Here is a 57196-nt window from a genome sequence, read left to right on the forward strand (position 1 = left end):
CTACGGGGTATCCGCCGCCGTGATCGCCGGGGATCTGTGCCTGAGCCTGAGCGAACAGCTCTATGCGGCATCCGGACTGCCCACCCTGGGCGATGCGAGGGTCCTGGCCGCTCACGATGAGTTCCGCCAGGAGGTCATGCTGGGGCAGTACCTTGACCTACGCCTGGAGGCCACGCCGGTGGCCGCTGCCGATATCGAGGCCGCCGCACTGGAGGTGCTCACGCTCAAGTCCGCCAAGTACTCGGTCGAACAGCCCTTCGTCCTCGGCGCGGCGCTGGCGGGCGCCCCGGCGGAACTGCTCGAGGGGCTCAGCGGCTTCGGTCTTCCGCTGGGCCGGGCGTTCCAGATGCGCGACGACGTGCTGGGCATCTTCGGAGACCCTGCCGTGACGGGCAAGCCCGCCGGCGATGACCTGGTGGAGGGTAAGAAGACCGTCTTGGTGGGCCTGGCACTCGAGGCCCTGGACCGGCAGGAGTCCGACTGGTTCCTCGCACGGCTGGGCGGATCGGATCTCACACCGCAGGAGCTGTCCCGGATGACCGCGCTGTTGCGGGACTCCGGTGCGCTGGGGGCGCTCGAGGCTCGGATCGATGCGGAATACGATTCCGCGATGGCCGCACTCGACCTACTGGGACTCGACCCCGCGGACGACCGGCTGCTGCGCACATACGCACGGCAACTGGTCCGCCGCGAGGTCTGAGCCCCTCCCGTGCCCTGTGGGTCGGTCCGGTTAGAAGGCCAGCGCCTGGGCCCTGCGGCGGACCTCGGTCTTTCGGCCGGCGCGCAGCGCATCGATCGGTCGCCCGGGCAGGGACGGATCATCGGTGAACAACCACACGACCGCCTCCTCGTCGCTGAAGCCCGAATCACCCAGGGTGATGAGCGTTCCCCGCAACGAGCCCAACGGCGCCGAGCCGTCCATGAACAGCTCCGGCACGTAGTACTCCTTGGGCTTACCGCGCTTGAGCGCGACCAGCGTCCTGTCCTCCACCAGCCGGCGCACACGATTCACGGATTCCCCCATGAGTTCGCCCACCTGGGAGTATGTCAGCCATCCGTCTACTTTTTCCTCTGCACTACTCACCCCTTAAGGGTACTCGGCGGAGCCGCATTGCGACACGCCGAACCGGTGGGCCCGCTCCGTGGGCTGTGGGCTCAGGCAGTAGTCTGAAGGGGCTAAAGGCGTCACTTCCCCTTAGAACTGCAGGTCACATGAGCTTCATTCGCCGTAGGCCGACCAGGACGGCCGGATCCAGCCGCCCCGGTGGTGGCACCGATGCGCACGCGCCGCTCATGATGGCCCATGTCCAGACGACCGGGGAGGTCCCCACCGCGCAGTCGGCCACGGCCCACGGGCAGCCGGACGGGGGCCCGACCGACGAGCCGGCCGCCTCGACTGCGGTACCGGAGATCGATATTCCCCAGCAGCCCGACGATTGCCCCGGTTTCACGCGCGGCACTACCACTGCCGCCGTGCCGGTCAGCCACGGTGGCCGGACCTATCGGGTGCGCACCGACGACGATGTCCTGAGCATCGCCGCACGACACGGCGTTTCCGCCCCGGCGCTGATCGAACTCAACGACCTGCACGGGCCGGTCTATGTGCGGCCGGGACAGATCCTGTCACTGCCGGAGAAGAACGACGCCCCTGCCGACCCCGCGGGTTACCGGGTCCGGCCGGGCGATACCCTGGCCTCGATCGCAGCTGCCCATCGGATCAGCCGGGAGGTGCTGCGGCGGGCCAATGCGCTGGGCGAGGCAGACCTCCTGGTCACCGGGGAGGTGCTCAGCCTCACGGGCACCGGCGCCAGCTCATCGCGAATCGCCCCACGGGTGCCAGAGCACTTGCCCAGCGTTCCCGAGAGCGTCGGCGGACGGCCCTATCCGGCCAGGGTGCTCCGCGCGGCCCGGATCAACAAGTCCCTGCTGCTGGCCGAACCCCAGCCGGACAAACAGTGGGTCAGGGAGACTATCGCCCGCCTTGCACCCGATTTCGAAGTCCCCGCGGATCTGGCGATTGCGGTGGCCTCTCAGGAATCGGGGCTGCGCCACCACACCGTGGCGCCGGTCAACGCGCTTGGCATCATGCAGGTCACCCCGGCCGCCGGGGATTGGGCCGGCAGTCTGTGCGGGCGGCAGCTGAACATCCTCGACCCCCTCGACAACATCACCGCGGGTCTGGCGATCCTGCACCACGTGCTGGCGGGTGCGCCCGATGAGAAGCTCGCACTGGCCGCCTACTATCAGGGCGCGGCCAGTGTGGCCGAACACGGGATGGCCGATGACACCCGCGCCTTTGTCCGCGGTGTGCAGATCGCCAGGGACCGGCTGAAGCGGCAGAACACCTGGCTGCACGCGGTTCCGTCCGGGCCCGTGATGACCGCGCCCATTCTGAGCACGCCCGCGGACGGTGAGAGTCTGTGAAGCAACTGCGCGATCAGCTGCTCGGCGATATCCTCAACGACCGCTACCGAATCGATGCGGCGGTGGCCCGCGGCGGAATGGCCATGGTCTACCGTGGCACCGATCTACGCACGGGTTCGACTGTGGGCGTCAAGGTCATGCACGCGCATCTGGCAGCCGATCAGAGCTTCGTCGAGCGCTTCGAGCGGGAGGCCGCCAACGCCTCGCGCCTGCACAGCCCGAATCTGATCCGCGTCACCGACCAGGGCCGCGATGGCGCCGTCGTCTACCTCGTGATGGAGTACTTGGAGTCGGTCACCCTACGCCAAGAGCTCAAACGCACGGGGACCCTGACCCCACGTCAGGCGATCGTCGTGACCGACTCCATCCTCGCCGCACTCGAAGCCGTGCACGGCGCCGGGATGATCCACCGTGACCTCAAGCCGGACAATGTGCTCCTGGGCACCGACGGGCAGATCAAGCTCACGGACTTCGGCCTGGCCCGTGCGGTGACGACCGAGACGACGACCAAGACGCTGATCGGGACCGTCGGCTATGTGGCCCCGGAGCTCGTCACCCGCACCGGGGCCGATGAGCGCACCGATCTCTACACCGTCGGCATCATGCTCTACGAGATGCTCACGGGCACCCAGCCGTATACCGACGAGGTACCGATCCAGGTCGCCTATCGGCACGTCCACGACCGGGTGCCGGCACCCAGCGTGCTGGTCCCAGGTCTGCACTCCGGCCTCGACGAGATCGTCCTCTGGCTGACCGCGCCGGACAGGGCCGACCGCCCGGACTCCGCCACGACGGTCCGGGCGGCCCTGGGAGAGCTGCGCGCCCGACTGACCGACAGGCAGCTGGACCTGGGCGCAGGACCCGCAGCCGAAGCATCCGGTTCCGTTCACGGCCGAACCCATGCGACGGGGCCCTCCACCCGATCCGTGGCCGCGGAGCGCGCCCGTGCCGCGGCGCAGCGCACCTCGCGTTCCACGGGTCCCCAGACCAGTGCAGCCGCCAGGCGGATCGCCCCCGGCGGGCAGGTCCAGGGCAGCCAACCGCGCACCAGCGCACCGGCCGCCGGCGCTCATCCCGCCCGCGAGGTGGTGGAGACGTCAGCGCCCGGCACCGCCGCACAGCCGACACCCGTGCCACCGGCGCCGGTGCGAACGGAGTCGCCCGCACCGACCGAGCGGGCACAGCGCGCCCCGAGTGCGCCGGTCGGCGAAGCCGAAGTCGGTGCTGCAGCAGCCGGGACCCCCACCGCGCGGTCAGAACCGGCTGCGGCCGCCGAACAGTCAGGCACCGGTGCGGTGCCCAGCGGTCCGATCTACCGGAGGCGACGTAAGGGCCTGGTGGCCCTGGTGGCCGCCGCACTGGTCCTGGTGCTCGGAACCTGGGGCGCGATCGCCAGTGTGGCACACGGTCGCGGCGACGAGCAGGCGCCCACTGCAGAGGCCACCACCACCCCACCCATGACAACCGTGCCGCACATCGCCGCCGGCGCCGAACTGACGGTCGCCCAGCAGTCGTTGCGGCAGGTGGGACTGCGCACCAGCACGCAGAAGCGCTATAACGCCAAGGTCGCCAAGGGCAGGGTGGTCGACAGCGAGCCCGGCGGGGGTAAGTCCGTGGCGCCGGGGTCCGCTGTGCTCCTGGTCGTCTCCGATGGTCCCAAACCCGTCAAGGTCCCCGACGTCACCGGACTGGGACAGTCGGCCGCACAGAAGAAACTGAAGAAGGCCGGACTGGCACTGGGGAAGGTCTCGCGTACGTACTCCTCCTCCGTGGACAAGGACACGGTGATCTCACAGCGCACCGAAGCCGGGACCACGCTCAAACCGGGGACCAAGATCAGTGTGACGGTGTCCAAGGGCGAGGAGCCCGTCGCAGTGCCCGAGGTGGCCGGGATGTCCTTCAAGGCCGCAATGGGCAAGCTGACACGGCTGGGCTTCCGAGTGGGGCGCGACGATGTCTACAGCGATACCGTGAAAAAGGGCGATGTGGTCAATTCCTACCCCAGGCCGGGCAGCCGCAAGGACAAGGACGATCTGATCCTGCTCCGGGTGTCCAAGGGCAAGAAGGCGGAGAAGTCCAAGGATTCCGCCACGGACAAGAAGCCCGAGAAGAAGAAGCCGGACGCGAAGTCCGGGAAGAAGGACGAAAAGTAACGGGCAGGGGGTATGGGCGGATTGCCTCCGCTCATACCCCCTGCCTGTTCTGCGACGACTCCCGCCGCCCGGAATCCTCGCCCGGGGCCGGGCTCATCCCTGGCGGTGGGCGCGCAGGCTCTCGGCGACCTGGAAGGCCATCTCCAAGGACTGATCGTGGTTCAACCGCGGATCGACCAGGGTCTCGTACCTGCGGCGCAGGCCCTCTTCGTCGATCTGTGCCCCGCCGCCGAGCACCTCGGTGACATCGTCACCGGTCAGCTCGATGTGCAGACCCGCCGGGACGGTGCCGGCCTCGCGGTGCGAATCGAAGAATCCGGCGACCTCGTCCATCACGTCCTCGAATCGGCGGGTCTTGTAGCCCGTGTTCGAGGTGATCGTGTTCCCGTGCATCGGATCGGAGACCCAGGCGACCTGCGGCAGGTCACCTGCGACCTGCATCAACAGCTTCGGCAGGCGCTCCCTGATGGCACCGGCACCCATTCGGGTGATGAAGGTCAGGCGGCCCGGTTCGTGTTCGGGATCGAGCTTGTCGGCCAGGAACCGGACCTCGTCGGCGGTTGCGGTGGGACCCAGTTTCACCCCGATCGGGTTCTTCACTCGGGACAGGAAGTCCACGTGCGCCGAATCCGGCTGCCGGGTCCGCTCGCCGATCCACAGGAAATGTCCCGACACATCGTAGGGTTCCCCCGTGCGCGAGTCGATCCGGGTCAGTGCCCGTTCGTACTCCAGCAACAGGGCCTCATGGGAGGCGAAGAACTCGGTGGTGGCCAGGGTGGAGAAGTCCGCCCCGCAGGCCTCCATGAACTTCAGCGCACCGTCGATCTCGCCGGCGATCGCCTCATAGCGCTGGTAGTTGGTGTTCGAGGCCAGGAAGCCCCTGTTCCAGGAGTGGACCCTGCGCAGATCGGCGAAACCGCCAGTGGTGAAGGCCCGGATGAGATTGAGCGTGGCCGCCGAGGTCTGGTAGGCGCGCAGCAGCCGGTGCGGATCGTGCCGCCTGGCTTCGGCGGTGAACGCGTGGTTGTTGACGATATCGCCGCGGTAGCTGGGCAGGGTCACACCGTCGCGGGTCTCGGTGTCGGCCGAGCGGGGCTTGGCGAACTGGCCGGCCATCCGGCCCATCTTGACCACGGGCATCGAACCACCGTAGGTCAGCACCGCTGCCATCTGCAGGACCGTCTGGACGCGACGGCGGATCTTGTCGGCGGTCGCGTCTTCGAAGGCCTCCGCGCAGTCCCCGCCGGCCAGCAGGAAGGCGTTGCCGGCGGCCGCCTGGCCGATTTGCGCCTTGAGGCGGTCGGCCTCGCCCGCGAAGATCAGCGGGGGCAGGGCGCTCAACTGCGTGCGGACTCCGGCGAGTTCCTCTTCGTCGAGATAGGTGGGCTGCTGCAGGGGATTCATCGCGCGCCAGGCGTCGAGCCCTGCGATGGTCTCTTCTGTGGCGGTCGCATCGCCGTCCACTTGCGTGTATTGCCGCGAATCCAGGTTCACGCGCGTGCTCCTCTGTAGATGCGGCCGGCGGATCTCCGTCGACCGGGTTGGTGTACCGCCATTCAATGTAGCGGTCTGCATGACGAGGGGCGGGGGCGGTTCACAATGCGAACCCGCCCCCGCCCCTGGGTGTGGCACCGGGTGCCCGGTGCGGACGGCCTCAGCCGTCTCCATTCTCGAAATCCTCCGGAGACACGTGGTCGAGGAAGTCCCTGAACTGGGCGACTTCCTCCTCATCCGGCTGCGGGGCGTCGATGCCGGCGGAGTCCAGGAGGTCGCCCGTGGTATAGACAGGACACTGGGCCAGGAGGGCCAGGGGAACGGCGTCCGAGGGCCGCGCGTCGAGGACCTTGCCCATACTGGTGTGGATGGCGGCGTGGAACACGTGCTGTTCCTGAGCCGTGATCACCACTCGCTCGGGTGCATCGTCGTAGGCCCGGAAGATCTCGAGCATGAGATTGTGGCTCAACGGCCGGGGCGGTTCGAGCCCGCGCAGCACGATGCTGACGGCCTGGGCCTCCGCCGTGCCGATCCAAATCGGCAGGAAGCGCGGGGCATGGGCCGCCTTGAGGAGGAGGATCGGCTGATTGGCCGGCATCTCCACCCGCACACCCACTACTTCGAGCTGGATATCGGACATGATCCCCTGTTCTGCGAAACCTTGGTGCCGGACGCCCCGGGGACGCCCGCTGGTCAGTTCTGGCGCGGTCGCTGCTGGAAGACCATCCGGAACTTGCCGATCTGCACGTCCGCGCCGTTCTGCAGTTCGATCGAATCGATCAACTGCCGACCCACATAGGTGCCGTTGAGCGAGCCGACATCGCGCAGGATGAACCCGGAGGGGGTGCGAACGAATTCCGCATGGTTACGCGAGACCGTCACATCGTCGAGGAAGATGTCGGCGTTGGGGCTGCGACCCACCGTGATGGTATCCGTGTCCAATAGGATCTGGGCGCCGGCGTCGGGGCCGGAGACCACGACCAAAAGGGCGTCTGAGTCCTCAATGTGCTCCAGGTTCGACACGGGATGGATCTCACCCGTCTGCGGGTTCACCACACCGGGTACCGTCTGTCCCTGTGCGCCAGTCGCCTGGACCTGCTGAGCCGAAGTCGCCGGCGCCGGGTTGGGCCGACCATCGGGAGTGTTCTGCGACATCATGCCACCTCATTCGCAACGAAATCCGCATACGCCGCGGAGTCGAGTAGATCGCCCAAGGCCCCGTCTCCTTCGAGCGAGACGGTGAAGATCCATCCCTCACCATACGGGTCGGAGTTGATGACTTCCGGACTGTCGCCTAGGGATTCGTTGACCTCGACGACGGTCCCGGTGACCGGCGAGATCAGATCCGAGACGCTCTTGGTGCTTTCGACCTCACCGCACTGTTCACCGGCCGTGACGGAATCACCCACAGCGGGGGCCTCGACGAAGACCACGTCACCGAGGGAATCCTGTGCGAACGCGGTGATCCCCACGCGCACGGCTCCGTCACCATCGGTCCCCGCGGCCCATTCGTGATCGCGCGAATACCGGAGTGCGGCCGGATACTCCAAGGTGGCCATTGTGTCTCCTGACATAAGTAGTACGTGCAGCCCGTGAACGGGTTGATAACACAAGCATAACGGCACCGCGGACTCCACGTCGGAACCCGCGATGGTCGTCTGCGTGTCCCACGCCCGCCCGTCCGACTGCCACAAACCTACCACCTTGTGTGGGATGAGTGGGATGTGCCACAAAATCCCCCTACGACCGATTCCGTTTTGCATTCGGCCGCAGAGTCGGTATAGAGTTATCAACGTTGCTCAGCCAATGAGAAACGGCATGCAACGGGTTGTGGCGCAGCTTGGTAGCGCACCTGACTGGGGGTCAGGGGGTCGCAGGTTCAAATCCTGTCAACCCGACAAAATCACCCGACATCGGTTTCCGATGTCGGGTTTTTTGTGCCCTCTGATCCAGGAATTTCCTCATCCGCCCCGTGGTTAACAGCTGCGTACGCAGCATTTACGGAGAACAGGGGAAACCATGACACATACGCCTCGCTTCCAGGACAAGGTCGTCTTCATCACCGGGGGCGTCTCCGGAATCGGAGCCGCGGAATCCAGCCGCTTCCTGGCCGAAGGTGCCACCGTCGTCGCCGCCGATGTCTCACAGGCCAATATCGACGGCTTCACCGGCGGGCTGGATGCGGAACTGGCCGGACGCTTCCACACGATCATCCTCGATGTCTCCGACCCCGCAGCCGTGACAGCGGCAATCGACGGAATCGCCCAGGAGCACGGGCGCCTCGACGTACTCGTCGCCAATGCCGGCATCGGCCTGTTCGGCAGTGTGACGGAAACCGACGATGCGGGTTGGAACCGCATCATGTCGATCGACCTGGGCGGCGTCTTCCACACCGCCCGCGCGGCGCTGCCCCACCTCATCGCCTCCCACGGTTCGATCGTCTCCACCGCCTCGATCTCCGGGATGGGTGGGGATCCTGCGATGGCCGCCTATAACGCCGCCAAGGGCGCGGTCATCAATCTGACCCGCTCGATGGCCGTCGACTACGGCCACTCCGGAGTCCGCGTCAACGCCGTCGCCCCTGGGCCGGTGGCCACCCCCGCCCTGCAGCCGGTACTCGACTCCAAGCCCGAGGTCCGCGAGGCCTATGCCACCTCGATCCCCCTGGGCCGGGTGGCCCAGCCCAGCGAGATCGCAGCGGCAGCGGCCTTCCTCGCCTCTCCCGACGCCTCCTTCATCACCGGGGTGACTCTGCCGGTGGACGGCGGCCTGACCTCATGGACCGGGCAGCCCTCCTTCAGCTGAGCCGCCCGGCTCCACGTTTTCCGGGCCGGAGTCGACCCTCCACCGCCGCCGCGCGCATGCCCTCCGCGGGCTGTTCGCGCAGCATGGCGAGCCGGCTCTGAGCCCGGAACATATCTGCCGGCAGCGCCCGCTCCATGTCGACGAACTCAGTCCGCGGCACACTGGCCACCACCGTCAGCATCCGATCAGCATCGACGAGCACATCGAGCAGATCCACCAGGCGCTTGCGCGCATTTCTGCTCATTCCGGAGACCGCCGGCACCCCGGTGACGACCCAGGCGTCGAACCGTCGGGCCAACTCGAGATAGTCCCCACTGACACTGCCGACCTCCAGCAGATCCGCGAAGTCGAACCAGACCTCCCGTCCGCGCACGGCCCTGGCGCGCAAAGCGTGGTGCGCCTTGAGCACGGATGTCGCCTCCTCCCCGGTCGGGGCGCGCAGACCGGCGGCGGCCAGCTCTGCGACGCCGCCGTGCCCAGCGGGCGCAACGATCCAGGATCCGCGGGCGAAGCGCTCGGAGCCTGAGCCGGGACGCCGATAGTCCACTCCCCCGTCGAGCAGACGGACCTCGAAGTTCCCCCTGATCGTCCGGATGCCCGGCACTGCCACATGGTGGTAGAGCCGGTGCGGCAGGAGTCCCTCCGGTTCGTAGTTGGAGGTGATGAGCGTCGGAACCGAGCGGTCCACCAATTCCGCCAAGAGGTGATTGAGCAACGACGCCCCACCCGGATCGTGGATGTGCAGCTCGTCGAAGAAACACAACCGGATGCCGTCGAGCAGCGCGTCCACCGTCTGTTCGATGGCACTGCGGCTGCTGCCCCGCCCGGCCAGTCCACGCTGCATCCGCTCGAAGAAGGAATGGAAGTGGATGCGCACCTTGGCATCATCGGGCACCGGTGCGGCAGCGAACGCCCGCCCCGCCAGCCAGGTCTTGCCCCGCCCCGCAGGGCCGTGGATGTAGTACCCGGCGGGTGCTCCGACGGTGGTGTGCCCACTCAGATAGTCCGATAGTTCATCCTGCAGGGCGACCTGCCCCGCATCGGGTTCCGGATCCGTCAAAGCCGCAGCTGGAACGTCATTCATATTCACCGGATAGCCTCAACAAACTATCCATCGCACTGCGAGGCGCCACTCGCCACACCCTTCAGAACCCGACCGGACACCGGCCATACGATGGACGCATGTACGGATCCCGCCTGGCCCGCTGGCAGCGCTTCACCGAATGGCCCCTGATGGCGGCGGCCCTCGTCTTCCTCATCGCCTATGCCCTGCAGGTGATCGACAAGGCCCATCCGCAGATCACGGCTGGTGCGGAGCTCGCCATCCGAGTGACGTGGCTGTTGTTCGCACTCGACTACCTGGTGTGCCTGTGCCTGGCCGAACACCGCCTGCGGTGGTTCGCCCGGCACCTGCTCGACCTGCTCATCGTCGCCCTGCCGATGTTCCGACCCCTGCGACTGATGCGCTTCCTCACCGTGCTCTCCCTAATCCAACGCGGGGCAGGGAACATGCTGCGCGGCCGGGTCCTCGCCTACACCGTGGGGGCCTCCCTGCTGACGATCCTGATCGCCGCGCTCGCAGTGCTCGACGCGGAGAACGGCCACGGTACGATCGACACCTTCGGCCAGGCCCTGTGGTGGGCATTCGAGACCATGACGACCGTGGGCTACGGCGAGTTCATCCCCGTGACCACCGCCGGCCGCATCATCGCCGCGGGCCTGATGGTCGGGGGCATCGCCCTGATCGGAACCGTGACGGCGACCCTGTCATCGTGGATCGTCGAACGCGTGTCCGCGGAGACCAACCGGGCCACGACGGCCGCCGAACACGCCACCGGGGCCCAGGTCGAGGCCCTGCGCGCGGAGATCGCGGATCTGCGCACTCTGCTCGAATCCCAAGACGCCGGAAAACGTTCTTCGGACTCTCCTCCCCACGTCCCGGGACCCCAGTAGGCTCGATACCATGATCGCCCCGATCCTCAGCCTGCTCATCGGCCTCATCGCCCTGATCGGCGGTGCCGAACTCGTCGTGCGCTCTGGCTCGAAGATCGCATCCCGCCTGGGCATCCCGCCCATCGTCATCGGACTGACCGTCGTGTCCATCGGCACGTCGGCCCCCGAACTGGCCGTGGGGATCGATGCGATCCACGCGGGCACCGGATCCCTGGCGATCGGCAATATCGCTGGTACGAACGTCGTCAACATCCTGCTGCTCCTGGGGCTGTCCGCTGCTCTGCTCCCCCTGCCCCTGGACAGGCAGACCCTGCGGCTGGACCTGCCCACGATCGTCGTGGCCTCGCTGCTGTTCTGGGCACTGGCCGCCGACGGCACCCTGAGCACGTTCGACGGGGCGGTCCTCTTCGCCTCGGCCCTGGCCTACACAGCCCTGCTCATCGTCTATGTCCGCCGGCAGCGGGCCGCCGGCGCAGGGCCCGAAATCGCACATACGGAGGCCGAGGTCTCCGCCGGCCTCGATGCCCGCACCGGCCCGGTGCCCCTGGTCCCGGCGGCACCGGGCGACAAGGCTATCCCCACCGCTGCACGGACACGGACGACGAACGCCGGCCGCTGGTACCTGCCCGGCCAGCTGGTGTTGCTGGCCATCGGACTGTTCGTCATCGTCAAGGGCGCCGATTGGCTGGTGGGTGGAGCAGAGGAACTGGCACGTGCAGCGGGGGTCTCCGACGCCTTCATCGGCCTGACGATCGTGGCGATCGGCACCAGTGCCCCGGAATTGGCCACAACCCTGCTCTCGACGATCCGCGGCGAGCGCGATATCGCCATCGGCAACCTGATCGGTTCCTCGACGTTCAACCTGACCCTGGTCCTGGGTGTCTCTTTGCTCGTGACCCCGGGGACCGTGCACATCGACCCCACTCTGGTGAGCCTCGACATCCCGATCATGGTTGCCGTCGCCGTACTGTGCATTCCGGTCTTCCTCACCGGCCGACGGATCTCACGGACGGAGGGGTTCCTCTTCATCGCCGCCTATGCGGTCTATCTGGGGTTCCTCATCGCCACCCGGGCCTGAGCCCCGGCTCCGCAGCGACGACGCGGAGTCGGGAGCCTGCAGGATCAGGCCAGCAGGTCCTCCACGATCGCGGCGAATCCGTCCTCGGCGTTCGACGGCGCCACGAGGTCTGCCGCTGCCCGCACGGCCTCGCCCGCGTTGGCGACCGCGTAGCCTGTGCCGGCCCAGGCCAGCATGTCGACATCGTTGAGACCGTCACCGAAGGCCACGACGTCGCTGCGGTTGATTCCCAGGTGGGCGCACAGCCGGTCGAGGCCGCTGGCCTTGGTCACTCCGGCGGCCATGAGCTCGACGAAGGGCGCGCCCGACAGGGTCATCTCGAAACCGCTCAGTCCCAGCCCCCTGGCAGCTGCGAACAGCTCGGCGGTGGAGACCGTGGCGTGGCGGAAGACCAGTTTGAGGCTGGCGGCACCCACCACCTCGGCCCGGGTGGAACCGTGCATCGTGTGCGGATCGCGTTTGTGATCGTCGAAACTCGACAGTGCGGCATAACCGGGCTCGGCTACGAATCCTTCGCCGGCGTCCCTGATCGCGCCGAAGACCACGCCGGGGACCCGGCTGGACAGGGCGGTGGCGAACGGGGTGAGGATTTCGGGGGCGGCCTCGACCGTGTACAGGACACGGCCGGTGGCCAGGTCGAGGCCGTAGGCCCCATTGCCGCACAGGGCCCAGGAATCGAAGCCGGTTTCCGCGCCGATCGCCCGTAGTCCATTGGGGTTGCGGGCGGTCACGGGCACCACGGGGACACCGGCCGCCCGTGCGGCGTCCAGGGCCGCCCTGGTCCGCGGACTGACATGTCCGCTGGGATCGAGCAGGGTTCCGTCGAGGTCTGTGGCAATGAGGCGTGGAGATGGCACCGGACCATCCTATCGCCGGCCGGACCGTGCCAGGGCGGGCCTGTAACCTGTCACACATGAGCATGACGACTGCCGACCTATACGATCTGCGCGGCGAAGAACTCGATTCCCTGTCCCTGCAACTGGCATCGATCGGAGGACGTTCCAGTTTCGACGGTCCGGTGCGCACGGTGCGCTGCCACCGTGACAACGCGCTGGTCAAGCAGGTCCTCAACACCCCCGGCGATGGCGCCGTGCTGGTGGTCGACGGCGGCGGCGCATTGGAATCGGCCCTGGTCGGCGATCTCATCGCAGCCGCGGCAGCGGCCAACGGCTGGGCAGGGGTGATCGTCAACGGGGCAATCCGCGACCGCGCCCAGATCGGCGCGCTCGACTTGGGACTCAAGGCGCTCGGATCGAATCCCCGCAAGTCGGCCAAGGACGGCGCCGGCGAGGTCGACGTGCCCGTGACCATCGACGGGGTGCTGTTCACTCCGGGCAAGCACGTCTGGGCCGACTCCGACGGAGTACTGGTCGAACGCTGAGTGCCCGGGCCCGCCTGGCTAGGACACGAAGCGCTCCCCCAGCCGTTCCAGCGTGTCGTCTGCCAGTCCGAGCCCATCGACGAAGTAGCCGCGGATTCCGCCGAAGTCCTGGCGCACCTGGGCCAGTGAGGTCTCCAGGTACTCCGGTCTGACCTCGAGCATGGGCAGTAGCAGATCGCGCGGGATGCCCTGGGCCTCGGCGCGCTCCAGGTACCCCTCCTGCCTGGGCAGGTAGTCCACGTTCGTGGCCAGGTAGTCGGCGAGGACGTCATCGGGGTCCGCGCCCAGCAGGAGCAGGAGCGAGGCCGCCGCCCAGCCGGTCCGGTCCTTGCCCGCCGTGCAGTGGAACAGGGCCGCCCCGCCGGCTTCCGGTGCGGCGAGCGCGGTGAACAGCTCGCGGTAGGCGCGCCTGGCACTGGGCAGGATCACGAAGTCGCGGTACGACCGTTTGAGGTAGGCGCCCTCCGGTTGGGCGCGCAGAAAGCGGGCGACCTGCGCTGGGTCCTGGGAGGCCGATCCGGTGTGGGCTGCCGCGGAGTGTTCGCTGTCGGCCAGGACATCGCATACGCTCAGGCTGACCCCGGCCGGGTGCTTATCCGGGGCGTGGTCGCGCTCCGGGCCGGTCCGTAGATCGTAGACTCGTTCGATGCCCAGGGCGGTGAAGTCTGCGAAGGATTCCGGGCGCAGCCTGTTCAGCCCGGCCGAACGGTAGAGCAGACCCGATGCGATGCGTCCTCCGGCGACGGGGATGGAGCCCAGGTCGCGCAGATTGACGATGCCCTTGACCCTGCGCCGACGGTGGGCCAGGTCGGCGGGGTCCGCCGCATGCGGGCCCTCGTCGGAGGTCTGGGGCGTGGGAGTCCGGGTGGAACTGGGCTGTGGCGTCATCGTCATGTCTGTGAGCTTAGACCACGCCCGGCAGCTGCCGGACGTGGACTGGGTGTCCGCGCGGTTCGATGGCTTGATAACTTGGCGAAGTGATGAAACGCAATGACGCCGCTGTCCCTCCTGCCGCACGCCCGCCGCTGGGCCGGCAGGATCCTCTGTCCCCTCTGGTACCCGCCGGCCTGGTGGCCATCGCCGTGTTCGTTGCGGCGTTCAATCTCCGGCCCGCTGTGGCCTCCTTGGGAGCGGTGTTGGATCAGGCGGTGGGCGAGCTGGGCGGCACCCCCACTCTGGCCGGACTGCTCACCGCGCTGCCTGGCCTGTGCTTCGCGGTATTCGGAGTGCTGGCGGTTCCGATCGCACGGCGGACCGGTCTGACCGGCGCGTTGACCCTGGGCATGCTGATCGAGCTGGTGGGACTGGCACTGCGGCCCTGGGTATGCGGCATCTGGTCGTTCGTGTTCCTGACCGGACTGTGCGTCATCGGCATCGCCGTTGGCAATGTGCTGCTGCCGGCCTTCATCAAGCGTCACGGCGGGGTCCGCACCGTGGCGCTCATGACCGTGTATTCGACGCTGTTGGGCGTGGGCTCGACGATCGCCCCGCTGACTGCGCTGCCGTTCGGGGCCCGCGCCGACGGTTGGCGCTGGGGACTGGCCGTATGGGCGATCGCCGGAGCCGTCCAATTGCTCGTGTGGGTCTTCGTCTGGCCCAGGGCCGGCTACGACCTGCCACCGGCGACTGCAACGGACAGGGCCGCCCACACCCGCATCTGGAAGTCGCCGACGGCCGTGGCCATCATGCTGTTCTTCGGTCTGCAGTCGATGAATGCCTATATCCAGATGGGCTGGCTGCCCACAATGCTCGGTGACGGTGGCGCTTCGGCATCCCAGGCCTCGCTCGCGCTGGCGATCACGGGCTTCATGCAGATCCTGGGCGGTCTGGTGATGCCGACGATCACCGCGCGGGCGAAGAATCTGTGGCCATTCACGGTCCTGTTCGCCCTGCTGATGACGGCCGGCTATGCGGGCATCCTGGTGGCGCCGGCTGCCGGTTGGCTGGCCTGGGCGCTGCTGTTGGGCCTGGGTGGCCTGTGCTTCCCCACCGCGCTGAGCCTGATCACAGCGCGCACCCGCGACCCCATGGTCACCGCGCGGCTGTCCGGGTTCGCGCAGCCGGTGGGCTATCTGCTGGCGGCCGCGGGACCGTTCCTGGTCGGCACCGTCCACGGTGCGATCGGCGGCTGGACGCCGATTCTGGTGGTCCTCATCATCCTGGGACTGGTCCTGGCCCTCTTGGGCTTCCGGGCGGCCAAGTCCGCCGTCGTCGACGACGAATTGGCCGCCCACTCGGCCGACGGCCGGGCCTAGTCCCCGGTGGCTCCCTGTACATAGGCCGCCAGGGCGGCGCGCCGGGCGGAGCGGGGATCGGACTCCACCCGCGGCTGCGCATCGAGGATCAACGTGCGGCGTTCGCGCTCGTCGAAGCCGGGCCAGTCGCCACCTGGCTGCCCGGTCCGCGCGAAGGAGCCCCAGAGGTCCATCATCCGGGCGGAGAACCGCGCATCACGGCTGTCGCCGGCGGAGTCCCCCTCTGCCATGACCGTGGCCCGCGAGCGCCCGAAGACGTGGGGGATCTCGGCTCCGTGGGTCGCCCCGAAGGCACCGAACCGGGGGTCTTCCGAGACATAGTCGAAACGGTAGAGCCAGACCGGGTTGTGGCGCGCGTGCAGTTCCGCCGCGCACACCGTGGGGTACCAGAAGACCGCGTCACCGCCGAGTCGGGGCGCGTCGCGGGGGTAGTCGGGGTAGGCCGCGAGGACCTCGGGCCAGCCGGGTGCCGCGGCGAAGACGCGCTCGAGGGTCTCGGGCAGCACCGGAATCGTCTCCCCTCCCCCGGCCTGCGCTCCGATGGCGAACAGGGTGCCCTCGTTGTCGTTCGTGCCGATGAGCAGTGGCACCGCCGCCGCACTCCCATCGGCCAGTGCCGCCAGCGGTGCGCTCGGCAGCGACTCCCCGTCGACCACGGGTCCGCAGATCATCAGTCCCGGCGCCAGCTCGGGGGCCTGTTCGTTCAGGGCCTCGAAGGCCTGCAGGAGCTCGGCGGCCGAGGCCCGGGCCAGGCGCTGGGCGCGCTCGGCACTGCTCGTCTGATCCGTGGCGAGGTCGTCCAGCAGCACTTCTGCCCACCGGCCGGCCTGTTCGACCGAGAGCATGGAGGCCGGGGCCGGGGATTGGGCTATCGCCCGGTGGAACAGCCCGTGGGCGTCGGGCATGGCCATCAGGGCGAGCACGGACATGGCTCCGGCCGATTCGCCGAACACCGTGACCGCTGCGGGATCTCCGCCGAAGGCCGCGATGTTCTCGCGTACCCAGTCCAGGGCACGGATCTGATCGTAGAGGCCGACATTTGACTCGAAGACGTGCTCGGGGCCGGACAGGGCACTGAAGTCGATGAAGCCGAAGGGCCCCACCCGGTAGTTGGGGCTGACCACGACACAGCCGGTGCGTTCGGCCAGCACCCTGGCGTCGTAGTTGCGATTGACGCCGATGGCGAAGGCACCGCCGTAGATCCACACGAGCACGGGCAGGGGCCCGTGTGATTCCGTGTGCGGGGTGACGATCGTCAGGGTCAGACAGTCCTCGTCCATCTCCGGGTTCTCGCCCACTCCGCCGAAGGCCTCCGGCCTGGGAGTCTGGACGGGAGCGGGACCCCAGGAATCCGCAGTGAATACGGTCGTGCGCATTGCGGGCGGGACCGGCCTGCGGAACCGCAGCTCGCCCACCGGCGGGGCGGCGAAGGGGATCCCGTACCAGGCGTCCGTCGCCCCCTGTGCCAGCCCGCGCACGGGGCCCTCGGTCGTGTGTCGCAGGGGGCCGGCGGGGCTGTCCGGGGTCGGTGGGATGGGGTCGAAGTGCACGGCGGTGTCCGCCTTTGGATCGCTCATGCGTCCATAGTAGTGGGTCCCATCACACCTCTACACGGCGATCTCTCAGGCGCTGAACACCGTGTGCAGGGTGTTGTCGGCCAGGCGCGCCCGCCCGCCCAGGTCCGCGATCTCGAAGAGCACCGCGGTCCCCGCGTGCACGTATCCCAGCCTCTGCAGTAACTCACGGCTGGCGCGCAGAGTGCCGCCGGTGGCCAATACATCGTCGATGAGCAGAATGCGCGAACCGGCGGGCAGATCCGTCTGCATTTCGATGGTTGCGCTGCCGTATTCGAGCGTGTACTCCTGGTGCCCGGCCGGCCGGGGAAGTTTGCCGGCCTTGCGGATCGGGACCAGACCGCACCCGCACAGTCCGGCCGCCACGCCGGCCAGCAGGAACCCGCGGGCCTCCACGCCGGCAATCGCGTCGAAGGAATCGGCGAACGGGGCGATGAGTGCGGCTGCCGTGGCGTGCAGGGCGGGGCCGTCGGCCAACAGCGGCATCACGTCGCGGAACACGATGCCGGGCTCGGGGTGATCGGGGATCGAGCGGATCAGGGACTGGGCGCGGGCGAGGGCGGGGGCTGTGGCTTCGTACACGCTTCAAGGATATCCCGCCCCACCACCACAGCCCGCAGACAGCCCGCTGCCAGTGTTACCCAACCGTTACCTTTACCATGGAGATGATGAACGACAAGGCGAACAGTGCAGCGGGCGGCACCCCACCGGACCCACAGCCCGCTTCACCCGTGCGCAGGCGGATCGTGGAGCTCGACCTGCTGCGCGGGTTCTTCGTCATCGTCATCATCCTCGACCACCTGCAGATGTGGCCCTCGCCTTTGTACCTACTCAGCGGCAAGGGCCTGTTATGGGGTTCGGCCGCCGAGGGCTTCTTCCTGGTCTCTGGCTTCCTCATCGGCTATATCCGCGCCTACAAGGGCCGGACCAAACCCCTGCGCGAACTCACCGTGGTGCTTCTGCGCCGGGCCCTGAAGCTCTACCTGTGGGGCATCGGCATCTCCTTGGCGATCATCGGCTTCACCCTGTTGGTCGGCGGGGATGGCCGCCTGCCCAAGCTGCCGACCGAGGACCAGCTGGCGACTCCGTTCGCCCTGTTGCGCCATCTGGTCACCATGGACGCGTTCAACGACTGGATCTACTTCCTGCGCCTGTACGCGGTCATGCTGGCCGTCACCCCGATCTTCCTGTGGTTCGTCCGCCGGCGCCTGGCCTGGCTGGCCGCCCTGCTCAGCGTGGCCGTCTACGCGCTGAGTTTCCTCCAGGAGATCCCCGATGCGGAACTGCAGTGGCAGCTGTACTTCTTCGGAGCCGCACTCATGGGCTATCGGTTCGAGGACGTGCGCGCCTGGCTGCGCGGGCGCGCCGGGTTGAAGACCGGTTTCGGCTGGACCCTTGTCGTCCTGCTCGTCACGACGACCAGCCTGAGCGGGCTGACGGTGCACGCTCCCGGGTTCTGGGATCGCATCGGCCTGTGGGATTTCTACCAGTGGTTCCAGCCCGCCACCGCCGATTTCTTCTCGAACAACCCGACGATGCCGGGCCGCGTGGCTCTGGCCTTCCTGTGGTTCGCGGGCTTTTTGGCCCTGTTCCACATCCTGCGCACTCCGTTGGAGAAGTACCTGGGCTGGCTCCTACTGCCCTTCGGCACCATGTCGTTGACTGCCTACTGTCTCCAGGCACTGGTTCTGCCCCTGTTGGTGCTGGTCTTCGTGCCCCACGGGGTGGTCGTCAATACGATCCAGGGATTGCTGTCGATCGGTATCATCTGGTTCCTGCTGGGCAGGCGCAGCGTCCAGCGACTGCTACCGCAGTAGCCGATTCAGGCGCACAGGTCCTTGAGCAGGATCGCGATGCCCTCTCCCGTGCCGACCTCGCGGAACCCCAGGCGGGCGAACAGGCCGATGGCCGAGTTGGTCTGTGCGACACCGGCCGACACCCCGGTGGCACCGTTATAGCGCAGCAGCCCGAACAGCGCATGCAACAGCCGAGTACCCAGGCCGGAGCCCTGACTGTCCCGATCGACCGCTACCAGGAGTTCGGGAATCGTCTCGGAGACGAAGCCCGCACCGGCCTCGGCCGCAGGGAAAATACGCGCCCAGGCAGCGCCGAGCACCCCCGTACCGTCGTCCGCGACGGCCAGCACCCCGATATCTCCCGGCCGCCCCCAGCCGGCCAGATAACCGGACAGCTGTGGATCGCGCAGGGCCTGCGCGGCGGTGAGTTCGGGACGGTCCAGCGACCAGTTCGCGCTGGCGGCGAGGAACGGTGCCAGCGACTCGCCGCCGGCCGGGCTCGGGTCTACGGGGAGGATCTTCACCATGTCTGCAACTGTAGTCGCTTATGAGCAGGCATCTAACATCCTGAAGAAACACAGAAACATACTTCTTGCACATAAAATGCATTTTCTATACTCTGATGCATTGTAGGTGACTCCGCTCTCCTGCACCTTTCGATCCAGTGGGATCATCGCCGATCCCGTTCCCACCCCCAGACCATCCCATCCCTCATGAAGGCAAAGGCGGCTTCATATGCAGCAGGCCCATTCCATCCTCAACCGGATCCTGTCCGCGTTGACGGCCATCGCGGTGGTCGCGATGATGCTCCACGTCATCGCCCACGCCCTGTCCCGGTTCCTCTTCTCCGCTCCCCTCTACGGCACCAATGAGATCGTGTCCTTCTGGTGGTTGCCGGCGATCGCGCTGCTGGGCATCCCCGCGGCCCACCTGCAACGCGAACACATCACGGTCACTCTGCTGACCGAGCGGCTCGGCCCCACCTCCGCCCGGGCCTGCCAGATCTTCGCCGCATGTGCCGGAGGGCTGCTCAGCGCCGGCCTGATGGTGTTCGGCCTCCGGGAGGCGATCGAGAAGATGACGATCGGCGCCACCGCCGGGGTCACCGAGATCACGACCTGGCCGGTGTACTTCCTGGTCCCCCTGGTGTTCCTCGTCATGACGCTGTGCTACGTCCTCGACGTCTTCGTTCCCGTCCACCGCACTGCGAGCGCCACCGTCGACCCCGCCGAATCGGCGCTCTGATCCCAACACGTACGAATCCGAGGTCCCTATGAACCCCGACGCAACGACCACGGCGAGCCCAGCCGACCGGTCAACCACTACAGGCACCGCCGGAACCGGCACCGGCCCGACCACCCTCCTGCCCAGGGCGCACCGCCGTGGCAGACCACGCGGCACCGGCTTCGCCGTCTGCCTGGTCCTGCTCACCGTCACCCTCATCGGCTTCTTCCTCTCCCCCACTGGCCCCGTGGCCGGACTGTGGTGCCTGGCCATGATGCTGGTGCTCATGTTCATGTCCGTCCCCGTCGCCCTGAGCCTGGCCATTCCATCGGTCATCGGCGTCTACGGCCTCTCCGGCATCCCGGCGACCGTCAACATCCTGGCCACCGCACCCTTCCACACCGTCTCGAAATGGTCTTACTCGGTCCTGCCCATGTTCATCTTCATGGGCATGCTGCTGGCCCAGTCGGGGATGGCGGCGAAGATCTACCGCGCCACAGACCGCTGGTTCTCCTGGCTGCCGGGCGGCATCGGCATCGGCACCACGGCAGCCGGAGCCGGCCTGGCCTCGGTCTCGGGATCGACCATCGGCATGACCTACACCCTGGGCCGCACCGGCATCCCCGAAATGCTCAAGGCCGGATACGACAAGCGCATGGCGGTGGGCACGGTCATCGTCGCGGGTCTGCCCGGGGCGCTCATCCCCCCGTCGATCCTGCTCGTGGTCTTCGCCGGTATCGCATCGGTTCCCGTCGGCCCCCAGCTCATGGCCGGCGCGGTACCCGGCATCCTCATCGCCGTGACCTTCGCGCTGTTCATCCTGCTCATCGGTTTCGTCAAGCCCTCCCTGGTCGGCAGACGGCCCGGTGCCGCCGGGGGCTCCACCGCCACGTGGAAGGAGCGCTTCTCCTCGCTCGGGGAGATCTGGGGCTTCCCCGTCATCATGCTGGTCCTGTTCGGCGGTATGTTCTCCGGTGCCTTCACCCCGACCGAGGCCGGTGCCGCGGCCGCGTGCACCGCGATGATCCTGACCCTCATCCACACCCGTAAGGACAAACCGCTGGGCAAGGTGGCAGTAGCCGCCATGAACACGGTCTCGGCCACCGCCTCGATCTTCTTCATCATGATCGGCGCCGAGATGCTGACCAAGCTCCTGGCGATCACCGGACTGGCCCCTGCCATCACCTCGTACATCACGGGGCTGGGCCTCTCCCGCTTCGCCTTCCTGCTCATCCTGGTGCTGCTCTACCTGGTGATGGGCATGTTCTTCGACACCATGTCGATGATGCTGCTGACCGTTCCGATCCTGCTGCCCACCCTGTCCGCCATGGATGTCAATCCCCTGTGGTTCGGAGTGTTCGTCGTTCTACTGGGCGAACTCGGTATGATCACCCCGCCCGTGGGCATCCTGTCCTTCATCGTGCACAACATCACCAAGAACCCCGCGGTGAACCTGGGCCAGACCATCACGCTCAAGGACGTCTTCGTCTCCCTGACCTGGTTCCTGCCCGTTGCGGTCCTGTTCCTCGTCCTGATGATCGCGGTTCCCCAGATGACCGACTGGCTCCCCGCTCTGCTCGAACGCGCAGGAGGCGCCCAGTGATCAGCAAGTCCCCTTCCGAAAGGCAGAACCCCATGAAACCAGGCCGCAGCCGCCTCCGCACACTCGGCCTCCCCCTCATAGCCGGCGTCGTGAGCCTGGCCCTGAGCGCTTGTGCCGGATCCGTGGCAGGCGGCACCTCCGGAGGACTGGCCGGCGGTGGAGGCGGAGGCTATGCGCCTGGCGCCGACCAGGCGACCATCGACGCGGCACTGGCCGACCTGCCCGAGGTGGAACTGACCTTCCAGCCCTCGGCGGCGTCCGCGGCTTCCATCCAGGCCCCCTCGGGCAACGTCCTGGCCGCGGCCATCGAGGAGCGCTCGGGCGGGAAGATCAAGGTCGACACGGTGTGGGGACAGGCCATCGCCGGCTATTCCGAACTGTTCGACGCCCTGTCCGACGGGCGCGTGGACCTGGCACTGGCGCTGCCGGTCTACCAACCCGCGGAGTTCCCCGCCACCAATGCCGTGGGCGAGGCCCTCGGTGGGCTTCCGTCCTCGCCCTACACCGGGGAGATGATCACGAACGCCGTGGGCGTCGATGTCGCCTGGAACACTCCTCAGGTACTCCAGGAATACGAGGATCAGAGCGTCTACCCGATCGCCCCCTTCATCGCCTCGGGCGGCTACTACTCGGTTTGCACGAAGACCGGGGTCTCCGAATCCGACTATCCGGGCAGGCAGGTCCGCATCGCCTCGAAGGCGCAGAGTGGCTTGATGAGCCGAATCGGCGCCTCCCCCGTCTCCATGGAATACACCGAGGCCTTCGAGGCCATGCAGCGGGGCACCGTGGACTGTTCGCTGGCGCAGCTGGTCACCGCGGCCGAGGGCGGGCTGTTCGAGGTCGCCCCCAATATCGGCTATATGACCGACACGTCGATCTCCCGCAGCGCCAGCTCCCTGGTCGCCGGCAAGAAGTTCGCCGAGCTGCCCCTGGGCTACCGGCAGATCATCTTCGACGTCTACGCCGAGCACTTCCATGGACAGCTGCAGACCGGCATCGGCGGCAATGCGGCAGCCGTGACGGCCGCGAAGAAGGCAGGCGGCAAGATCGAACGCTTCGATGATGCACTGCAGAAGGACGTGGCGGCCTTCAACTCGGAGAACCGCAAGAAGATCGCCGAGTCCGGTATCGCCGGCGACGATCTGGCCGAACGGGTCGAGGCGGCCGCCAGGAAGTGGACGGCCAAGGCCAAGGAACTCGGCTACTCCGACAAGGGCACGACAGCGGACTTCGACGAGTGGTACGACCCGAAGAGCGACTACCGCCCGATGGGCGAGGCGGTCTACCAGGACGTCATCCTCCCCCGCCGACCCTCCTGATCACCGGCGCGCAGGGGCCCGCGGCAGTCTAGCCGCGGGCCTCTGCGCGTTCGATCCAGGCATCGCCGCGCATCCGCAGGCCCAGGCCGATCCCACGGAAGGCCAGGAAGCCCCAGCAGAAGCAGGCCCACAGGCCCCAGGTACCCCAGCCGGCGAGGTGCCCCAGCCAGCACAGCAGGGCGAATCCCAGGAATGCGCCCAGCTGTGCCAGGGCCAGATAGCGGGAATCCTCAGCGCCCATCAGCACCCCGTCGAGGGTGAACACATAGCCGCCCAGCGGCAGGCTTGCGGCCAGCACCAGGATCAGGACCGTCAATGCGGGCCGGACGTGCTCGTCCGAGGTGAACAGCGCCGGAAGCCAAGGCGACAGACAGGCCATGACGACGCCCGTGATGGTGCCGAAACCCACACCCCAGCCGATCAGGCGCCGGTGCACGGCGTGGACCTCGGCGCGCCGCCTGCGCCCCAGCTCCAGGCCGATGAGCGCCTGCCCGGCGATCGCCAGTGAGTCCAGCACCATGGCCAGGCTGTTGAACAGCGTCTGGGCGACCTGCACCGCCGCCAGCTGCACGGTCCCCTGAGCTGCGGCAAGGGCGACCAGCACCAGGATGGCGGCCCGCAGCGAGGCGTTGCGCAGCAGCAGCCAGCCCGACATCCGCGCGGCGTGGAAGACCCCATGGAAATCCGGCCGCAGCCTGGCACCGTAATGCCGGGCCGCCAGCACCGCGATCCACGCATAGGTCAGGCACATGAGTCCCTGTGCGCACACGGTGCCCAGCGCCGAGCCCGCCACACCGAGGTCGAGGCCGTAGATGAACAGGGCGTTGAGTGCGATGTTGACGGCGAAACCACCCGCCGCGATGGCCAACGGCACCTTCGTGTTCTGCAGCCCGCGCAGCAGCCCGGTGCCGGCGATCACGATGAGCATGAACGGCAGGCCCCACCAGGAGATCGTCAAGTACTCCCGGGCCAGGGCCGCGACCTCGGCGGTCGGGTTGAACCAGCCCAGTGCCGTGTCGAGCAGGGGCAGGCCGGCCGCCACCAGAATGACCGAGGTGGCGGCAGCCAACCACATCCCGTCGATCCCAGCGCCGATCGCCCCCGGTCGATCGCCCGAGCCCAGGAAGCGCGCGACCCGCGGCGTGGTGGCGTAGGCGAGGAAGACCATGAGACCCAGCACCGTCTGCAGCAGGGCCCCCGCCAGGGCCAGCGCGGCGAGGGCCTCCGGTCCCAGATGGCCGACCATCGCGGTGTCCGCCAACAGGAAGACCGGTTCGGCCGCCAGGGCGCCCAGGGCGGGCAGCGCCAGGGCGATGATCTGTTTATCGCGTGAGTGCACGATGTCCCATCCTAGGCGGACCGCTCAGGACCGGATCCGGCTACCCCGCTCATCGTGCAACAGGCCCAGCCACGCCCGCGTGTCCGCAGGGTCGATGACGTCGTCGATGTCGAAGGTCTCGGCCGCCGACATGGCCCGGCCCTGCTCATAGAGGCGGTCGAGCAGCCGGGTGAACAGCGCATCGCGTTCCTCGCCTTCCGGCACCGCGGCCAGCTCCTTGGAGAACCCCAGGCGCACCGCGCCCTCGAGCCCCATCGGGCCCAGTTCGCCGGAGGGCCAGGCTACGGTGAAACGGGTCTCGTGCAGCGAGCCGAAGCTCATCGCCATCGCCCCGAGCCCGTAGGCCTTGCGGATCACCACGGAGCCGGTGGGCACTGTCAGCGCGGCGCCGGCGCAGAACAGGTCGCCGAAGGCGCGCACGCCGGGCTCCCGCTCGGCTTCGGGTCCGACCATGAAGCCGGGGGTGTCGATGAAGGCCACCAGCGGCAGGCCATAGGACTCGACGAGGCGCAGGTGCTGGGTCAGATTCCGCGCGGTGTCCACGTCGATGGCCCCGCCCAGGTGCCGATTGTCATTGGCGACGAACCCGACGGGAGCGCCGTCGATCCGCGCGAAACCGCAGATCGCCCCGCCGCGGGCACCTGAGCGCAACTCGGTGAAACCGGTGTCGTCGAAGACATGGCGCAGCAGGGAGCGCATATCGAAGGCACGTAGCCGGTCGGCCGGCACCGCTGCCCGTAGGATTGCGGCCCTATCGGGCGCAGCCGGCTCGGTTCCACCGGTGGCGTCCTCCTGCCCACCCGCAGCGGCTCCCTCACCCGCTCCGCCTGCGGCGAACATGGCCAGGTAGTCACGGGTGGCAGCCACGGCCTCGGCGTCGCCGGGGACGACCAGGTCGACGGCTCCCGAATCACGGTGCACGCGGACGGGGCCGACGTCCTCGGGCCGGTAGTCGCCCAGGCCGCCACCGGAGATCATCGCCGGGCCGCCCATTCCCAGGTTGAGGTCCTCCGTTGCGATGATCACATCGCACACTCCCGCCAGCGCCGCGTTGCCGGCGAAACAGCGGCCCGAGGCGATCGCGATCAGCGGCACCCGCCCGCGCAGGCCCGCGAGCGCGGCGAACGTCCCGACGTTGAGCTGGGGGCCCGGAGGGATGTCGGTGTCGCCGGGCCGCCCGCCGCCGCCCTCGCAGAAGAAGACGATGGGCAGGCCGGTGTCCCCTGCCACGTGGAGGAGTCTGTCGGTTTTGGCGTGGTTGCGCGCTCCCTGGGTGCCGGCCAGCACCGTGTAGTCGTAGCTCATGACGACCGCGCGGACGTCCCCACGGTCCGTGCGCACTGTGCCGATCCCGCCGACCAGCCCGTCCCCGCGGGTCCGGTCGATCAGATCGGCGTGCGAGCGCCTGGCCCGCTGGGCGGCGATCGCAAGGCCGCCGTATTCGACGAACGTGCCGGGGACCACCAGTTCGGCCAGATTCTCCCTGGCCGTGCGCCGACCCCGGCGATGGATCTTCTCCACGTCGGCCGGGTGTGCCTCATCACTTGTTCCCGCGTGCCTGGCCACGGCCTCTGCCACTGCCGGGTGGTCGACCAGCTCGGTGCTCGCAGCCCCCGTCCGGTCGGTATTGCCCGCAACGATCGCGAACACGGGCTGGCCCTCGGTCACGGTGTCGCCGATTGCCACCAGGGCGCGCGCCGCGGTGTGGGGTGGGGCGGGAATCGCATGGTGCATCTTCATCGCCTCGATGAGGCCCAACTCGCCAGGCCTGGCCTCGAGCGAGACGACGGTACCCGAGAGTGGGGCGGGTACCGGGGTCTCGTCCACGGCCAGCTCGACCGCGGGCGCCTCTGTGGCCTTGGCCGGCGCCGCATCGGGCCCCGTTCCGGTCTCCGGGATCGAGGCGAGGAGTTCGGCGCTGCGCGCATCGAAGGTGCCGGTATCCGCGTGGCCGGGCAGGCCCGCGGCGATGACCGCGCGCTGCAGGCCGATGTTCGTCTCCACCCCCGTGATGCGGGTCTCCAGCAGTGCCCGGTCCAGTCGGGCCACGGCCGTCTCCAAGTCATCGGCCGTGACGATGAGCTTGGCCAGCAGGGTGTCGTAGCTCGCGCCGATCCGGGTACCCGAACGCACCCAGGTGTCGACTCGCACATGCCGGTCCAGGGGGAAGTCGGCTGATGCCAGAGTGCCCGTCGCCGGGTGGACCGTGCCGTCAGCGCTCATCCGCTCGGCGGTGATCCGCGCCTGCACCGATGTCCGTCCCGTCGGCTGCCCGTCCGGCAGAGCGGACATCTCCAGTCCCTGGGCCAGACGCAGCTGGGCGGCCACCAGGTCGATGCCCAGCACCTCCTCCGTCACCGTGTGCTCGACCTGGATGCGCGGGTTGACTTCGAGGAAGAACCAGTCGTCGTCGGTCACCAGGAATTCGACGGTGGCCAGCTGGGTGTAGTCGATCGCCTCCAGCAGGGTGCCTGCGGCCGCGTGGATCGCCGTCCGGATATCCGTGGGCACCGTAGCCGGGGCGATCTCGAGGAATTTCTGGCGGCGGCGCTGCAGGGAGCAGTCCCGATCGCCCAGGATCCTGATCCCCTCGGCTGTGCCCAGCGCCTGGACCTCGATGTGGCGGGTGCCGGTGAGCCAGCGTTCGGCCAGTAGCCGCTCGTCGCCGAAGCCCGCCGCGGCCTCGGCGGCGGCCCTGGCGAACAGGGCGTCGACATCATCGGCGGGGCCGATCGGCACGATCCCCCGGCCCCCGCCGCCGGCGACTGCCTTGAGTGCGATCGGGCCCCCGGCCTCACGTTGGAAGGCCCTGGCCTGTTCGGGCCCCGCCAGCACGCCGGTGGCCGGTATCGTGTTGATCCCCAGTCCTGCGGCCAGTGTCTTCGCCCTGTCCTTATCGCCGACGGCTTCGATCGCCGCCGGGCGGGGACCGACGAATACGGCGCCGGCGGCGGCGACCGCCCTGGCGAACTCTGCGGATTCGGACAGGAATCCGTAACCGGGGTGGACGTAATCGGCGCCCACGCGGCCGATCACGGCCGCCAGTCCGGCGATGTCCAGGTAGGCCCCTGCTCCCAGGCCCGGCAGTTCGACCGCCCGGTCGGCCAGGCTCACGTGCAGGCTGTCCGCGTCATCGGCGGGGTGGATGGCGACGGTTGTCATGCCCAGATCACGGGCGGTGCGCATAATGCGCACGGCGATCTCCCCGCGGTTGGCGACCAACAGGACGGGGGCTCGGTTCACGTGCGTCACTTCTCCAGGCTCTCCAACAGTTCGACCTTGCGGATCTTGCCCGTGGCCGTCATCGGCATCGCCTCGACGAAGACGAACTCCGGGACCTTGTAACGGGCCATCTGCTCCAGCGCCCATGTGCGCAGCTCCTCGGCGGTGGCGGCGGAGCCCGCCGTCAGGATGGTGAAGGCCACGGGCACCTGGCCCTTGCGCTCGTCCGCGCGCGGGGCAACGGCGACGGTCTCGATCGCAGGATGGGCCTTGAGCAGCGTTTCGACTTCGGCGGGGAAAACACTCATCCCGTTGACCTTGATCATCTCCTTGGTCCGCGCCAAATAGGTCAGCGCCCCGTGCTCGTCGAAGCGTCCGGTGTCGCCGGTGAGCAGCCAGCCGTCGACCAGGGAGTCGCGGGTGGCCTCGGGCCGGCGGTAGTAGCCGGTCATCACCGAGGGGGAGCTCACGATGATCTGGCCGGATTCGCCCACCGGAACCGGGTTCAGATCGGCGTCGACGACGACGATCCGCGTGCCGGGCACGGGGAATCCGCAGTACACGGGTTCCTTGGCCAGGTCCATGTCCCCGTCCTGCAGGCCCAGGGTCGACGTGTCGGCCGTGTGCGTCTCGGTCATTCCGTAGGAGGCCTCCCGCAGTGTCGTCCCGGAGACCTCCCGCCAGGCCGTGCGCAGGTCCCGGTCGAGCTTGCGCACGAAACTGATCGCCGTGCAGTCGCGCAGGCTCTCCAGCGTCTGGGCCGTACAGCCGGGCTCCTCCAGCAGTTCCCAGTAGCTGTCGCCCAGGCCGATCAGGGTGGAAACCCGCTGCGCGGCGATGAGTTCGAGGGCCACACCCGGATGCCAGCGGCTCATCAACACCAGGGTCGAGCCGTCGACCAGCGGGGACAGGATTGCGAAGTCCTCCCCCGCGATCCAGAAGATCGGCTGGAAGCCCAGGATCACCTCGGGTTCGGCGTCGGTGCCGGGCACATGTCCACGGCCGGCGTGCGATTTGAGGCCCGAGTAGACCATATGGGCCTGCGTGTGTTCACAGCCCTTGGGCAGACCCGTCGTCCCGCCGGTGTAGTTGAGCACCGCCAGGGCGGTCGGATCCACCTCGGCCGGGGCGGCCGGAGAATGGGAGACGATGTCCGCCCAGTCACTGGGCAGGTCCCCACTGGCGGCGGCAAACGGCGCGGCGGGCACAGCGGGTCCCGTCAGTGTGTCGGCCAACTGGGTGTAGGCCACCGTGAGATCGGCGTCGACGCCGGCTTCGGGGTCTGCCAGGACGCGTTCGATGAGAGGCTGGAATTCCGCCTGCGCGATCACGACCCGCGGGGTTGCGTCGCGCAGTTCGTGTGCCAGTTCGCGCGCCTGGAACATCGGGTTGATCGGCAGGTGCACCGCGCCCAGGCGCAGAATCGCCAGGAGCGCGATGATGAACTGCGGGCAGTTGCTCATGAACACGCCCACCCGGTCGCCGGCGGCCACGCCCTGGCCGCGCAACCAGCCCGCGGCAGCTGCGACCAGCTCCTCGAGTTCGGCATAGTCGATGTCGCGGCCGTAGAAGTGGATCGCGGTGGTGTGCGGCCGCTCTTCGGCCCACCTGATGAGGAATTCGTTCAGCGGCCGCTCGTAGTCGGCGCGTGGTATCTCCCCCGGGACCGAGGCCGGGCGCAGTGTCCGCAGCGCTTCCAGTTCCGCGGCCGCTTTCGACCATTCCCCATTGCCCACCATATGTTCCACTCTCCTTCGAGTATTCGTCTCAGTCTTCTGCGCCGGCGGCGGTCCGCGCCGCTTCGGCCGTCTCACGGGCTGTGGCGCGTAGTTCGCGCCGCAGTACCTTGCCCGATGCGGTCTTGGGCATCTCGTCGATGATCACGACCCGGTGCGGTGCTTTGAATGCAGCCAGGTGTTTGCGCGCGTGGGCGATGACATCGGCCTCGCTCAGTTCACTGCCCGGCTGCCTGGTCACATAGGCCACGACGTTCTCACCGCGGTACTCGTCGGGCACGCCCACCACGGCGGCCTCGAGCACCTGGGGCATCAGGTAGAGGGCGTCCTCCACCTCGCGCGGCCACACCTTGAAGCCCGAGGCGTTGATCATGTCCTTCTTCCGGTCGACGATGAACAGCCAGCCCTCGGCGTCGAGGTAGCCCACATCGCCGGTGTGCAGCAATCCGCCGGGGATGTCGCGCGCCGTGGCCTCCGGATTGCCCAGGTACTCGTGGGTGACCATGGGCCCCGACACACAGACCTCTCCCACTTCCCCGGCCGCCAGCTCGTGTCCCTCGTCGTCGAGGATCGAAACCGTCACCGAGGCCAGGGGCAGCCCGCAGGACAGGTTCCCCGACTCCTCGTCGACCGGGGCGCGGAAGCCATTGGGCACCAGGGCGCACTGCGCGCTGGTCTCTGTGAGCCCGTAGCCCTGGCTGATGTAGTAGCCGGTGCGCTCCTCGAACTTCGCAACGATCGCCTCGGGCAGGGGCGCGCCGCCGGACATGATCTGATCGAAGGACTCGAAGTCCGCGGCCTCGAATCCCGGCACGGCCAGCAGCGCCATGAATGCGGTGGCCGGGCCGGCCATGTAGTTCGGGCGGTCACGGCGGAAGATCTCCAGCGAGGTCACCGGATCGAACCGGTAGTTCATCGACAGTGCGGAGCGGCAGGCGATATTGGCCAGGAACTGGCAGACGAAGCCCGTGATGTGGAAGACCGGCGCCAGGGTGAACATCACATTGCCGGGACCGTAGTCCATCATGTCCCGGCTCATGATCGCGTTGACCGTCAGGTTCCCGTGGGTCAGGACGGCGCCCTTGGACTTGCCGGAGGTTCCCGAGGTGTAGCCGTAGATCGCAGGGGACTCCCGCGTCACCGGAGCCTGCTGAACGCTGCGGCCGGAGTACTCCTTGACGATGTCGGACAGATCGGGGCGCCCGGTTGGGATCTGCGCGGGGAAGGCGCCGAAGATGCGTTCGGCCTCCACCTGCACCAGGTCGCGATCGTTGCAGGTGATGACGATGTCGAGGTCCGCAGCATAGTCCTTGACCCGGTCGTTGTACGCCGCAGCCGAAACCACCAGCGCCTTGACCGAAGCATCCGCGAAGACATGGGCCAGTTCGTCGCGGTACATCGGATTCAGCGGCACCACCACCCCGCCGAGTTTCCATGTGGCCAGGGCCGCCACGTAGTAGTGCGGCACGTTCTGCAGATAGATGCCGAGCACGTCGCCGGGCCCGAAGCCACGTTCGGCCAGGTACGCCGCGAGGGCGCCGGCCTGCTCGTCGATCTGGGCCCAGGTGGCCTCCCACCCGTAATACTTCACGGCGGGAGCCTCCGGTGCCGTGGCCACTGCGGCGGCCAGGAGTTCGGGCACTGTGGTCGGTTCCAGGGGCTGGATGTACTTCGGCTCACTCGAGAGCGTCGTCACCCAGGGGCGATCGGTCGAAAGTGACATCGGTGTCCTCCACTTCATCGTGTTCCGGCGCCGACGGGCTGTGCCGCCGGTCACTTCTTCATAATATCCCGAACGTTCGTTCATTCAACGCGGGACCACTGCTCACCTGGACGTTTCGTCCTCCCGCCCGCTCGCCTGGTCGCGCAATTCACGGCGCAGGATCTTGCCTGATGCCGTCTTGGGCAGCGCCTCGGCGATGACGACCCGATGCGGGGCCTTGAACGCGGCCAGATGTTTGCGCGCATGGGCGATGACATCGGCCTCGGTGAGGCTGCGGCCCGGCTTCAGCGTGAGATAGGCGACGACGCTCTCACCCCTGTACTCATCGGGCACGCCCACCACGGCGGCCTCGAGCACCTCGGGCAGCAGATACAGCGCGTCCTCCACCTCGCGCGGCCACACCTTGAAGCCCGAGGCGTTGATCATGTCCTTCATCCGGTCGACGATGAACAGCCAGCCCGCGGCGTCGAGGTAGCCCACGTCCCCGGTGTGCAGCATTCCGGCGGGGATGTCGCGCGCCGTCGCCTCCGGGTTGTTCAGGTATGCGCCGGTGACCATGGGCCCTGACACGCAGACCTCGCCCACCTCGCCCTGGGGGACTTCGCGGCCGTCCTCATCCAGGATCCGCAAGTCGACGCTGGCGATCGGCAGCCCGCAGGACAGGTTCCCCGACTCCTCGTCGACCGGGGCACGGAAGCCCTTGGGTACCACCGCGCACTGCGCGCTGGTCTCTGTGAGCCCGTAGCCCTGGCCGATGTAGCGGCCAGTGCGCTCCTCGAACTTCGCGAGGATGGCCGCGGGCAGCGGGGCTCCGCCCGACATGATCTGGTCGAAGGACGAGAAGTCGTCCCCGTGGAAGTCGGGGTGGGCCAGCAACGCCATATAGGCGGTGGCGGGACCGGCCATGTAGTTCGGACGCGTCCGCCGGAAGATCTCCAGGGTCGTCGAGGCCTCGAAACGGTAGTTCATCGCCAGGGTGCCCCCGACGGCGATATTGGCCAGGAACTGGGTGACCAGACCGGTGATGTGGAACACCGGGGCCAGGGTGAAGAAGGTGAACGGTGGTCGATAGCCCTGGAATTCGCGGTTGATCACCGCATTGACACTCAGGTTCCCGTGGGTGAGCACCGCGCCCTTGGACTTGCCGGAGGTTCCCGAGGTGTAACCGTAGAGCGCCGGGGTGTCCACGGTGACCGGTGCCTGGTCGACGCGGGCTCCGCGGTGGCGTTCGATCACATCGAGCAGTTCGTCCCTGTCGGTTTCGATATGGGACGGGAACGATCCGAAGACGCGTTCCGATTCGAGCTCCACCAGGCCCCGATCATTGCAGGTGATGACGATGTCGAGGTCCGCAGCATAGTCCTTGACCCGGTCGTTGTACGCCGCAGCCGAAACCACCAGGGCCTTGACCGAAGCATCCGCGAAGACATGGGCCAGTTCGTCGCGGTACATCGGATTCAGCGGCACCACCACCCCGCCGAGCCGCCAGGCCGCCAGAGCGGCGAAATAATAGTGGGGCACGTTCTGCAGATAGATCCCCAGTGCATCGCCGGGCCCGAAGCCGCGTTCGGCCAGGTACGCCGCGGTAGCCTGAGCGTGTTCGTCGAGTTCGCGCCAACTGCAGGTCCACCCGAAGTACTCCACCGCGGTCGACTCCCCCGCCTCCGCCAGTGCGCGTTGAAGTAACGCGGGGATCGTCGTGGGCTCCAGCTCGCGCAAATAGCGCGGTTCGCGGGCCAGGGTGTTCAACCAGGGTCGGTTTTCGGGTGCCATCGATACTTCTTCCGTTCACTTTCTCCATAGACGAGCGTGCCCGGGGCGCTTGGCCCCGGGCACGCTCCAACCGATGAGTTCGGGCTCGGTCAGGCCACTTCGAACAGGCCGGCCGCGCCCTGTCCGCCGCCGATGCACATCGTGACGACGACGTACTTGGCACCGCGGCGCTTACCCTCGATGAGGGCGTGCCCGACCATCCGGGCGCCCGACATGCCGTAGGGGTGGCCGATCGAGATGGCGCCGCCGTTGACGTTGTACTTCTCCGGGTCGATGCCCAGGCGGTCACGACAGTACAGGGTCTGCACCGCGAATGCCTCGTTGAGCTCCCACAGATCGATGTCGTCGACGGTCAGCCCGTGGCGCTTGAGCAGCTTCGGCACAGCGAAGACCGGGCCGATGCCCATCTCGTCCGGCTCACAGCCGGCCACCGCGATGCCGCGGTAGATGCCCAGCGGTTCGAGGCCCCGGCGCGAGGCCTCGGCGTCGCTCATCAGCACCGCAGCCGAGGCGCCGTCGGACAGCTGCGAGGCGTTGCCCGCGGTGATCGACGGGTTCGCCGAGGCCACTCCGGGGGCCAGCACCGGCTGCAGTGAGGACAGGCCCTCGAGCGTGGTCGAAGGGCGATTGCCCTCGTCCTTGCCCAGCGTGACCGTCTCCTCGGAGACCTCCTTGGTCGCCTTGTCCATGACGAGCTTCGTCGCGGTCAGCGGCACGATCTCCGCGTCGAAGCGGCCGGCTTCCTGCGCGGCTGCGGTGCGCCGCTGGCTCTCCAGCGAATACGCGTCCTGCGCCTCGCGGGTGACGCCATAGCGTTCGGCGACGACCTCGGCCGTGTTGAGCATCGGCAGGTAGAGTCCCGGATGGTTCTCGCTCAGCCACGGGTCCTTCGCGCGGAAGGTGTTCTGGTGTTCGTTCTGCACCAGGGAGATGGATTCGGCGCCACCGCCGACGGCGATGTCCATCCCGTCGGCGATGATCTGCTTGGCGGCGATCGAGATCGCCATCAGACCCGAGGCGCACTGCCGGTCGACGGTCTGGCCGGCGACCGTCACGGGCAGCCCGGCGCGCAGCGCCGCCTGCCGGCCGAAGTTCATGGACTGCGCGCCCTGTTGGACGGCGGCGCCGAAGACGACGTCCTCGATCTCGCCGCCTTCCAGCCCCGCCCGCTTGACCGCATTGGCGATCGCGTGGCCGGCGAGTTCCTGGGACTGGGTGTTGTTGAAGGCCCCACGGTACGCTTTGCCAATCGGCGTGCGTGCGGTGGAGACGATCACTGCATCGGTCATTGTTCCTCTTTCGATTGCGTCGGCTGCCCGGCGGGGCCGATCAGTTCTTCGGGCCGCCGGCGACGTAGATGACCTGCCCGGAGACGAAGCCCGCGCCCTCGCTGGCCAGGAACGAGGCGGTGTGCGCGATGTCCTCGGGCTTGCCGGTACGGCGCACGTCGATCTGCGCGGCGGCGGCCTTGGTGAACTCCTCGAAGGACACCCCGACGGATTCCGCGGTGGCCTTGGTCATATCGGTCTCGATGAACCCGGGGGCGATCGCATTGGCGGTCACGCCGTAGCGGCCGAGTTCGATCGCATAGGTCTTCGTCAGGCCCTGGATGCCCGCCTTGGCCGCCGAGTAGTTGGCCTGGCCGCGGTTGCCCAGCGCCGAGGTCGAGGACATCGAGATGATCCGGCCGAAGTTCTCCTGGACCATGTACTTCTGCGCGGCCTTCGTCATGATGAAGTTGCCCTCGAGGTGAACGGCCAGAACCTTCTGGAAGTCCGCCAGCGGCATCTTGAACAGCATATGGTCGCGGATGATACCGGCGTTGTTGATCAGCACGGTCGGCGCACCGAGTTCCTCGGCGATCTTCTCCACCGCCGCATTGGCGGCGGCCTCGTCGGTGATGTCGGCGCCGATGCCGATCGCCTGGCCGCCTGCGGCGTTGATCTCCTCGACGACGCCGCGGGTGTCCTCCTCACGGATGTCGACGACGGCGACGGCCAGTCCGTCCTTGGCCAGGCGCTTCGAGATGGCCGCGCCGATTCCACGGGCCCCGCCGGTGACGATTGCGGTACGCTGGGTCATTCTTGTCTCCTTCACGACCTGTCGGTCGAATCACTTACGGTATTTCTTGAGTTCGTGCCGGGCGATGGTCATCTTGTGCACCTCGTCCGGTCCGTCCGCCAGGCGCAGAGTGCGCACATGCGCATACATCTCCGCCAGGGGGAAGTCGTTCGTAACGCCGCCGCCGCCGTGCACCTGGATGGCCCGGTCGATGACCTTGAGTGCCATTTCCGGTGCCGCGACCTTGATCTCCGAGATCAGCGTACGGGCCACCTTGTTGCCCACGGTATCCATCAGGTACGCCGCCTGCAGGGTCAGCAGCCGGGCCTGGTCGATGGCGATGCGCGATTCCGCGATCCAATCCTGAATGTTCGCCTTCTCCGAGAGCTTGGACCCGAAGGCCACCCGCTCCTCTGCGCGCTTGCACATGAGCTCGAGCGCGCGCTCGGCGGCGCCGATGGCGCGCATGCAGTGGTGGATGCGGCCGGGCCCCAGCCGGGCCTGGCTGATCGCGAAGCCCTCGCCCTCGCCCTTGAGGACGTCCTTGGCAGGCACCCGCACCTGATCGAAGATGATCTCCGCGTGACCCTCCCGGTCCTCGTAGCCGAACACCGGGAGATTGCGCACCACGGTGACCCCCGGGGCGTCGATCGGCACGACCATCATGGACTGCTGGCGATGCTTCTCCGCATTGGGATCGGTCTTGCCCATCACGATGAGCACCTGGCAATTGGGGTGCAGAGCGTTCGAGGTGAACCACTTGCGGCCCTCGAGGATGTACTCGTCGCCGTCCTTCTTCATGACCATCTCGATGTTCGTGGCATCGGCGCTGGCCACTGCCGGTTCGGTCATCGCGAAGCCCGAAGCCATGGTGCCGTCGAGCAGCGGGCGCAGGTACTTCTCCTTGTGCTCATCAGTCCCGAAAAGGGTGAGCACCTCCATATTGCCGGTGTCGGGGGCATTGCAGTTGAAGACCTCGGGCCCCAGACCACCCGAGCGGCCCATCAGTTCGGCCAGCGGCGCGTACTCCAGGTTGGTCAGACCCGGACCCCATTCCGCGTGGGGGTGGAACAGGTTCCACAGCCCCGCCTCCTTGGCCTTGGCCTTGAGGTCCTCGAGGATCTGCGGCTGCGTATGGGGGCTGGCGGCCTCGGCCATCTGCCGCCGGTAGACGGGTTCGGCGGGGTAGACGAATTCGTCCATGAAGGCCTTTACCCTGTCATAGTATTCCTGGCCACGAGCGGTCTGTTCGAAGAGGTTGTTCACTGTCACTCCCTTGTGTCGTGCATTCCTGGTGAAAATGTGCAGGCTCAGCGGGTGCCGGCCAGCAGTTTGCTCTGATAGCGGCGCATTCCGCGCAGCCAGCGGTCGTAGTCGGAGCCCTTCATCCGGTACATCTCGAGTACCTCCGGGTGGGGCAGGGCCAGGAAGGTTCCGGATTCGACGGCCGCCAGGACACAGGTGGCCACTTCGTCCGGCTCGAGCACGCGGCCGGCCGAGGTCACTGCGGACTGGGCCGCCGCGTCCAACGAGTCCTCGGTGTTGTCCGCGCCGTGGAGCATCGCGGTGTTCACGCCCATCGGGCACAGACAGGTCACACCGACTCCCCGATCACCGTAGGTGATCGAGAGCCATTCGGCGAAACCGACGGCCGCGTGCTTGGTCACCGAGTAGCCGGCCTGGCCGATCTGGGTGAGCAGCCCGGCAGCCGATGCGGTGGCCACGAAGTGCCCGCCCCTACCGTCCGCCCAGCCGGGCACCAGGGCCTTGGCCGCGCGGATATGGGCTCGCAGATTGACGTCGATGATCAGGTCCCAGTCGGATTCGTCTTCGCCGAGGTCCTGGGGTCCGATGATTCCGGCATTGGCGAAGTAAAGATCGACCTCGCCGAGTTCGGCGCGGGTGGCTTCGATCAGCTCCGCAATGCCCTGAGTGCTGGTGCAGTCTCCGGACCAGGCCCGCTGGCCGAGTTCGGCCGCGATCTCCTGCACACGGGGATCCAGGTCCGCCAGCATGACCCGGGCACCGCGCTGCGTCAGGGCGCGGGCGATTGCGGATCCTATCCCACCGGCGGCACCGGTGACGACGGCGGTCTTCGAGTGCACATCCATGTGCGTCCTCCCGGTTCGTTGGTCTCCGGCTCCTCGTTGAGCCGGTCTGTCCCTGCCATTCTGGCCCTAAGCGCACGTGAATTTCAAGCCTGAGCAAACGTTTGTTCATTAACTCTTCAAGTCCCGCCGGGCTCTCGCACTCCAGGCGATCGAAGGAGGCATGGAAATGTGATTGACAAGACATCGCTACTGTGCTGAGATTGCTGAGAGCCCAATGTGAAACCCGTTTCATATTGGTTGTGGACAACCGGGTCCACACCGCGGACACCGAACCGGCAACCCCGCCGGATCGCTTTTCAAAGGAGAAAAGATGCCCCGCTCAACCACTCGCCCGATCCGTGCGCTATTGGCCGCCGCCACCACGTGTGGCCTGGTCGCAGGTCTCAGCGCCTGTGGCGGTTCCGCAGACACGGAATCCGACGATAGCGTGGTAATCGGCCTGACGGCTTCCCTGTCCGGAGGCGCTGCGGCATTCGGTGAGAACATCAAAACGGGCCTGGAAATGGCAGTGGACAAAGTCAACGAGTCCGGGGTGGAAATCGACGGCAAGAAGGTCACCGTCACTCTCAAGGCCTTGGACGACAAGTACGTCCCCTCGACCGCTGCAACCAATGCACAGCGCCTGGCCGATCAGGACAAGGCCGCGGTGATCTTCACCCCCAACGCCGGTGCTATCAAGGCAATGCAGCAGGTCAACGACGGCCGCTCGAAGTTCCTCATTTCCGCCTATACTTCGGATCCCGCAATCATCCAAAGCGGCAATGGACTAACCGTGATGACACCGCCGAACTTCGCGTCCTATGCGCAGGCGTTCGCCAAGAAACTGCGCGCCGACGGAGCGGAGAAGCTGGCCCTGTTGGGTACCCAGAGCGAATACGGGCAGCAGTGGACTACGGACGCGAAGTCCGCATGGACCGAGGCCGGTGGGACCGTCGGTAAAGACAACAGCGTCGATTACGCCACAGTGTCCGACTTCGCGGGCCCGGTATCCAAAGCACTGGCCGAAAAGCCCGATGCGATCTTCCTGGGCGGACCCAGCCAACCCACTGCGCTGATTGCCGAAGAAGCCCGCAAGCAGGGCTTCAATGGCAGCTTCTTCCTGATGGACCAGGCCAAGCTCGACGAAATGGGCACTGTTGCCAAAATGGAGAACTTCCGGGATTCCGTAGGTGTCCGACCGGTGTCGGACTATCAGGAGACCGGGACCGAAGAATTCCTTAAGACCTATACCGCAAGGGCCGGCATGGACAAGGTCGCCACGAGTGAGTCGGCGCTGAACTATTCGGCACTGCCAATCTTCGTCAAGGCAATGGAGATCTCCGGAACCTCGAGCGATCCCGACAAGATCCGCGAGGCGATGCCGGAGGCCCTGAAACAGGCCGACAAGTCCTATGAGGTACAGACTCCGTGGACAAGCATCTCCGATGCCGGCCACCTCCTCTCGGACAAGCTCGACGCCGCCTACTACGACAAGGCGGGGAAATACCAGCCCTTCGAGGTTCCACAGGTCGACGACTCCAAGTAGCCAACCTTCCAACCCATTCCCATTCTCAAACGCAATGGAGCAATTATGAAGAAAACCCCGCGCGCCCTGCTGCGCACGACCCTGTCCCTGACCACCATGGCCGCACTGGGCCTGGGCCTGGCCGCCTGTGGCGGTAGCGGGTCCGGATCCGGTTCCGACACCGTCGTCCTGGGCTACACCGGTCCGCTCTCCGGCGGCGGCGCCTCCTACGGCGAAAACGTCAAAATCGGCCTGGAAATGTCCGTGGACAAGATCAACGAAGCCGGCGTGAAGATCGACGGCAAGGACGTCAAGATCGAGCTGAAGTCGCTCGACGACAAGTACGTTCCCTCCACCGCGGCGACCAACTCACAGCGCCTGGCGGATCAGGACAAGGCAGCTGTGGTCTTCTCCCCCAACGCCGGAGCCATCAAGGCCATGCAGCAGGTCAACAACGGCCGCTCCAAGTTCCTCATCGGCGGTTACACCTCCGATCCCGAAATCGTCCAGCACGACAATCCCCTGACCATCATGATCCCCCCGAACTTCAAGTCCTACGCCGAACCCTTCACCAAGAAGCTGATGGACGAGGGCGCGAAGAAGATCTCGCTGCTGGGCACCCAGAGCGAATACGGCCAGCAATGGACCGCCGAGGTCAAGACGGCCTGGAGCACAGCCGGTGGCACCGTCGGCAAGGACAACAGCGTGGACTACGCGACGGTCTCCGACTTCGCCGGCCCCGTCTCCAAGGCCCTGGCCGAAAAACCCGACACGATCTTCGTCGGCGGCCCCTCCCAGCCCACCGCACTGATCATGGAAGAGGCCCGCAAGCAGGGCTTCAAGGGCTCCTTCTTCGTGATGGACCAGGCCAAACTCAATGAGATGGCCACCATCACCGACGAGAAGAACCTCTACGACTCCGTGGGCGTGCGGCCCGTAGAGGAATACGACGAGCCCGGCACCAAGGACTTCCTGGCCGCCTTCAAGACCAAGACCGAAGGCAAGAAGGTCGCCACCAGCGAATCGGCCCTGCATTACTCGGCGGTGCCGGTCTTCGTCAAGGCGATGGAGCTGGCCGGAACGACCAGCGATCCGGACAAGATCCGCGAGAAGATGTCCGAGGCCGTCACCCAGGTCGACAAGTCCTTCTACGTCCAGACCCCTGCTACCAAGGTCACCGATGCCGGTCACCTGATGGCAGACACCCTCGACGCATCGTTCCTCGACAAGTCGGGGAAGTACCAGACCGTCGAGGTCCCGCAGGCCGACGATTCCAAGTAGCCCGACCACCCTTTCCTCCTTCTCAGATGCAATGGAGCAGTCATGAAGAAGACACCACGCGCCCTGCTGCGCACAACACTGTCACTGACCACCATGGCGGCGCTGGGCCTCGGCCTGGCCGCCTGTGGCGGTAGCGGTGCCGGTTCAAGCGGCGACACCGTCGTGATCGGCTACACCGGCCCGCTGTCCGGTGGCGGCGCAGCCTACGGCGAGAACGTCAAGATCGGCCTGGAAATGGGCGTGGACAAGGTCAACGACATGGGCCTGAAGATCGACGGCAAGGACGTCAAGCTCGAACTGAAGTCGCTCGACGACAAGTACGTCCCCTCCACAGCCGCGACCAACGCCCAGCGCCTGGCCGATCAGGACAAGGCGGCGATCGTCTTCTCCCCCAACGCCGGTGCCATCAAGGCCATGCAGCAGGTCAACAACGGCCGTTCCAAGTTCCTCATCGGCGCCTACACCTCGGATCCGGAGATCTTCACGACCGGCAACCCGCTGACGGTCTTCGGCACCCCCAACTTCAACTCCTATGCCGAGCCCTTCACCAAGAAGGCGATGTCCATGGGAGCCAAGAAGCTCTCACTGCTCGGCACCCAGAGCGAGTACGGTCAGCAGTGGACGACCGTGGTCAAGAAGGCCTGGGCCGATGCAGGGGGCAGCGTGGGCGCCGACAACAGCCTGGACTATGCGACGGTCTCCGACTTCGCGGGGCCCGTGTCCAAGGCCCTGGCCGAAAAACCCGACACGATCTTCGTCGGAGGGCCCTCCCAGCCCACCGCACTGATCATGGAGGAGGCCCGCAAGCAGGGCTTCAAGGGCAGCTTCTTCGTGATGGACCAGGCCAAACTCGATGAGATGGCCACCGTGACCAAGGAAGACAACCTGCACAATTCGATCGGCGTCGCCCCGGTGAAGACCATGACCGAATCCGGCACGGAGAAGTTCCTCGAGGACTTCGCCGCCAAGGCGGGCAAGGACAAGGTCGCCACCACCGAATCGGCCTTCACCTTCCAGTTCGTCGGGCTGTTCGCCAAGGCGATGGAGGACGCGGGAACGAGCACCGACGCCGAGAAGCTGCGCGAATCGCTCAAGAACGCGATCACCCAGACCGATGAGTCCTTCCACGTCTCCATCTTCCCGACGGAGATGACCGCAGAGGGGCGATTGAGCAGCAAGGAGATCGAGTCGGCCTACTTGGACGACAAGGGCGAGTACAAACTGTTCACCGTGCCGGTCCTACCGGATAAGTGAGGCACCCATGACACTCTTCATCCAGCAACTCTTCAACGGCCTGGCACTCGGCGGCGTGTACTGTCTGGCCGCGATCGGCCTGACCCTGGTCTTCGGTGTGCTGCGCATCCCGAACCTGGCCCACGGCTCGATCTACATGCTCGGCGCCTATGTCACCTACTTCTTCCTGACAACCGTGGGCGTACCGTATTTCGCGGCCATCGGCATCTCCGCCATCATCATGTTCTTCCTGGGCGTGCTGATGGAACGCCTGGTGTTCAATCCACTGCGCAACGCCCCACACACCCATTACATGATCGCCGCGGTCGGTGCGATGTTCTTCTTCCAAGCCGTCGCCCAGGCCATCTGGGGCGCCGACTTCCGGCGAATGGACTCGCCCCTGACCGGGAACGTCTCCATCGCCGGCGCGCAGATCTCCGTGCAGCGCCTGGTCATCATCCTGGTGGCCGTCGTCGTCCTGGTCATCCTGACCTGGTTCATCAAGCGCACCCTGCAGGGTCAGACGATCGAGGCGATCGAACAGGACCGCACCGGCTCGTCACTGGTGGGCATCAACCCGTCGATGGTCTCGATGCTGACCCTGGGCCTATCCGCCCTGCTGGCGACCATCGCCGCCGGACTGGTGGCGCCGATCAATCTGCTCTCGCCCACCATGGGCTCGGCTCTGGACCTCAAGGTCTTCGCCATCATCATCCTCGGCGGACTGGGCTCCCTGCCCGGCGCCATCGTCGGCAGCTTCGTGCTGGCCGTCGCCGAGACAATGACCTCCACCTACATCTCCGCCGGTGTCGGCGAGGCGATCGCCTTCATCGTCCTGGTGGCGGTTCTGGCGATCAAACCCACCGGCCTGTTCGCAAAGGCGGTGCAACGATGAACGCGCTGAAACTGGCATTGCACAACCCCCGGGTCTGGGGCACCTGGGCGATCCTCATCGCCCTGGCCCTGGTGCCCATCGTCTTCGGCAATGAAAACTACGTGATGCGGTTGTTCACCGGCGCCCTGTGCACCGCGATCGCCGTCTACGGCATGAACATCCTGCTGGGATTCACCGGCCTGCTGTCCCTGGCCCAGGGCGGGTTCTTCGGGGTCGGCGCCTACACCGTGGGCCTGCTGACCACCGATTACGACTGGCCGTTCTGGCCGGCGCTGATCGCCGGGGTGCTCGTCGCCGCGATCCTCGGCTACCTGTGCGGGCTCATCGCCCTGCGGACCAAGGACGAGTACTTCGCCATCTTCACGATGGCCATCGGCTTCATCATCTACCTCATCGTCAGCCGGTGGGAATCGGTGACGCATGCCCACACTGGCGTGAACAACGTCAAGCTGCCCGAGGGTGGCGGGGTCATCGACTTCACCGACCCCATCCCGCTGTTCTACCTGGTATTCGCGATTCTGGCGCTCATCGTCTACGTGACCTGGGCGATCCGCCGGTCCTCGGTGGGCCGTACCCTCATCTCCATCAGGACCTCCGAGGACCTGGCCGATGCGATCGGTGTTAACGTCGGTGTGAACAAGCAGCTGGCATTCGCCGCTTCCACGGCTCTGGCGGGTCTGGGCGGCGGTCTCTACGCCAGCGTCATCGGTTTCATCGGCCCGGATTCGGCCATGGTCGACAAGACCTTCGAGATGCTCATGTTCATCCTCGTCGGCGGACTGGGAACGGTGGCCGGCCCACTGATCGGCACCCTGATCGTGACGTTCATCTTCGAGCTGTTCCAGGACTTCCAGGCCTACCGGTTCATCCTGGTCGGCCCCATCATCATCGCCCTGGTGATCTTCGCCCCGCGTGGCATCGTGGGCTACCTGGGCGGATGGCTGGACAAGCGCAGGGCCCGTAAACGCCAGGCCGAGGCCGCCGCCCGGCGGACGGCCGCAGCCGCGACCGGCGACTCGACTCGAAACACAGAGACTCAGGAGGTGCAGTGATGCTGCTCGAAGTACGCGGTCTGGGTAAGCGCTTCGGCGGCCTGGACGCAGTCAAGGACGTGGATCTGGACGTCGAGGAGGGCCAGATCACGGCAGTCATCGGCCCCAACGGCGCCGGCAAGTCCACCTTCTTCAATCTGATCCACGGGTTCTACCGTCCCACCTCCGGGACCGTGACCTTCAAGGGGGAGGACATCACACACACCTCCCCACACCGCACTGTGGCCGATGGCATCGCCAGGACCTTCCAGACGACGCATCTGTTCGACGATACGACGATTCTGGAGAACGTCCTGGCCGGCCGGATCGTGCGTTCGAAGTCGAATGTCTTCGACGCCGTGCTCAACACTCCACGCCACCGCCGCGAGGCCGAGCTCAACGAGGACAAGGCGCTCGAGGCCCTGGACTTCTGCGGCATCCTCGATTACAAGGACGATGTGGCGGGCCAGGTCCCCCAGGAAGTGCAGAAACGCACTGCGATGGCGATGGCCCTGGCCACCGACCCCGAACTCATCCTGCTCGACGAGCCCGCCGGTGGTATCCCGGAGGAGGAGACTGCAGAATTCGGCGAACTGATCCGTTCCCTGGTCCCCCGCGGCATCTCCGTACTCTTGGTCGAACACAAAATGTCCATGATCATGAGCCTGGCCGACAAAATCCTCGTCATGGAGAACGGGCAGCAGTTGGCGATCGGTGAACCAGCCCAGATCCGCTCGAACCCGGATGTGATCCGCGCCTATCTGGGTTCCTCGGCGGACGTCGACGAGGCGACCGTTCCGGCCGCGCAGAATGAACAGGAGGGCTGAGATGCTCAGTGTCGACAACGTCAGTGCCGGCTATGACGCCGTCAATGTGCTCCACGATGTGTCCATCACGGCCAATCCGGGGGAACTGACCGTGATCCTGGGGGCCAATGGTGCGGGTAAGAGCACTCTGTTCCGCACGATTTCGGGGCTGCTGCGGGCCCGTTCCGGCTCGATCACCTACGAGGGCGCACAGCTGCACCGGCTCAAGGCCAATAAGGTCGTGCGCAGTGGCATCGCCCAGTGTCCCGAGGGCCGCCACCTCTTCCCGAAGATGTCGGTGGAGAAGAACCTACGCCTGGGCTCGTATCCGCACCGCGACAAGCAGAAGACCGAGCGCATCCTCGGCGAGGTCTACGAACTGTTCCCGATCCTCAAGGAGAAGGCCGCGCAGCCGGCCGGTTCGCTCTCCGGCGGGCAGCAGCAGATGGTGGCGATCGGCCGAGCGCTGGTCAGCGATCCATCGCTGCTGATCCTCGACGAGCCCTCGATGGGCCTGGCCCCCATCGTCGTCGACCAGGTCCTGGAGGCGGTCGCACAGATCAACGGCAACGGGATCGGCGTGCTGCTCAGCGAGCAGAACGCCCGTGCCGCCCTGTCGATCGCACACCGCGGCTACGTCCTCTCCGAGGGCAGGGTCGTGCTCTCCGGCGATGCGGCGGATCTGCTGGTCAACCCCGAAGTCCAAGCGGCCTACCTGGGCCTGTGATCCGATGGGGACGGCCGGGGGCCGCCCGCGGGTGTACCCCGCGGAGCCGGCCAGGACCAGACGCACACCGGAGGAACTGAGCGATCGCGGGCAGCGAACCCGCCGGACGCTCATCGACTCCGCCCGGGAGGTCTTCTACCAGCACGGGTACTTGGAGTCCAAGCTCTCCGACATCACCGAACACGCGGGCGTGGCCGCGGGAACGTTCTACATCTACTTCGACAACAGAGAGGAACTGCTCGCCCAGATCATCGCCGAGTCATACGCCGACTCCCTTGACCCACGCGGAGCCAGGGACGTCCACGAGGGTCGGCCGTTGGACCGGATCCGGCACGGGAACCGGGTGTACGTCGAGTCCTACCGGAGCCACGCCGACGTCCACCGGATCATCGACGAGGCCTCTCTGGTGGACGAGTCGATCCGTGCGATGCGAGCGGCCAGGGCGCTGGCGCTCTTCGCCCGCAATGCGCAGACGATCCGTGAGCTGATCCGGCTGGGCCTGGTGTCTGCGATGATCGAACCGGACTCCACGGCCAGGGCGCTGTCTCTGATGGTCTCGCGCACCTGCAACTACGTCTACGTACAGGGCCACGAACTCGACACCTACCGGGGACGGGCAGGGGCTCGAAACCTGGCCGAGGAGCTCAGCGACATCTGGCTGCGGGCCCTGGGGTTGAATCCCGGATAATGCCGCACGCGCCGGTGCCCCCGCCTTGAACGGCGGGGGCACCGGCGCGTGCGGACCCGGATCGAGCTCAGGCGAACGGTGAGATATCACCGGCGCCCACGCGGGTGACCTCGGGAGCGCCGGAGGTGAAATCGACGACCGTACTCGGATCGGTGCCGGCGACCCCGGCATCGACGATGATGTCCACCTCGTGGCCGATCCGCTCCTCGATCTGCCAGGCCTCGGCCGGGGGCTCCTCGTCGCCGGGCAGCAACAGCGTCGACGACAGGATCGGCTCCCCCATCTCCGCCACCAAGTCCAAAGCCACCGGATTCAGGGGAATCCGTGCGCCCACCGTATGCTTCTTGGGCTGCAGCATGGCCCTGGGGACTTCCTTCGTGCCCTTGAGGATGAAGGTGTAGGGCCCCGGGGTGACCGCCTTGATCGTACGGAACGCGGCATTGTCGACGATGACGAACTGGCCCAGCTGGGCGAAATCGTGGCACATCACGGTGAAGTTGTGCTTCTTGCCCAGCTGTCGGATGCGGATGATGCGCTCGATGCCCTCCTTATTGCCGAGCCCAGTGCCCAGCGCGTAACTGGAGTCTGTCGGATAGGCGATGAGCGCCCCGGCGCGCAGGGCCTCGGCGACGCGGGTGATCTGCCGTGGCTGCGGGTTGACCGGATGGATCTCGATGATCTCCGCCATGATCTCACTCCTTCTCGTTGACGAACGTCGTATCGACTACCGTACGCGACCTGCGCCCGCCCGCAATCCCCGGCACGCGCTTCGACCCCTCCCCCGGTTCCGGAGCCGGCTGTCCGGTGGACGGACTCGAGGCGATGAACGTGTTGACCCATCTGGAAGCGGGATCCGCATCGACCAACAAGGCCTTGACCAACAGGGTCGCCGGCAGCGCCAGCAGAGCGCCCAGCCAGCCGAGTACCCAATACCAGAACAGCAGGGACAGGAATGAGATGAAGGGTGAGACTCCTACGGACTCGCCGGTGAACTTCGGCTGGATGATCGACTGGATAACGAAGTTGAGCACGCAATAGGACACGACGACCCACAACGCGTCCCACCAGTCCCCGCTGACCACGGCCATCAGAGCCGGCGGCACGAGGCCGATGACGAAGCCGATATTCGGGATGTAGTTCGTCAAGAAGGCCAGTACGCCCCACACGAATGCCAGGGGCACACCGATGATGATGAGCGCGATGACATCGAGCACTGCGACGATCAGGCCGAAAACCGTGGAGACGATCCAATAGCGCCGCACACCGTTGCCGAAGTCGGTCAGCGACCGGGTGAACCCCGGGCGCATCCGACCGGCCAAGCGCATCCGCAGTGGCAGGGTCATCGAATCCATCCCGAGGAAGAACACCGCCATCACCGCGGTGGTCAGCGCCGTGGCGATCAGGGAGACGTTCGAGAGCAGGGACATCACGGTGTTCAACAGATTCGACACGCTGAAACCGCTGAGCTGTTGGGCCAGCACATCCGGTGTCAGACCCAACTCGTTCAGGCCGTGCAGCGCATCCGTGTACAGCGCCCCGATCTTCACCGAGTACTTGGGGATGACCAGGACGAGTTCGGCCAGGGACCAGGCCGTCAGGCCGAAGAATCCGATGATGAGCACCAGGACCAGCACGATCGTCACTGCCGCTGCCAGGAACGCCGGCACCCTCAGTCGGACCAACCAGCGCTGTAGCGGGTAGACCACGATGACGAGGTTCAGTGCCAGGAACAGTGGGGCCAGAATCGAATTGAGACCCTGGATGAACTGCATGCTGAAGGCGAAGGCCGCCAGAGCCAGGACGACGGCCAGGAAACGCGGCAGCCCGCCGCCACCGGTGGTCCCGGTGACGGCGGGCTGCTCGGACGAACCGGCGGTACGGTTCATTTGCGCTTCCTCTTCTCCCTGATCCGCATCGACAGTTCGATGGGCGTGCCGGTGAAGTCGAAGGTCTCGCGCAGGCGGCGCGTGATGAAACGGCGGTAGCCGGGGTCCAGGAAGCCCGTGGTGAACAGCACGAATTTGGGCGGTCGGTTGGACACCTGGGTGCCGAACAGGATGCGCGGCTGCTTACCGCCGCGCAGCGGATGTGGGTTGGCCGCGACCAGTTCGCCGAGGAAGGCGTTGAACCGGCCGGTCGGAATCCGGGAATCCCAGCCGGCCAGGGCCCGGTCCATCGCCGGAACCAGACGGTCGGAGTGACGACCGGTGGCCGCAGACAGGTTGACCCGGGGCGCCCAGTCCACATGGGCCAGGTCCTTTTCGATTTCCCTGCCCAGGTTCCATCTGCGTTCCTCGTCCGTCAGGTCCCATTTGTTGAACGCCAGGACCAGGGCCCGGCCGGACTCCGTGACGGTCTTGATGATCCGCACGTCCTGTTCGCTCAGCGTCTCGTTGGCCTCCAACAGGACTACCGCGACTTCGGCGCGCTCGATCGCGGTCTGGGTGCGCAGGGCCGCGTAGAAGTCCGCGCCCGAGGCCTGCCTGGCACGTTTGCGGATCCCCGCGGTGTCGACGAAGCGCCACTGGCGCCCGCCGAGCTCGACCAGTTCGTCGACCGGATCGCGGGTCGTGCCGGCGAAGTCCTCGACGATCACGCGCTGGGAGCCGGCCAAGCGGTTGAGCAGGGAGGACTTGCCGACATTCGGCCGTCCGACCAGCGCCACCCGCCGTGGTCCGCCCTCCTCGACCATCTGTTCGACACGTGAGTACTCGGGTAGGACCGTGAGCACCTCGTCGAGCAAGTCGGCCACGCCGCGCCCGTGCACTGCCGAGACCGGGTGCGGCTCCCCCAGGCCCAGGGCCCAGAGTTCCGCCGCCGCCAGTTCGCCACGTTCGTCGTCGACCTTGTTCGCGGCCAGGATGATCGGCTTCTTGGCCCGCCGCAGCATCTTGACGATGTGCTCCTCGGTCGCGGTCACCCCGGTGCGCGAATCGACGACGAGCACGACCGCATCGGCCAGCTCGACGGCGATCTCGGACTGTTCGGCGATCCGCGAGGCCATACCGCGCACATCGATGTCCCAACCGCCGGTGTCGACCAGGGTGATCTTGCGGCCGTTCCACTCCGCGTGGTAGCTCACCCGGTCCCTGGTCACCCCGGGCACATCCTCGACGACCGCCTCACGCCGACCCAGGATTCGGTTGATCAGGGTGGATTTTCCAACGTTCGGTCTGCCCACGATCGCCAGCACGGGAGGGGCGCCGGTCTCACCGGCGGGGATCTCCCCACTGGTCAGTTCCTGCAGCAGCAGGCGGTCCTCGTCGTCCAGGTCGTAGTCGGCCAGGCTCGCGCGTAGCGAGTCCGCGCGCTGCTGGGCTTCCTCGTCACCGATCTCGGCGAGTCGTTCGACCAGCCGATCGTCCTCGTTGGCCGGTTTGAAATCCGCGTCCGCCTGGGCGTCCACGCGCCTCCGGGCGACCGGTTCGTTGTTCTCGCTCACTTGGCCTCGGCCTTCCGTACCAGGTCCAGGACCGCCTCGACAACAGTCGGGAAGTCGATATCGGAGGTGTCCAATGTCGTCACGCCGTCTGCGGCGGAGAGGAAACTGGTCGTCTGGGAGTCCTTCGCATCGCGATCGGCGATCTGCGAACGGGTGGCAGCGGTGCTCTGCGCATCGGCTCCGCCGTGGATCTCCGTGGCCCGCCGTGCGATGCGCACGTCCTCCCGTGCGGTCATCAGGATGCGCACCGGGGCGTCCGGGGCCACGACGGTCGTGATGTCACGGCCCTCCGCGACGATCCCGGGGGTGGTCCGTGCGATGATCCGGCGCTGCATGTCGATCAGGTCGGCGCGGGCCTCGGGTACTGCCGAGACCAACTGCACATTCTGCGAAACATCTTCAGAGCGGATCTCCTCGGTCACGTCCACACCGTCGACGAGGACGCTGCGGTCGGCGGGGTCGGTGGAGATCTCCAGATCCACACCGCGCACCTGCTCCACGACGTCCTGTGGATCCTCCACACCGCGATTGAGGCACAGCCAGGCCATCGCCCTGTACATCGCGCCGGTGTCCAGATAGCCGTAGCCCAGGCGCTGTGCGACTTCCCGCGACACGCTCGACTTGCCGACTCCGGACGGGCCATCGATTCCAATGACGGTCATTGTTCCCCACTGTTCGTATCATCGCCGAGGTCTCCGGCGCTGTTGTCTGTCGTTGTCTCTTCGGCCGCCTGGGCACCCGCGGTCTCCGGGACCCACCAGCCGCGGGCAGATAGCCCGTGCACGAGCTCGAGCGCACGAGCCGGCAGCACCGCCACGTCCACCGATCCCAGCTTAACGCCCGTCGCATGGTCCATGCGGATGTCCTCGACGTTGATGCCCAGCTCGCCGATGTCGTTGAACAACCGGCCGAGCGTTCCCGGCGCGTCGTCGAGGAACACGGTGACCTCGGCATAGTGCACCGGACCGGATCCGTGCTTACCCGGGATCCGCGCGCGGCCCTCATTACCTGCGGCCAGGGCGCCCGCGAGTACCCGCAGGGAGCCCGGTCCCAAATCCAGTGCCCCGATCACCGCGTCCAGGTCGCGGCGCAACCCGGCAAGCACCCGGCGGACCTCCTCCGCATTGCCGGCCAGGATCTGCGTCCACAGGCCCGGATCGGATTCTGCGATCCGCGTGGTGTCGCGCAGGCCCTGCCCCGCGAGGGCCACACCGTCCTCCGGCATCTCCTTGAGCTGTGCGGCCAGCAGGCTGGCCACGACCTGTGGGGCATGGGAGACCCGGGCCACCGAGGAATCGTGGAAGTCCGGGTCCAGATGGACCACTGCTCCCCCGACGTCCTGGGCCAGGGCGACGATCTGAGCCAAACGTTCCGGCGGGGTGTCCTCGTCCGAGCACACCACCCAGGGCCGGGCACGGAACAGGTCCTCGCGTGCGGCGATCGCCCCCGACTTCTCCCGCCCTGCCATCGGGTGGGAGCCGATGTAGCGGTCGAGTTCGTGGTCGTGGGCACCGGCCGCGACCTGGGCGAGGATCCCGCCTTTGACGCTCGCGACATCGGTCACCGTCGCCGCGGGCCAATCGTGCAGTGCCCGCAGGACGATTCCGGCCACGACGTCCGGAGGCGCGGCGACCACCACCACCTGCGGGTCGGCCGGGGTGTCCACGGTGCCCGCGCCGATGTCGGCGGCCAGCCGAGCGGCCACGGGCGAGGCATCGGCCAGGGTGACGGTATGGCCCGCTGCGCGCAGGGCCAGGCCCAGGGAGGCGCCGAGGAGCCCGGTGCCGATGATATGGACCCTCACAGGCCTACGGCTTCGAACAGCGCGGCCAGTTCGTCCGGCCGCAGGTCGCGGAGCTTGCCCTGCCGCTGCTCGGCGAGGTCGATCGGTCCGAACTTGATGCGCACCAGGCGCAGCACCGGATAGCCGACTTCTTCGAGCATGCGGCGCACGATCCGATTGCGGCCCTCGTGCAGCGTGATCTCGACCAGGCTGTAGCCCGGTAGCGAATCGACGACCTTGAACTCATCGGCATGGGCCAGCCCGTCCTCGAGCTCAATGCCCTGCTTGAGGCGCTTTCCGACGTCACGGGCCACCTGGCCCCTGACCTCGGCCAGGTAGGTTTTGCGGATACCGTAGCGCGGATGGGTGAGGCGGTTGGCCAGTTCCCCGTCGTTGGTCAGCAACAGCAGGCCCTCGGTGTCGTAGTCCAGCCGGCCCACGTGGAACAACCGCTCCTCACGACCCCGGAGGAAATCGTTGAGGTCGCGCCTACCCTCCGGATCGTTCATCGTCGTCATCACCTTGGCGGGTTTGTTCAGTGCCAGGTAGACCTTCCCCTGCGCCGTGACGATCGGCATCCCATCGACGGTCACCGACTGCTTCTGCGGATCGATCCGCACACCGAGTTCACGCACCTGCTGGCCGTCGACCATCACCCTGCCGTCGGTGATCAGCTGTTCGCAGGACCGGCGCGAGCCCAGGCCCGCTGCTGCAAGCACCTTCTGCAGTCGCTCACCGCCGGCCGCGTGCACGTCGCGGTCCGGCGCCGGGGTCCTCTGCGCGCGCTGCTTGCGGGTCGGCCGTTTCGACTTGTGGCCGGGAGATCGGGGGTCGCTGTAGCTCATGGTTCTATTCTCTCAAAGTCTCGCCGGTTTCCGCGTCTGCGGCCTCCGGTAGGAATGGTGCGATATCGGGTAATTCGTCCAGGCCGCCGATCCCCAGCATTTCGAGGAAGGTCGCCGAGGTGGTGTAGCGTCGTGCGCCGGTGACCGGTTCCACATCGGCCTCCTCGACGAGTCCGCGCAACAACAGGGTGCGCATCACCCCATCGACGTTGACCCCGCGGATCGCCGCGATTCGCGGCCGCGACACCGGCTGACGATATGCGACGACCGCCAAGGTCTCCAGTGCCGCCTGGCTGAGTCTGGCGGTTTGCCCGGCGGTCAGGAATTCCGCGACGTTCTCCGCCTGGTCGGCCCGGGAGTAGATGCGCCAGCCTCCTGCCACGCACCGCAGTTCGAAGCCCCGGCGGCGAGCGCCGGGCACCTGACCATCATAGTCTGCTGCCAGCCGTCGCAAAGCACGGGCCACTTCCCCGGCGGTGGCTCCCAGCCCCTCGGCCAGGCGGTCCTCGGCCAGGGGCTCCCTGGCCACCATGAGCACCGCCTCCAGCGCGGTGTCCAGGGCGGGGTCCACAGCGCTCGGATCATTCACCGGTTCCCTCCTCATCCTCTCCGGATCGCCCGTTGTGAGTGTCCGGTTCCAGCAGCGCTGCTGTGGGCAGGACCCGCAGGTCCCCCAGCGGCTCAGGCTGCGCCAGTTCGACCATTCCCGCTTTGAAAAGTTCGAGCAGGATCAGGAAGCGGACGACCACCACCAGATTCGGCCGACCCGCAGTGAGTCCCGAGAAGCTCGTAGGCCCCTCTGCCAGTTTCACCAGCATCCACCGGCGTTGTTCGGCCAGGCTGATCCGCGGGCGGTGGACGTGGTCGACCTCGACGACCGGTATCGGTGCCTGGGCACGTTCGTACACCGCAGTGCACATCGCCGCCAGGTCGGCCGGAGTGAGATCGAGGACCAGCGGTGGCAACAGCCCGTGGAACCGCTCTTCGAGCTCCACGTCCCGTGCCACGCTGCGACCCTGTTCGCTCAACCTGTGACCGAACATCCCGGAGACCGTCTTATAGGCCCGATACTGCAGCAGGCGGGCGAACAACAGATCGCGTGCTTCGAGCAGTTCGAGATCCACTTCGGCTTCCCCCGGCCGCACCGGCAGCAGGCGGCTGGTTTTGAGGTCGAGCAGGGTGGATGCGACGACGAGAAAGTTCGACAGTTCCTCCAGACCCGCTGCGCCGTTGGATCTCAGAGCTGCGACATATGCGAGGAATTCGTCGGTCACGCGGGCCAGGGATATCTCGGTGAGGTCCAGCCGGTGTTTGGCGATGAGCCCCAGCAGCACGTCGAAGGGTCCGGAGAAATTCTCCAGCACCACGGAGAAGCCGGAGGCTCCCCCCTGTGCGGGGACCTCCGGCCTCTCTCCACCGTGCCGCTGTCGGGCGTTGATGTGGGTACTCAGGGGGCGCCCCCACGGGAGATGAGTTCCCTGGCCAACCGGCGGTAGGCCTCGGCACCCGCGTGTTTGGGTGCGAATGCGGTGATGGGCTCCGCCGCAACCGAGGCATCGGGGAACTTCACGGTGCGTGCGATCACGGTTTCGAACACCTTGTCCCCGAAGGCCTCGACCACGCGGGCGATGACCTCGCGCGAATGCAGGGTGCGACCGTCGTACATCGTGGCCAGGATTCCGTCGATTTGCAGGACCGGGTTGAGACGGTCCTGAACCTTCTCGATCGTCTCCACCAACAGTGCGACACCGCGCAGCGCAAAGAACTCGGTCTCCAGGGGGATGATGACGCCATGCGCCGCGGTCAGCGCATTGACGGTCAACAGGCCCAGCGAGGGCTGGCAGTCGATGAGCACCACATCATACTCCCCCGCCAGCTTCGAGAGCGAACGGGCCAGCACCTGTTCGCGGGCGACCTCGCCGACCAGCTGGACCTCTGCGGCGGACAGGTCGATATTGGCCGGCAGCACGTCGATATTCGCATACGCGGTGTGATGGACGACGTCGTGCGGGTCCATCCGCGGTTGCATCAGCATGTTGTACACGCTGAGATCCAGGGCGTTGGGGTTGATGCCGAAGCCCACGGACAGGGCGCCCTGCGGGTCGAAGTCCACCAACAGGACCCGGCGGCCGTAGTCCGCCAGTGCCGCACCCAGGTTGATCGACGAGGTGGTCTTACCGACCCCGCCCTTCTGATTGACCATCGCGATGATCCGCGCCGGACCGTGCTGGCCCAATGGTGTGGGAATGGGGAATTCGGTGATCGGACGACCGGTGGGGCCCAGTTCGGACACCGGTGCGTCGAGTGTTCCATGCTGACTCGTCACTACTCACCTTCCCTACGACTGTGCCTCTACCTTAGCAGCGGTGGAGGCCGTGTCGCGCCAGCATATGACTACACGGGTGTGGTATAGAATTCAGTGTGCCCGGGGATGGGTCGAAGCGTAGACCTCGCGCAGATTCGCGGCCGTCACCCGAGTATAGATCTGCGTAGTGGTCACAGAGGCGTGCCCCAACAGTTCCTGCACGATCCGAATGTCGGCACCGCCTTCGAGCAGGTGCGTGGCGAAGGAGTGGCGCAGCGAGTGGGCTGTGACCTCGTGACCCAATCCGGCCAGGTCCGCAGCTCGTTTGACGATGGCCCAGGCCGACTGCCGGGACAACCGGGTGCCACGCGCATTGCGGAACACTGCCGCGACATCCACCCCGCTGGCCCCACCGGCCGGGGTCAAGCGGGGCCGGCCGCTGACCAGATAGCGCCCCAGCGCCGCTACCGCGTGCGACCCGATGGGCACCAGGCGTTCTTTGTTCCCCTTGCCGTAGAGTCTGACGATTCTGGCATCGAGGTCGAGGTCGTCGAGGTCCAGGCCGACGGCCTCCGAGATCCGCGCACCGGTGGCATAGAGGAACTCCAGCAGGGCGGCCGCACGCAGCGTCGCGGGCTCGTCGCCCTCCGCCGTCGCCAACAGGGCCTCGACCTGGTCCAGCCGGAGGGCCTTGGGCAGGCGGGAGGCATCCGTCGGCGGAGTGATTTCGGCACTGGGGTCGGCCGGGCTGATCCCCTCGGCTGCCAGGAAGAAGTGGAAGCGGCGCAGGGCGACGATGATACGACCACGGCTGCGCACCGCCAGCCCGGCTGCGGCGAGTTCGGCACTGAAGGCCCGGATGTGCTCCGCGGTGATAGTCGCGGGTTCGGTGATCCCCCGGGCCGCAAGACTCGCCAGGTACCGCGCCAGATCGCGCGCATAGGCGTCCACCGTGTTGCGCGTGAGACCGCGCTCCAACCCGATGTGGGTCAAATAGGCGGCCGCCGCCTCGCGCAGGCGTGGCGGCAGATCATCTGGCAGAAGTGCCGCAGCATGGCGTGCCGGCGGCCGAGGGCTCATAGCCGCAGACCTCAGCCCCGGGGAATACGGGCGTGACCGGCCGCCCGGATATGCTCCAGACTGGGCCAGGGCGCATCCCCCGGCCGCAGTCCGGTCCAGCCGGCGGCCCTTGCCCTTTCGGCGTGCAGGACGGCCAACTGGCAGGTGGCGTTGAGGATACCACCGGCGCTCACGGCCGCAGCGGCATCGGACAGATCGACCCAGCGCTTCTCAATGCCGAGTTCCTCGTCCTCGCGCGCGTGCCGTTCCTCCTGGGGCACGGCGGACAGGCCGCGGGCCAGGAAGATCCGCAGGACCTCCGAGGAACTGCCCGGAGTGGTGTACTGGTCTGCCAGCACCGACCATTCTGCGGCGCGCAGATCCGCCTCTTCGAACAGTTCGCGGGCCGCCGCGGGGCGGCCCGACTCGCCGGCCTGGTCGAGTAGGCCGGCGGGGATCTCCCATTCCCTGGCCAGGACCGGATGGCGGTACTGCCGAATCAGCAGAATCCGGTCCTGGGCGTCGACTGCGGCGATCGCCACGGCCGAGGTGTGCGCGGTGAACTCCCTGCACATCGGCCGCGGGGCCTCGGGCAGGGTGAAGGTCTCCGAGCGGATATCCCAGATGACGCCGGGATAGGCGATCCGGGATTCCACCACGGGAGCGGCTTCGAGCTCATCACGCAACTCGGTCATCGCGATTCAGATCCCCTTCTGCTCCAGCCCGGCCTTGACCAGACCCGCGAACAGCGGGTGCGGTCGGGTGGGCCGGCTACGCAGCTCTGGGTGCGCCTGGGTGGAGACGTAGTAGGGGTGGGACTCCTTGGGCAGTTCCACGAACTCCACCAGTTCGTCCGAGGGCGAGGTACCCGAGATCCGCAGACCAGCGGCTTCGAGACGATCCCGGTAGGCGTTGTTGACCTCGTAGCGGTGACGGTGACGTTCGTGCACGCTGGTGGATCCATAGACCTCGGCGACGATGGAGTCCTCCGCCAGTTTGGCCTCGTACAGTCCCAGCCGCATGGTCCCGCCCAGGTCTCCTTCACCGGAGACGTAGGACTGCTGTTCCTCCATCGTGGCGATGACCGGTTCTGCCGTCTCCGGGTCGAACTCCGTCGAGGAAGCACCCTCGATGCCCAGCACGTCGCGGGCGTATTCGATCACCATGCACTGCAGTCCCAGGCACAGGCCAAGGGTCGGCACCTGGTGTTCGCGGGCGAACTGCAGCGCGCCCAGCTTGCCCTCGATGCCACGGATGCCGAAGCCGCCGGGTACGCAGATCGCGTCCACGTCTTCCAGCGCCTCCGCCGCTCCCTCGGGGGTCCGGCAGGTATCGGAGGCGATCCACTTGATGGAGACCTTCGCATCATTGGCGAAACCACCGTGGCGCAGCGCCTCCGTCACCGACAGGTAGGCGTCGGGCAAGTCGATGTACTTTCCGACCAGGCCCACCGTCAGGTGGTGCTTGGGGAAGTGCACGCGTTCGAGCACCCGGTCCCACTGTTCCCAATCGACGTCGCGGAAGGGCAGGTTGAGCTTGCGGATGGCATAGACGTCCAGGCCGCCGTTGTGGAGGACCTTCGGGATGTCGTAGATGCTGGGCGCGTCGACACAGGAGACCACCGCGTCCAGATCGACGTCGCAGGAGCCTGCGATCTTGGCCCGGATGCTGTCGGGCAGTTCCCGATCCGAGCGCAGCACGATCGCATCGGGGGTGATACCGATCGAGCGCAGGGCGGCCACCGAGTGCTGGGTCGGCTTGGTCTTCAGCTCTCCCGAGGGCGCAATATAGGGCACCAGGCTGACGTGGATGAAGAACACGTTCTCCCGGCCCAGGTCCATACGGACCTGCCGTGCGGCCTCCAAGAAGGGCTGCGATTCGATATCGCCGACGGTGCCGCCGATCTCCGTGATGATGACGTCAGGGGTGTTCCCGTCCTCCCGATTGGCCTGGGCCCGCATCCGCGACTTGATCTCATCGGTGATGTGCGGGATGACCTGCACGGTGTCGCCCAGGTAGGCGCCGCGCCGTTCCTTGGCGATGACCGTGGAGTAGACCTGACCGGTGGTGACGTTCGCGCCACCATCCAGATTGATGTCGAGGAAACGTTCATAGTGCCCGATGTCCAGATCGGTCTCCGCACCGTCGTCGGTGACGAAGACCTCGCCGTGCTGGAACGGGTTCATGGTGCCGGGATCCACATTCAGGTAGGGATCCAGCTTCTGCATGACGACCTTGATGCCCCGCTGCCGCAACAGGTGGCCCAGAGATGATGCCGTCAGGCCCTTGCCCAGGGAGGAGACGACCCCGCCGGTAACGAAGATGTGACGCACAGGCGTCTGGCCGTTGTTTGAGATTCGATTTACCACGGGATTCAATCCTATCGTCAGCGGACCCCGGCCTCAAGGGCCAGGCTGTAGTCGGCTTCGACACGAGCGGGGATCTGCGCCACATCTGTGGTAGCCAGCACCCGGTCCGCTGCGGCGAAGGCCATCTGCGTGCGGATCGTGGGACGGTCCGCATAGAACTCGATTCCGTGCAGCAGCGCACCGGTGTCGGTGGCCGGGACCCGT

Annotated in this window: 53 protein-coding genes and 1 tRNA gene (2 of these 54 only partly in view); 21 read left to right on the forward strand and 33 right to left on the reverse strand. The window is 66.9% G+C overall.

Annotated elements, in window-relative coordinates:
• On the forward strand, nt 1-700 hold the 3' portion of the coding sequence (locus NQ034_RS01310) for a polyprenyl synthetase family protein (protein WP_257046580.1). 374 nt of this gene lie to the left of the window's left edge; 700 of the gene's 1074 nt are visible here — the last part of the coding sequence; the start codon falls outside the window, past its left edge; the stop codon is at nt 698-700.
• Between the two features lie 30 nt (nt 701-730).
• On the opposite strand, the gene NQ034_RS01315 is transcribed toward NQ034_RS01310, so the two are convergent.
• The gene (locus NQ034_RS01315; RefSeq protein WP_373566574.1) at nt 731-1084 is read right to left on the reverse strand and encodes an Rv2175c family DNA-binding protein; all 354 of its coding nucleotides are present in this window, start codon (nt 1082-1084) and stop codon (nt 731-733) included.
• Nucleotides 1085-1212: 128 nt separating this feature from the next.
• Between NQ034_RS01315 and NQ034_RS01320 the strand changes: the two genes are divergently transcribed.
• Together NQ034_RS01320 and NQ034_RS01325 are read left to right on the forward strand one after the other, a co-directional pair.
• Nucleotides 1213-2424, forward strand: coding sequence for a lytic transglycosylase (locus tag NQ034_RS01320; RefSeq protein ID WP_257046581.1), 1212 nt, complete (start codon nt 1213-1215; stop codon nt 2422-2424).
• A complete protein-coding gene (locus tag NQ034_RS01325; protein WP_257046582.1) occupies nt 2421-4577 on the forward strand; it encodes a protein kinase domain-containing protein in 2157 nt (718 codons plus the stop codon). Before NQ034_RS01320 ends, NQ034_RS01325 begins: the two co-directional genes overlap by 4 nt.
• Before the next feature lie 93 nt (nt 4578-4670).
• On the opposite strand, the gene NQ034_RS01330 is transcribed toward NQ034_RS01325, so the two are convergent.
• From NQ034_RS01330 to gcvH, 4 genes are all read right to left on the reverse strand, one after another.
• Complete coding sequence (locus NQ034_RS01330) at nt 4671-6065, reverse strand: class II 3-deoxy-7-phosphoheptulonate synthase (protein WP_257046655.1); 1395 nt, start codon at nt 6063-6065, stop codon at nt 4671-4673.
• Between the two features lie 166 nt (nt 6066-6231).
• A complete protein-coding gene (locus NQ034_RS01335) occupies nt 6232-6711 on the reverse strand; it encodes a bifunctional nuclease family protein (protein WP_257046583.1) in 480 nt (159 codons plus the stop codon).
• A 53-nt stretch (nt 6712-6764) separates the two neighbouring features.
• Complete coding sequence (locus NQ034_RS01340; protein ID WP_257046584.1) at nt 6765-7229, reverse strand: FHA domain-containing protein; 465 nt, start codon at nt 7227-7229, stop codon at nt 6765-6767.
• The gene (gcvH, locus tag NQ034_RS01345; protein ID WP_257046585.1) at nt 7226-7630 is read right to left on the reverse strand and encodes a glycine cleavage system protein GcvH; all 405 of its coding nucleotides are present in this window, start codon (nt 7628-7630) and stop codon (nt 7226-7228) included. The genes NQ034_RS01340 and gcvH overlap by 4 nt, the downstream gene beginning before the upstream one ends.
• A gap of 265 nt (nt 7631-7895) precedes the next feature.
• Between gcvH and NQ034_RS01350 the strand changes: the two genes are divergently transcribed.
• Nucleotides 7896-7969, forward strand: a tRNA-Pro gene (locus tag NQ034_RS01350).
• Nucleotides 7970-8090: 121 nt separating this feature from the next.
• Nucleotides 8091-8876, forward strand: coding sequence for a meso-2,3-butanediol dehydrogenase (gene budC, locus NQ034_RS01355; RefSeq protein ID WP_257046586.1), 786 nt, complete (start codon nt 8091-8093; stop codon nt 8874-8876).
• Here budC and zapE read toward each other — a convergent pair.
• Nucleotides 8869-9960: a cell division protein ZapE gene (gene zapE / locus NQ034_RS01360; RefSeq protein ID WP_257046587.1), complete on the reverse strand. Its 1092-nt coding sequence runs from the start codon at nt 9958-9960 to the stop codon at nt 8869-8871. The two genes, budC and zapE, sit on opposite strands and share 8 nt — an antisense overlap.
• A 98-nt stretch (nt 9961-10058) precedes the next feature.
• On the opposite strand from zapE, the gene NQ034_RS01365 reads away from it, so the two are divergent.
• The gene (locus tag NQ034_RS01365; protein WP_257046588.1) at nt 10059-10829 is read left to right on the forward strand and encodes a potassium channel family protein; all 771 of its coding nucleotides are present in this window, start codon (nt 10059-10061) and stop codon (nt 10827-10829) included.
• A 10-nt stretch (nt 10830-10839) separates the two neighbouring features.
• A complete protein-coding gene (locus NQ034_RS01370) occupies nt 10840-11907 on the forward strand; it encodes a calcium/sodium antiporter (RefSeq protein ID WP_257046589.1) in 1068 nt (355 codons plus the stop codon).
• A gap of 44 nt (nt 11908-11951) precedes the next feature.
• Here the strand turns inward: NQ034_RS01370 and NQ034_RS01375 are convergent, their stop codons facing one another.
• Entirely contained in the window at nt 11952-12764 is an 813-nt protein-coding gene (locus NQ034_RS01375) for an HAD family hydrolase (protein ID WP_257046590.1), read from the reverse strand.
• 56 nt (nt 12765-12820) lie between these two features.
• On the opposite strand from NQ034_RS01375, the gene rraA reads away from it, so the two are divergent.
• Nucleotides 12821-13288 carry a ribonuclease E activity regulator RraA gene (gene rraA, locus NQ034_RS01380; protein ID WP_257046591.1) on the forward strand — a complete coding sequence of 156 codons (468 nt, stop codon included), beginning with the start codon at nt 12821-12823 and terminating at the stop codon, nt 13286-13288.
• A gap of 18 nt (nt 13289-13306) precedes the next feature.
• Here rraA and NQ034_RS01385 read toward each other — a convergent pair whose 3' ends face one another.
• Nucleotides 13307-14182: a tyrosine-protein phosphatase gene (locus NQ034_RS01385; RefSeq protein WP_257046592.1), complete on the reverse strand. Its 876-nt coding sequence runs from the start codon at nt 14180-14182 to the stop codon at nt 13307-13309.
• Nucleotides 14183-14268: 86 nt separating this feature from the next.
• Between NQ034_RS01385 and NQ034_RS01390 the strand changes: the two genes are divergently transcribed.
• Nucleotides 14269-15543, forward strand: a complete 1275-nt coding sequence (locus NQ034_RS01390) for an MFS transporter (protein WP_257046656.1) — start codon at nt 14269-14271, stop codon at nt 15541-15543.
• Here the strand turns inward: NQ034_RS01390 and NQ034_RS01395 are convergent.
• Together NQ034_RS01395 and NQ034_RS01400 are read right to left on the reverse strand one after the other, a co-directional pair.
• Nucleotides 15540-17120: a carboxylesterase/lipase family protein gene (locus tag NQ034_RS01395; protein WP_257046593.1), complete on the reverse strand. Its 1581-nt coding sequence runs from the start codon at nt 17118-17120 to the stop codon at nt 15540-15542. The two genes, NQ034_RS01390 and NQ034_RS01395, sit on opposite strands and share 4 nt — an antisense overlap.
• A gap of 45 nt (nt 17121-17165) precedes the next feature.
• Complete coding sequence (locus NQ034_RS01400) at nt 17166-17699, reverse strand: adenine phosphoribosyltransferase (RefSeq protein ID WP_257046594.1); 534 nt, start codon at nt 17697-17699, stop codon at nt 17166-17168.
• Nucleotides 17700-17785: 86 nt separating this feature from the next.
• On the opposite strand from NQ034_RS01400, the gene opgC reads away from it, so the two are divergent.
• Complete coding sequence (gene opgC, locus NQ034_RS01405; protein WP_257046595.1) at nt 17786-18934, forward strand: OpgC domain-containing protein; 1149 nt, start codon at nt 17786-17788, stop codon at nt 18932-18934.
• A 5-nt stretch (nt 18935-18939) separates the two neighbouring features.
• Here opgC and NQ034_RS01410 read toward each other — a convergent pair whose 3' ends face one another.
• The gene (locus NQ034_RS01410; protein WP_257046596.1) at nt 18940-19440 is read right to left on the reverse strand and encodes a GNAT family N-acetyltransferase; all 501 of its coding nucleotides are present in this window, start codon (nt 19438-19440) and stop codon (nt 18940-18942) included.
• A 208-nt stretch (nt 19441-19648) separates the two neighbouring features.
• Between NQ034_RS01410 and NQ034_RS01415 the strand changes: the two genes are divergently transcribed.
• The 3 genes from NQ034_RS01415 to NQ034_RS01425 are packed head-to-tail and all read left to right on the forward strand — an operon-like array spanning nt 19649 to nt 23059.
• Nucleotides 19649-20158: a TRAP transporter small permease gene (locus tag NQ034_RS01415; protein ID WP_257046597.1), complete on the forward strand. Its 510-nt coding sequence runs from the start codon at nt 19649-19651 to the stop codon at nt 20156-20158.
• 28 nt (nt 20159-20186) lie between these two features.
• Entirely contained in the window at nt 20187-21740 is a 1554-nt protein-coding gene (locus tag NQ034_RS01420) for a TRAP transporter large permease (protein WP_257046598.1), read from the forward strand.
• Nucleotides 21741-21772: 32 nt separating this feature from the next.
• On the forward strand, nt 21773-23059 hold the full coding sequence (locus NQ034_RS01425; protein WP_257046599.1) for a type 2 periplasmic-binding domain-containing protein: 1287 nt from the start codon (nt 21773-21775) through the stop codon (nt 23057-23059).
• Between the two features lie 28 nt (nt 23060-23087).
• Here NQ034_RS01425 and NQ034_RS01430 read toward each other — a convergent pair whose 3' ends face one another.
• From NQ034_RS01430 to NQ034_RS01470, 9 genes are all read right to left on the reverse strand, one after another.
• Nucleotides 23088-24398 (reverse strand): MATE family efflux transporter, encoded by a 1311-nt coding sequence (locus tag NQ034_RS01430; RefSeq protein WP_257046600.1) that lies wholly within the window; start codon nt 24396-24398, stop codon nt 23088-23090.
• A 24-nt stretch (nt 24399-24422) separates the two neighbouring features.
• Entirely contained in the window at nt 24423-27641 is a 3219-nt protein-coding gene (locus tag NQ034_RS01435) for an acetyl-CoA carboxylase family protein (RefSeq protein WP_257046601.1), read from the reverse strand.
• Between the two features lie 5 nt (nt 27642-27646).
• A complete protein-coding gene (locus NQ034_RS01440; protein ID WP_257046657.1) occupies nt 27647-29359 on the reverse strand; it encodes an AMP-binding protein in 1713 nt (570 codons plus the stop codon).
• Nucleotides 29360-29387: 28 nt separating this feature from the next.
• A complete protein-coding gene (locus tag NQ034_RS01445) occupies nt 29388-31079 on the reverse strand; it encodes a class I adenylate-forming enzyme family protein (protein WP_257046602.1) in 1692 nt (563 codons plus the stop codon).
• Between the two features lie 102 nt (nt 31080-31181).
• Nucleotides 31182-32852 (reverse strand): class I adenylate-forming enzyme family protein, encoded by a 1671-nt coding sequence (locus NQ034_RS01450; protein WP_257046603.1) that lies wholly within the window; start codon nt 32850-32852, stop codon nt 31182-31184.
• 89 nt (nt 32853-32941) lie between these two features.
• Nucleotides 32942-34141 carry an acetyl-CoA C-acyltransferase gene (locus tag NQ034_RS01455; protein ID WP_257046604.1) on the reverse strand — a complete coding sequence of 400 codons (1200 nt, stop codon included), beginning with the start codon at nt 34139-34141 and terminating at the stop codon, nt 32942-32944.
• Between the two features lie 40 nt (nt 34142-34181).
• The gene (locus NQ034_RS01460) at nt 34182-34934 is read right to left on the reverse strand and encodes an SDR family oxidoreductase (protein ID WP_257046605.1); all 753 of its coding nucleotides are present in this window, start codon (nt 34932-34934) and stop codon (nt 34182-34184) included.
• A 30-nt stretch (nt 34935-34964) separates the two neighbouring features.
• Entirely contained in the window at nt 34965-36179 is a 1215-nt protein-coding gene (locus tag NQ034_RS01465; RefSeq protein ID WP_257046606.1) for an acyl-CoA dehydrogenase family protein, read from the reverse strand.
• 44 nt (nt 36180-36223) lie between these two features.
• Nucleotides 36224-37024: an SDR family oxidoreductase gene (locus NQ034_RS01470; RefSeq protein ID WP_257046607.1), complete on the reverse strand. Its 801-nt coding sequence runs from the start codon at nt 37022-37024 to the stop codon at nt 36224-36226.
• A 310-nt stretch (nt 37025-37334) separates the two neighbouring features.
• Here NQ034_RS01470 and NQ034_RS01475 point away from each other — a divergent pair, with 310 nt between their 5' ends.
• From NQ034_RS01475 to NQ034_RS01510, 8 genes are read left to right on the forward strand one after another with little or no spacing between them, the layout of a single operon-like run.
• Complete coding sequence (locus NQ034_RS01475; protein WP_257046608.1) at nt 37335-38549, forward strand: ABC transporter substrate-binding protein; 1215 nt, start codon at nt 37335-37337, stop codon at nt 38547-38549.
• Nucleotides 38550-38594: 45 nt separating this feature from the next.
• Complete coding sequence (locus tag NQ034_RS01480) at nt 38595-39809, forward strand: ABC transporter substrate-binding protein (RefSeq protein ID WP_257046609.1); 1215 nt, start codon at nt 38595-38597, stop codon at nt 39807-39809.
• Nucleotides 39810-39851: 42 nt separating this feature from the next.
• Nucleotides 39852-41063: an ABC transporter substrate-binding protein gene (locus NQ034_RS01485; RefSeq protein ID WP_257046610.1), complete on the forward strand. Its 1212-nt coding sequence runs from the start codon at nt 39852-39854 to the stop codon at nt 41061-41063.
• 7 nt (nt 41064-41070) lie between these two features.
• On the forward strand, nt 41071-41937 hold the full coding sequence (locus NQ034_RS01490; protein ID WP_257046611.1) for a branched-chain amino acid ABC transporter permease: 867 nt from the start codon (nt 41071-41073) through the stop codon (nt 41935-41937).
• The gene (locus tag NQ034_RS01495) at nt 41934-42989 is read left to right on the forward strand and encodes a branched-chain amino acid ABC transporter permease (RefSeq protein ID WP_257046612.1); all 1056 of its coding nucleotides are present in this window, start codon (nt 41934-41936) and stop codon (nt 42987-42989) included. The genes NQ034_RS01490 and NQ034_RS01495 overlap by 4 nt, the downstream gene beginning before the upstream one ends.
• On the forward strand, nt 42989-43795 hold the full coding sequence (locus NQ034_RS01500; RefSeq protein WP_257046613.1) for an ABC transporter ATP-binding protein: 807 nt from the start codon (nt 42989-42991) through the stop codon (nt 43793-43795). The genes NQ034_RS01495 and NQ034_RS01500 overlap by 1 nt, the downstream gene beginning before the upstream one ends.
• 1 nt (nt 43796) lies before the next feature.
• A complete protein-coding gene (locus NQ034_RS01505) occupies nt 43797-44501 on the forward strand; it encodes an ABC transporter ATP-binding protein (RefSeq protein ID WP_257046614.1) in 705 nt (234 codons plus the stop codon).
• Nucleotides 44502-44505: 4 nt separating this feature from the next.
• On the forward strand, nt 44506-45189 hold the full coding sequence (locus tag NQ034_RS01510) for a TetR/AcrR family transcriptional regulator (RefSeq protein WP_257046615.1): 684 nt from the start codon (nt 44506-44508) through the stop codon (nt 45187-45189).
• A gap of 67 nt (nt 45190-45256) precedes the next feature.
• On the opposite strand, the gene NQ034_RS01515 is transcribed toward NQ034_RS01510, so the two are convergent.
• The 13 genes from NQ034_RS01515 to NQ034_RS01575 form a co-directional block, all read right to left on the reverse strand.
• Complete coding sequence (locus NQ034_RS01515) at nt 45257-45877, reverse strand: L-threonylcarbamoyladenylate synthase (protein WP_257046616.1); 621 nt, start codon at nt 45875-45877, stop codon at nt 45257-45259.
• A 4-nt stretch (nt 45878-45881) separates the two neighbouring features.
• A complete protein-coding gene (locus NQ034_RS01520; protein ID WP_257046617.1) occupies nt 45882-47075 on the reverse strand; it encodes an AI-2E family transporter in 1194 nt (397 codons plus the stop codon).
• Nucleotides 47072-48595, reverse strand: a complete 1524-nt coding sequence (gene der, locus NQ034_RS01525) for a ribosome biogenesis GTPase Der (RefSeq protein WP_257046658.1) — start codon at nt 48593-48595, stop codon at nt 47072-47074. The genes NQ034_RS01520 and der overlap by 4 nt, the downstream gene beginning before the upstream one ends.
• 32 nt (nt 48596-48627) lie before the next feature.
• Complete coding sequence (cmk, locus tag NQ034_RS01530) at nt 48628-49293, reverse strand: (d)CMP kinase (protein ID WP_257046618.1); 666 nt, start codon at nt 49291-49293, stop codon at nt 48628-48630.
• Nucleotides 49290-50435 (reverse strand): prephenate dehydrogenase, encoded by a 1146-nt coding sequence (locus NQ034_RS01535; RefSeq protein WP_257046619.1) that lies wholly within the window; start codon nt 50433-50435, stop codon nt 49290-49292. Before NQ034_RS01535 ends, cmk begins: the two co-directional genes overlap by 4 nt.
• Nucleotides 50432-51259 (reverse strand): pseudouridine synthase, encoded by an 828-nt coding sequence (locus tag NQ034_RS01540; RefSeq protein ID WP_257046620.1) that lies wholly within the window; start codon nt 51257-51259, stop codon nt 50432-50434. The genes NQ034_RS01535 and NQ034_RS01540 overlap by 4 nt, the downstream gene beginning before the upstream one ends.
• 4 nt (nt 51260-51263) lie before the next feature.
• Complete coding sequence (gene scpB / locus NQ034_RS01545) at nt 51264-51848, reverse strand: SMC-Scp complex subunit ScpB (protein WP_257046621.1); 585 nt, start codon at nt 51846-51848, stop codon at nt 51264-51266.
• Complete coding sequence (locus NQ034_RS01550; protein ID WP_257046622.1) at nt 51841-52623, reverse strand: segregation and condensation protein A; 783 nt, start codon at nt 52621-52623, stop codon at nt 51841-51843. The genes scpB and NQ034_RS01550 overlap by 8 nt, the downstream gene beginning before the upstream one ends.
• Nucleotides 52624-52706: 83 nt before the next feature.
• Nucleotides 52707-53585 carry a ParA family protein gene (locus tag NQ034_RS01555; protein WP_257046623.1) on the reverse strand — a complete coding sequence of 293 codons (879 nt, stop codon included), beginning with the start codon at nt 53583-53585 and terminating at the stop codon, nt 52707-52709.
• 90 nt (nt 53586-53675) lie between these two features.
• Nucleotides 53676-54644 carry a site-specific tyrosine recombinase XerD gene (gene xerD, locus NQ034_RS01560; protein WP_257046624.1) on the reverse strand — a complete coding sequence of 323 codons (969 nt, stop codon included), beginning with the start codon at nt 54642-54644 and terminating at the stop codon, nt 53676-53678.
• 11 nt (nt 54645-54655) lie between these two features.
• The gene (locus NQ034_RS01565) at nt 54656-55318 is read right to left on the reverse strand and encodes an NUDIX domain-containing protein (protein ID WP_257046625.1); all 663 of its coding nucleotides are present in this window, start codon (nt 55316-55318) and stop codon (nt 54656-54658) included.
• A gap of 6 nt (nt 55319-55324) precedes the next feature.
• Nucleotides 55325-56992 carry a CTP synthase gene (gene pyrG / locus NQ034_RS01570; RefSeq protein ID WP_257046626.1) on the reverse strand — a complete coding sequence of 556 codons (1668 nt, stop codon included), beginning with the start codon at nt 56990-56992 and terminating at the stop codon, nt 55325-55327.
• A 17-nt stretch (nt 56993-57009) separates the two neighbouring features.
• A protein-coding gene (locus NQ034_RS01575) for a group 1 glycosyl transferase (RefSeq protein WP_257046627.1) crosses the window boundary here: on the reverse strand, nt 57010-57196 show its 3' portion. 944 nt of this gene lie beyond the right edge of the window; only the last 187 of its 1131 coding nucleotides appear in the window; its start codon lies beyond the right edge, outside the window; it ends in the stop codon at nt 57010-57012.

The sequence above is a fragment of the Brevibacterium moorei genome (assembly GCF_024580735.1).
Taxonomy (GTDB): Bacteria; Actinomycetota; Actinomycetes; order Actinomycetales; family Brevibacteriaceae; genus Brevibacterium; species Brevibacterium moorei.

What these genes read in the sequence shown, in the direction of transcription:
- NQ034_RS01320 (WP_257046581.1), top strand. Translation starts at nt 1,213, where the DNA reads ATGAGCTTCATTCGCCGTAGGCCGACCAGGACGGCCGGATCCAGCCGC.
- NQ034_RS01335 (WP_257046583.1), bottom strand. Translation starts at nt 6,711, where the DNA reads ATGTCCGATATCCAGCTCGAAGTAGTGGGTGTGCGGGTGGAGATGCCG.
- NQ034_RS01340 (WP_257046584.1), bottom strand. Translation starts at nt 7,229, where the DNA reads ATGATGTCGCAGAACACTCCCGATGGTCGGCCCAACCCGGCGCCGGCG.
- gcvH (WP_257046585.1), bottom strand. Translation starts at nt 7,630, where the DNA reads ATGGCCACCTTGGAGTATCCGGCCGCACTCCGGTATTCGCGCGATCAC.
- budC (WP_257046586.1), top strand. Translation starts at nt 8,091, where the DNA reads ATGACACATACGCCTCGCTTCCAGGACAAGGTCGTCTTCATCACCGGG.
- zapE (WP_257046587.1), bottom strand. Translation starts at nt 9,960, where the DNA reads ATGAATGACGTTCCAGCTGCGGCTTTGACGGATCCGGAACCCGATGCG.
- NQ034_RS01365 (WP_257046588.1), top strand. Translation starts at nt 10,059, where the DNA reads ATGTACGGATCCCGCCTGGCCCGCTGGCAGCGCTTCACCGAATGGCCC.
- NQ034_RS01370 (WP_257046589.1), top strand. Translation starts at nt 10,840, where the DNA reads ATGATCGCCCCGATCCTCAGCCTGCTCATCGGCCTCATCGCCCTGATC.
- rraA (WP_257046591.1), top strand. Translation starts at nt 12,821, where the DNA reads ATGAGCATGACGACTGCCGACCTATACGATCTGCGCGGCGAAGAACTC.
- NQ034_RS01385 (WP_257046592.1), bottom strand. Translation starts at nt 14,182, where the DNA reads ATGACGATGACGCCACAGCCCAGTTCCACCCGGACTCCCACGCCCCAG.
- NQ034_RS01390 (WP_257046656.1), top strand. Translation starts at nt 14,269, where the DNA reads ATGAAACGCAATGACGCCGCTGTCCCTCCTGCCGCACGCCCGCCGCTG.
- NQ034_RS01395 (WP_257046593.1), bottom strand. Translation starts at nt 17,120, where the DNA reads ATGAGCGATCCAAAGGCGGACACCGCCGTGCACTTCGACCCCATCCCA.
- opgC (WP_257046595.1), top strand. Translation starts at nt 17,786, where the DNA reads ATGAACGACAAGGCGAACAGTGCAGCGGGCGGCACCCCACCGGACCCA.
- NQ034_RS01410 (WP_257046596.1), bottom strand. Translation starts at nt 19,440, where the DNA reads ATGGTGAAGATCCTCCCCGTAGACCCGAGCCCGGCCGGCGGCGAGTCG.
- NQ034_RS01415 (WP_257046597.1), top strand. Translation starts at nt 19,649, where the DNA reads ATGCAGCAGGCCCATTCCATCCTCAACCGGATCCTGTCCGCGTTGACG.
- NQ034_RS01420 (WP_257046598.1), top strand. Translation starts at nt 20,187, where the DNA reads ATGAACCCCGACGCAACGACCACGGCGAGCCCAGCCGACCGGTCAACC.
- NQ034_RS01425 (WP_257046599.1), top strand. Translation starts at nt 21,773, where the DNA reads ATGAAACCAGGCCGCAGCCGCCTCCGCACACTCGGCCTCCCCCTCATA.
- NQ034_RS01440 (WP_257046657.1), bottom strand. Translation starts at nt 29,359, where the DNA reads ATGGTGGGCAATGGGGAATGGTCGAAAGCGGCCGCGGAACTGGAAGCG.
- NQ034_RS01445 (WP_257046602.1), bottom strand. Translation starts at nt 31,079, where the DNA reads ATGTCACTTTCGACCGATCGCCCCTGGGTGACGACGCTCTCGAGTGAG.
- NQ034_RS01450 (WP_257046603.1), bottom strand. Translation starts at nt 32,852, where the DNA reads ATGGCACCCGAAAACCGACCCTGGTTGAACACCCTGGCCCGCGAACCG.
- NQ034_RS01455 (WP_257046604.1), bottom strand. Translation starts at nt 34,141, where the DNA reads ATGACCGATGCAGTGATCGTCTCCACCGCACGCACGCCGATTGGCAAA.
- NQ034_RS01460 (WP_257046605.1), bottom strand. Translation starts at nt 34,934, where the DNA reads ATGACCCAGCGTACCGCAATCGTCACCGGCGGGGCCCGTGGAATCGGC.
- NQ034_RS01470 (WP_257046607.1), bottom strand. Translation starts at nt 37,024, where the DNA reads ATGGATGTGCACTCGAAGACCGCCGTCGTCACCGGTGCCGCCGGTGGG.
- NQ034_RS01475 (WP_257046608.1), top strand. Translation starts at nt 37,335, where the DNA reads ATGCCCCGCTCAACCACTCGCCCGATCCGTGCGCTATTGGCCGCCGCC.
- NQ034_RS01480 (WP_257046609.1), top strand. Translation starts at nt 38,595, where the DNA reads ATGAAGAAAACCCCGCGCGCCCTGCTGCGCACGACCCTGTCCCTGACC.
- NQ034_RS01485 (WP_257046610.1), top strand. Translation starts at nt 39,852, where the DNA reads ATGAAGAAGACACCACGCGCCCTGCTGCGCACAACACTGTCACTGACC.
- NQ034_RS01490 (WP_257046611.1), top strand. Translation starts at nt 41,071, where the DNA reads ATGACACTCTTCATCCAGCAACTCTTCAACGGCCTGGCACTCGGCGGC.
- NQ034_RS01495 (WP_257046612.1), top strand. Translation starts at nt 41,934, where the DNA reads ATGAACGCGCTGAAACTGGCATTGCACAACCCCCGGGTCTGGGGCACC.
- NQ034_RS01500 (WP_257046613.1), top strand. Translation starts at nt 42,989, where the DNA reads ATGCTGCTCGAAGTACGCGGTCTGGGTAAGCGCTTCGGCGGCCTGGAC.
- NQ034_RS01505 (WP_257046614.1), top strand. Translation starts at nt 43,797, where the DNA reads ATGCTCAGTGTCGACAACGTCAGTGCCGGCTATGACGCCGTCAATGTG.
- NQ034_RS01510 (WP_257046615.1), top strand. Translation starts at nt 44,506, where the DNA reads ATGGGGACGGCCGGGGGCCGCCCGCGGGTGTACCCCGCGGAGCCGGCC.
- NQ034_RS01515 (WP_257046616.1), bottom strand. Translation starts at nt 45,877, where the DNA reads ATGGCGGAGATCATCGAGATCCATCCGGTCAACCCGCAGCCACGGCAG.
- NQ034_RS01520 (WP_257046617.1), bottom strand. Translation starts at nt 47,075, where the DNA reads ATGAACCGTACCGCCGGTTCGTCCGAGCAGCCCGCCGTCACCGGGACC.
- cmk (WP_257046618.1), bottom strand. Translation starts at nt 49,293, where the DNA reads ATGACCGTCATTGGAATCGATGGCCCGTCCGGAGTCGGCAAGTCGAGC.
- NQ034_RS01540 (WP_257046620.1), bottom strand. Translation starts at nt 51,259, where the DNA reads ATGAGCTACAGCGACCCCCGATCTCCCGGCCACAAGTCGAAACGGCCG.
- xerD (WP_257046624.1), bottom strand. Translation starts at nt 54,644, where the DNA reads ATGAGCCCTCGGCCGCCGGCACGCCATGCTGCGGCACTTCTGCCAGAT.
- NQ034_RS01565 (WP_257046625.1), bottom strand. Translation starts at nt 55,318, where the DNA reads ATGACCGAGTTGCGTGATGAGCTCGAAGCCGCTCCCGTGGTGGAATCC.